Source organism: Streptomyces nanshensis (assembly GCF_001751255.1).
In the GTDB taxonomy this organism is placed as follows: domain Bacteria; phylum Actinomycetota; class Actinomycetes; order Streptomycetales; family Streptomycetaceae; genus Streptomyces; species Streptomyces nanshensis_A.
In genome coordinates this window covers 1-54,510 of the sequence record NZ_LJGW01000257.1, presented here as the reverse complement: position 1 = coordinate 54,510, position 54,510 = coordinate 1, and the positions used below count along the sequence as shown (strand labels likewise).

Genomic DNA, 54,510 nt, shown 5'->3' with positions numbered 1-54,510 from the left:
GGGGGCCGCAGACGCGGACGGCGATGCTTGATGAGGACGGGACGGGGCGGACGGAAACGCGGAGGCGGACGTGGACGAAACGAACGGAGACGCGGAGGGCGGCGGCTCAACTCTCGCGCGCTATGCGCTCTATGGCGTCCTCCATCAGCTCCAGATACTCCGCTTCCTCGCACCGGGGCTTGCTGCCGAGGACGTACATGTCGAGGCTCTCGGAGAGATCCTCGGCCAGGTCCTCGTCAGGGAGGTCGTCGAGCGCGAGATCGCTCTGTATGCGGGCCGCGAAGTCCCCGTTCCGTGCGGAAGCGGGCAGGACGGGTCGTCTTCGTATGCGGTACTTCAGGCTCATGCGGCCGATGCGCAGGGACATGCCGGGAACGTAGCGGCAAAACCCTCCGCGCGTACACCGTCCTCACATCTTCTTTTCACGCGAGGGTCGCAGCCGCCCCGGACAGATTCCGTTTCCTGACCCGATCCGGTACCGCTCCGGTGCCGCACCCGGGCTGTGACCTCTCCGTATGCGCCCCTGCCGGTTCCGGTCGGGGGCCGTACGCGGAGAATGGCCGGGTGCCGACGAAGCCGTACGCCGACCTCTCGCGCGCGGAGTGGAGCGCACTGCGCGAACGCACCCCGCTGCCGCTGACCGCGGCCGAGGTCGAGGAACTGCGCGGGCTGGGCGACGCCGTCGACCTCGACGAGGTACGCGAGATCTTCCTCCCGCTCTCCCGGCTGCTCAACCTCTACGTCGCGGCCACACACGGGCTGCGCGACGCCGTCAACACCTTCCTCGGCGACGCCGGGCGGGGGCGGGACGGCGGCGGGCGCGGCGCTCCGTTCGTGATCGGCGTCGCGGTCGGCAAGTCCACGGTGTCGCGACTGCTACGAGCACTGCTGGCCCGCTGGCCGGAGCACCCGCGCGTCGAACTCGTCACAACGGACGGCTTCCTGCTGCCGACCGCCGAACTACGCGAACGCGGCCTCATGTCCCGCAAGGGCTTCCCCGAGTCCTACGACCGCCGCGCGCTGCTCTCCTTCGTCGCCGACGTGAAGGCGGGCAAGCCGGAGGTGACCGCCCCGGTCTACTCGCACCTCGTCTACGACCGGGTCCCCGGGGAGCAACTGACGGTACGGCGGCCCGACATCCTCATCCTCGAAGGGCTCAACGTGCTCCAGCCGGCACTGCCCGGCCGCGACGGCCGCACCCGCCTCGCCGTCGCCGACCACTTCGACTTCTCCGTCTACGTCGACGCCCGTACGAGCGACATCGAGACCTGGTACCTGCAGCGCTTCCGCGCCCTGCGCGAGACGGCCTTCCAGGACCCCCGCTCGTACTTCCACCGCTACACGCGGGTGCCGGAGGAGGAGGCGCTCGAGTACGCGCGGCACACCTGGCGCACGGTCAACGAGCCGAACCTCCGGGAGAACATCGCCCCGACACGGGGCCGCGCGACGCTCCAACTCCACAAGGGCGCGGACCACAGGGTCCGGCGGCTGTCACTGCGGAGGTTGTGAGGGGTGGGCGGGGCGAGGGATGGGCGGGGTGCGGGCCGGTATACAGCTCGTGTGCACGTGGTGTGGGGGGCTCGGCACGGGCCGTGCCGGTATATCGGGGAGCGCTGGTATACAGCTCGTACGCACACAGTGTGCTGCCCCGGGGATGCCGGTATACGACGCGTACGCGCGTGGTGTGGCGCACCGCACGGGTCGCGCCGGAGAGCGCGGAACGCTGGTATACGACGCGTACGCACACGGTATGGCGCCGCCGCACAAGCCACACGCCGGCCATCTCAGAACGCCGCGTATACAAGGCGTACGCACATTGCACGGAGCACACACGCGCTGACCCCAGAGCACCGGAGCGCCCGTGTATACAGCTCGTGCACGCATCGTGCGGAGCGCACCCACAAGCAGCCACCGGGACCACCCGGGACGGCATGACATCCGTATACAGCGCGTACACCCACGGCACACCAGCACCCCGCCGTACCCGACGCGGAGCCGCACCCTCGAGAGCGCCGGAACCACCAGAGCCAGCCGTATACACCCCGTACACCGCACGCCCCAGCGCCCGTACACCAGCCGCATACAACCGCGGGCCCCGGCCCGCCCGCCTCAGCCCAGCGAGCTCTTCACCACATCCGCCAGCCGGTTCGCCACCGACTCCGCCTGTTCGCTGTCGGCGGCCTCGACCATCACCCGTACCAGCGGCTCGGTGCCCGAGGAACGCAGCAACACCCGCCCCGTCTCGCCCAGTTCGCGTTCGGCCTCGGTGACGGCGGCGGCCAGTTCGCCGGAGGTCTCGACGCGGCTCTTGTCCACGTCCCGCACGTTGATCAGCACCTGCGGCAGGCGGTCCATCACGCTCGCCAGCTCCGCGAGCGGCTTGCCCGTCTCGGCGACGCGTGCCGCGAGCATCAGACCCGTGAGCGTGCCGTCCCCGGTCGTCGCGTGGTCGAGCGCGATCACGTGCCCGGACTGCTCGCCGCCGAGCGCGTACCCGCCGCGCTTCATCTCCTCCAGCACATAGCGGTCGCCGACTGCGGTCTGGAGCAGTTCGATCCCCTCGCGTCCCATGGCCAGCTTGAAGCCGAGGTTGGACATGACCGTGGCCACCACGGTGTCCTTGCGCAGTCGGCCGGCGTCCCGCATGCCCACGGCGAGGACGGCGAGGATCTGGTCGCCGTCGACCGTCCCGCCCCGGGCGTCGACGGCCAGGCAGCGGTCCGCGTCGCCGTCGTGCGCGACGCCGAAGTCCGCCTCGTGCTCGACGACGGCGGCACGCAGCCCGTCGAGGTGCGTCGAGCCGCAGCCGTCGTTGATGTTGAGGCCGTCGGGGTCGGCGCCGATGGTGACGACCTCGGCGCCGGCGCGCGCGAACGCCTCGGGCGAGACCCGCGAAGCGGCGCCGTTCGCCCCGTCGATGACGATCTTCAGACCGTCGAGCCGGTTCGGCAGCACGCCGATGAGATGCGCGACGTAGTTGTCGAAGCCCTCGTCGTAGTCGCGGACGCGGCCGACGTCGGCGCCCGTCGGACGGACCCAGGGCTGGCCGGTGCCGTGCTCGCGGTACAGCGCCTCGATACGGTCCTCCAACTCGTCGGCGAGCTTGTGACCGCCCTGCGCGAAGAACTTGATGCCGTTGTCGGGCATGGGGTTGTGGCTGGCGGAGAGCATCACGCCGAGGTCCGCGCCGAGCGACCCGGTGAGGTAGGCGACCGCGGGGGTGGGCAGCACGCCGACGCGCAGCACGTCCACACCGGCCCCGGCCAGGCCCGCGACGACGGCGGCCTCCAGGAACTCCCCGGACGCCCGCGGATCCCGTCCGACCACGGCCACCGGCCGGTGCCCCTCGAACGAGCCCACTTCAGCGAGCACATGAGCCGCCGCGACCGACAGGCCGAGCGCCAGCTCGGCGGTCAGGCCCTCGTTGGCGACACCGCGCACACCGTCCGTTCCGAAGAGACGTCCCACTTGTGGTTCCTCCGAGTCGAGTCGAGTCCGAGTACGGGCCGAGGGCGGTTTCCCGACCGCCGGATACGAGCTGTATACGAGCCGCGTATGAGGCGAATACGGACCGGACACCACCCGGTCCCTGCGAAGGTGCGGGCCCGTCCCCGTCCGTGCAAGGTATCCGCCGCGCCCCGGTCTTCCGCGCTCCCCGTGCCCGGCACGCGCACACGCCGCCCGCACTCAGCAAAAGTGCCCGTCGTCGACGCGTTGTATACCGAGTGCACGCGGGTCGTACGCGCGGCGGTACGCGAACCGCCCCGCCGCCGTCCTCAGCCGTCATCTCCATAGACGAACGCCCCGGGGGCACGGTTTCGTACCCCCGGGGCGCTTCATGTCCGCTGCGCGACGGCGCAGTCTGAACTGCGCGTCAGCGCTTGCTGTACTGCGTGCCCTTACGGGCCTTCTTCAGACCGGCCTTCTTCCGCTCGACGGCCCGAGCGTCACGCGTGAGGAAGCCGGCCTTCTTCAGCGGGCCGCGGTTGTTGTCCGCGTCCGCCTCGTTCAGCGCACGGGCCACACCGAGGCGCAGCGCGCCCGCCTGGCCCGAGATGCCGCCGCCGTTGATGCGGGCGACGATGTCGTACCGGTCGTCCAGCTCGAGCACCTTGAAGGGCTCGTTGACTTCCTGCTGGTGCACCTTGTTGGGGAAGTAGCCCTCAAGGGTGCGACCGTTGATCTTCCACTTGCCGCTGCCCGGGATGATGCGGACACGGGCGACGGCGTTCTTGCGGCGCCCGGTGCCGGCGGCCGGCTGCGGGTCGCCGAAGCGGGATGCGAGCGACTCGGAGGTGAACTCCTCCGGCGCCTCGGGGGTCTCGGTCGTGTACTCCTCGACGCCCTCGACGGGGGTCTCAGCAGTGGTCTCGGCCACGGTTCTCCTCAACTTCTCTCTGTATCGGGGCGGTGGCCGGACTTACTGCGCGACCTGGCTGATCTCGTACGGCACGGGCTGCTGAGCACCGTGGGGGTGCTGGTCGCCCGCGTAGACCTTGAGCTTCGAGAGCATCTGACGGCCCAGCGTGTTCTTCGGGAGCATGCCCTTGACGGCCTTCTCCACGGCCTTCGCCGGGTCCTTCTCCAGCAGCTCGTCGTAGCGGACGGACCGGAGGCCGCCCGGGTAGCCGGAGTGGCGGTAGGCCATCTTCTGAGTCCGCTTGTTGCCGGACAGGTGCACCTTGTCGGCGTTGACGATGATGACGAAGTCACCGGTGTCGACGTGAGGCGCGTACACCGGCTTGTGCTTGCCCCGGAGAAGGGTGGCGGCCTGCGTGGCCAGACGGCCCAGGACAACGTCCTGCGCGTCGATGACGTGCCACTGGCGCTGAACATCGCCGGGCTTGGGGCTGTACGTACGCACTGTCGTAGCCTTCGCTTCTGCTAGTGGGGTCTCCCCCTGTCCCGATGGGGACCGGAGGACGGGTCTCCCCGCACCCGCGAGGGGCACCGGGAAAGGTCCTGACAAGGCCACCTGGCGATCACATCAGCCTTGACCGCACCGCGGTGACGCGGGCCGCCTGTGCTGGTCGCTGATCATCGGCCGGTGGGCCGGGTGCAAGGCCCTCCCACGTGAGAATGAGCAAGCCAATACACAACGAACCGGCAGCTTACCGGGGCGCACCCGTACGGGTCAAAGCGGGCCGTACGGGCCCGTCGACCGGCGTTGCCGCCCTCTTACGACGGGCCAGGACCGGTCCCGGCGGACCCCCGGCCCGGCACCTCAGCGCCGCCCCGCGATCCGGCCGCCCGTGGACCCGGGCGCGGCCGGTTCCGCGCCTCGGTCTCAACTCGTTCCTCAACTCGCCGCTCCCCCGCCGCAGTTCAGCCGCAGCACCGCACCGACGGCGTGTTCTCGCGGTGGCATTACCCCGGAACCGACCGAATATGATGCGCCCATGAGCTTTGGGCAGGGTGGACCCGATCCGGGTCCAGGAGGTTCCACCCCGGACTGGGAGGCGCTCGCCGACGAGTCCGAACGGGAACGTGCGAAGCGCCGCCGGTGGATGATCGTCGGCGCCGGCGCGCTCGCCACCGTCGTCGTCGCGGGCATCGTCGCCCTCGCGGTGGTCAACGAGAACGACGGCGGGAGCGACGCCTCCGACAAGCCGTCCGAGAGCCTGCCCACCCCCGAGGATCTGCCGTCGAACACCGGGCAGCCCGGCCCGACGTTCAAGGACGAACCGCCGCCGCCCCCGCCGCCCCGCGACTTCGTCTCCGACGCCAAGCGCGACAAGGCCCCGCTCAACGTCGGCACGCTCTACCCGTCCAAGAGCGTCAGCATCAACGGCCGTCCGTACAAGCGTGCTTCGACCGATACGAGCAAGGGGTGCACGGACGCGGCGCATGCCGGTCTCGGCCCCGTGCTCAGCAAGAACGACTGCGAGAACCTCTTCCGCGCCACCTACACGCGCGGCGGCCTCGCCGTCACCGTGGGCATCGCCGTCTTCGACGACGCGAAGACGGCGTCCGAGGTGAAGAAGCAGTACAAGCCGAACCTCGTGGCCCTCAAGGGCGGCGGAGTCCCGGACTTCTGCCGTACGGTCACCTGCCGTACGACCGCCAACTCCTATGGCCGGTACGCCTACTTCACCATCTCCGGACGTACCAACGGCAAGCCGTCCACCGCCGCCGACAGCGAGGCGGAGCAGGCGGGCCGCGACGGCTCCACCTACGCCTACGCCCGCATCCTCAAGCGCGGCAAGGACCAGGCGGCGGAGGCCGTGGGCGCCTCGCCCGAGTAACGGCCCCGGCACAACGGCCACTTGGGGCCCGCCGGGATCCCCGGGGCCGGCGGTCCACCGCGTTCAGCGGCGCTCAGCCGCAGCAGCCCGCCCCGGAGACGCCGGTGTCCGCCCCGGGCAGCGAACGCCGGTTGCGCGCCGCCGAGTTGCGCGCCGCCAGCTCACCGTCCGGCGGGTAGCCGACCTCCTCCAGCGTCAGCCCGTGCGGCCGTACGACGTGCACGGCCGAGTCCCGTACCTGCTTCGCCAGGACCTCCCCCGGCCACTCCGGCGGCCGGTGCCCGTCGCCGACGAAGAGCATCGCCCCGACCAACGAGCGCACCATGTTGTGGCAGAAGGCGTCGGCCTGCACCGTCGCCTCCAGTACGCCGTCGGGATGCCGCTCCCAGCGCAGCCGCTGGAGCGTACGGATGGTGGTGGCGCCCTCGCGCTTCTTGCAGTACGCGGCGAAGTCGTGCTCGCCCAGGAGGTGTTGGGCCGCGGCGTTCATCGCGTCGACGTCCAGCGGCCAGTTGTGCCACAGCACGTGCGAGCGCAGCAGCGGGTCGACGCCGCCGGGGTGGTCGCTGACGCGGTAGGAGTAGCGGCGCCAGACCGCCGAGAAGCGCGCGTTGAAGTGCTCGGGCGCCGCGGCGACCCGCCACACCCGCACGTCCATCGGCAGCCGCCCCGCCAGCCGCCGCAGCAACTGGCCGCCGTGCTCGGCCCATACCGGCTCGGGCAGGTCGACGTGGGCGACCTGGCCGCGTGCGTGCACCCCGGCGTCCGTACGGCCCGCGACCGTCAACTCCACGGCCGCGTCCGCGCTTTCGTCCCCGTCCCCGTCACGCGGACCGAGTCGCAGGACGACGCGGATCGCGTCCTCGATCTCCTGCTGTACCGTTCGGCGGCCGCGCTGCCGGGCCCAGCCGGAGAAGTCCCTGCCGTCGTAGCTCAGGTCGAGCCGGACCCGTACCTTGCCGGGCGGCACCGCGTCCGTCACGTCGGTCACGCGGCCGTTCCTCCTGTCCTCTGGGCCCCTGCGGCCCGCTGCTGTGCCTCGTACGGCGTCCCGGCGGCCCCAAGTGCCCTGCGCCGCCGCCCCGTTGACCGTACGACCCGGTGAAGAACGAACAGGCCCGCCCCCCGAAGGGAACGGGCCCGCTCACGAACTCGACGAGCGTCAGGCGTCCTTGGACTTCTCGTCCGCGGACTCAGTGCCTTCGGCGTCGGCGTCGGTCTCGGCCTCCGCCGTCTCCGCCTCCTCGGCCTCCTTGGCCTCCTTGTCGGAGTCCTCGGCTGCGGCCTTCTTGGCGGTGGACTTCTTCGCCGCGGGCTTCTTCTCCGCGTCCTTGGCCGTCCGCTTGGTGGCGGCCTCGGCCTCGCCCACAGCCTGCTGCTGCACGGTGAGGGCCTCCACCAGCTCGATCACGGCCATGGGCGCGTTGTCGCCACGGCGGTTGCCGATCTTGGTGATGCGGGTGTAGCCACCCGGCCGGTTCTCGTAGCGGGGACCGATCTCGGTGAAGAGGGTGTGGACCACGCTCTTGTCCGTGACCGAGCGCATGACCTGGCGACGGTTGTGCAGGTCGCCCTTCTTCGCCTTGGTGATCAGACGCTCCGCGACGGGACGCAGCCGACGGGCCCGCGCCTCCGTGGTGGTGATGCGGCCGTGCTCGAAGAGATCCGTGGCGAGGTTCGCCAGCATCGCCTTCTGGTGCGCGGCGCTGCCGCCCATACGGGCACCCTTGGTGGGCTTCGGCATCGTGCTTCTCCTTCGCTGTTCCTGCACCGGCCGTATCAGGTACCGGTGGCAGTTCCGGCCGTATCAGGTACCGGAAGGTGGGTTCCTCCCGGGCCGCCGGGCCCGAGGGGAAGCCCGGCCGGGCGGATTCCCGGCCGGGCGACGAGGCGGCGTACCGCCCCGGAGATCAGAACCGCGTACGCGGATCGGTACCGCTCGTCAGTACTGCTCGGTCTCGACGAACCCGGCGTCCGTGTCGTCGTCCGCGCCGAAGGCGTCGGCGGCGGCCGTCGGGTCGAATCCGGGCGGGCTGTCCTTGAGGGCCAGACCCATGCCGGCGAGCTTCGCCTTGACCTCGTCGATCGACTTCGCACCGAAGTTACGGATGTCGAGCAGGTCCGCCTCGGAGCGGGCCACGAGCTCGCCCACCGAGTGGATGCCCTCACGCTTGAGGCAGTTGTAGGAGCGGACGGTCAGCTCCAACTCCTCGATGGGCAGCGCCAGATCGGCGGCGAGTGCCGCGTCCGTCGGGGACGGACCCATGTCGATGCCCTCGGCGTCGACGTTCAGCTCGCGGGCCAGGCCGAAGAGCTCGACCAGCGTCTTGCCCGCCGAGGCCATGGCGTCGCGCGGGCGCATGGCCTGCTTGGTCTCGACGTCGACGATCAGCTTGTCGAAGTCGGTGCGCTGCTCGACACGGGTCGCCTCGACCTTGTACGTGACCTTGAGCACCGGCGAGTAGATGGAGTCGACCGGGATGCGCCCGATCTCCTGGCCCATCTGCTTGTTCTGCACGGCGGAGACATAGCCGCGGCCGCGCTCGACCGTCAGCTCCATCTCCAGCTTGCCCTTGCCGTTGAGTGTGGCGAGGACCAGGTCGGGGTTGTGCACCTCGACACCGGCCGGCGGCGCGATGTCCGCGGCGGTGACCAGGCCGGGGCCCTGCTTGCGCAGGTACATCACGACCGGCTCGTCGTGCTCGGAGGAGACGACGAGGGACTTGATGTTGAGGATGAGGTCGGTGACGTCCTCCTTGACGCCCGGCACGGTCGAGAACTCGTGCAGGACACCGTCGATCCGGATGCTGGTGACAGCCGCACCGGGGATCGAGGAGAGGAGCGTACGACGCAGGGAGTTACCGAGGGTGTAGCCGAAACCCGGCTCCAGCGGCTCGATCACGAACCGTGAGCGGAATTCGTCGACGACCTCTTCGGTCAGGGACGGGCGCTGAGCGATCAGCATGTGGTGATGCCTCCAGTCTTCGGCAACCGCTATTTGATGCCGTACTGACAGGGTACGGGTGGTACGGCCCGTTCAGGAGCCGTACCACCCACCCCGGTTGAACCGCTGTTTCGAGCGGAATCCGGCGGCGGACCGCCGGTCGTACCCGGACTACTTCGAGTACAGCTCGACGATCAACTGCTCTTGCACCTGGGTGTCGATCACCTGGCGCTCGGGCAGCGAGTGGATGAGGATCCGCATCTTCGACGGGATGGCCTCCAGCCACGCCGGAACGGTCTTCTCGCCGGCCTCCGCAGCCGCCACCTGGAAAGGCGTGAGGCTACGGGAGGAGTCGCGGACCTCGATGATGTCGTTCACGGACACACGCGCCGACGGGATGTCGGTCTTACGGCCGTTGACCGTGATGTGTCCGTGCCTGACCAACTGGCGGGCGTGGTCACGGGACTTGGCGAAACCGGCCCGGTAGACCACGTTGTCGAGACGGATCTCCAGAATGCGCAGCAGGTTGTCACCCGTCTTGCCCTGGAGGCGGTTCGCCTCGTTGTAATACCCGCGGAACTGCTTCTCCAGGACGCCGTAGATACGCGCTGCCTTCTGCTTCTCACGCTTCTGCAGCAGGTACTCGGAGTCCTTGGTGCGCCCGCGACCGTGCTCACCCGGGGGGTAAGGACGGATCTCGATCGGGCACTTCGCGCTCTCGCACTTGCTCCCCTTGAGGAAGAGCTTCTGCTTCTCCCGACGGCAACGCTTGCAGTCGGCCCCGGTGTAACGCGCCATTGTTTAGTTCTCCTGATTCAGCTGGTCAGACTCGGCGGCGCTTGGGCGGGCGGCAGCCATTGTGCGGGGTCGGGGTGACGTCCTGGATGGAGCCGACCTCGAGACCCGTGGCCTGGAGAGAGCGGATCGCGGTCTCACGGCCGGAGCCGGGACCCTTCACGAAGACGTCGACCTTCCGCATCCCGTGCTCCTGAGCGCGGCGCGCGGCGTTCTCGGCAGCCATCTGCGCCGCGAACGGCGTGGACTTCCGCGAGCCCTTGAAGCCGACGTGGCCGGCGGAGGCCCAGGAGATCACGTTGCCGGTCGGGTCGGTGATCGAGACGATGGTGTTGTTGAACGTGCTCTTGATGTGAGCGTGCCCGGCGGGGACGTTCTTCTTGTCCTTGCGGCGCACCTTCTTGGCGCCGGCCGTACGGCCCTTCGGTGGCATATGGATTTACTCCTGTGGAGGTGGTCGGTCCTGCAGCACGGACCGCTTGCGGCGTGTCCGGTGCGGACTACTTCTTGCCCGGCTTCTTCTTGCCGGCGATCGCACGACGCGGGCCCTTGCGGGTGCGGGCGTTGGTCTTGGTGCGCTGGCCGTGGACGGGGAGACCGCGGCGGTGCCGCAGGCCCTCGTAGCAGCCGATCTCGACCTTGCGGCGGATGTCGGCCTGGATCTCACGGCGGAGGTCACCCTCGACCTGGAGATTGTTGTCCACGTACTCGCGGATCTTGACGAGGTCTTCCTCGCCCAGATCCCGCACCCGGGTGTCGGGGTTGATGCCGGTCTCACCCAGGGTCTTCTGGGCAAGCGTGCGACCGATGCCGAAGACGTAGGTGAGGGCGACCTCGACGCGCTTCTCGCGCGGGAGGTCGACGCCTGCGAGGCGTGCCATTCCTTGGCTCCTGATTGCTTTGCGGAGGTCTGCCGCAGCACCGTCCCCTGTCCGCGGGCGCCGTGGCGCCGTGCTGCACAGAGTCCCCGGCCTCCGACCGGGGGTGTCGTCCCCACCGACAAGCATGACCAGGCGGGGGGTCGGGTGACTGCGTATGTACTTGTCGCTTGCGTCGCGCGAAGAGTGCGATCTGTGCGAAGGGTGTGGTCGGTGCCGCGTCAGCCCTGGCGCTGCTTGTGGCGCAGGTTGTCGCAGATGACCATGACCCGGCCGTGACGGCGGATCACCTTGCACTTGTCGCAGATCTTCTTGACGCTCGGCTTGACCTTCATGAATGAGGTTCTCCGGGTCAGGCCGCCGCCCCGCTGACGGGGTCAACGGCTCGATCTGTCGAGCTACTTGTAGCGGTAGACGATCCGCCCGCGGGTCAGGTCGTACGGAGAGAGCTCCACTACGACCCGGTCGTCGGGAAGGATACGGATGTAGTGCATCCGCATCTTGCCGCTGATGTGCGCGAGAACCTGGTGCCCGTTCTGAAGCTCCACCTTGAACATCGCATTCGGCAGAGACTCGACGACCGTGCCCTCGATCTCGATGGCCCCTTGTTTTTTGGCCATGCTCTAGCGCTTCACCTTCCGGGATCGGCTACCTGGGGTGACCCCCGGGCATACCGATGCCCCGGGACCGACGAGCCAGTCTACGGTACGGGCCCCGCAAAGACGAATTCGGGTAGCCTCCCCGGCTACCAAGATCGTTATGCACAGCACCGCCGTCCAGAACCTGCTCCGCGTACGGACCGTACGGGCGCGGACACCGTACGGGAGGTCAGGCCAGCGGGTCGGGAGCGGCCGTGATCCCCAACTCGGCGAGCTTCGCCTTGCCCCCGTCGGGCGCGGTCAGCACCAGCGGGCCCTGCTCGGTGAGCGCGACGGAGTGCTCCCAATGACTCGACCAGGAACCGTCGTTCGTCTTGACCGTCCAGTCGTCCGAGAGCACGTGCGTCTTCGGGGTGCCCAGGGTCACCATCGGCTCGATGGCCAGGCAGAAGCCGGGCACCAGCTTGGGACCGCGCCCGCGGCGGCGGTCGACGTAGTTCAGCAGATGCGGGTCCATGTGCATCTGGGAGCCGATGCCGTGCCCGCCGTAGTCCTCGACGATGCCGTACGAGCCGGAGGCCGGCCGCGGTTGGCGCCGAATGTACCCCTCGATCGAGCGGGAGACGTCGACGAGCCGGTTGCCCTTGCGTACGGCGGCCAGGCCCGCCCACATCGACTCCTCCGTGACGCGGCTCAGCTCGCGCTGCTCGGCGGAGTGGCCCTCGCCCACGAAGACGGTGATGGCGGCGTCGCCGTGCCAGCCGTCGATGATCGCGCCGGCGTCGATGGACAGCAGGTCGCCGTCCTTGAGGACGGTCTCCCGGTCGGGGATGCCGTGGACGACGATGTCGTTCACGGAGGTGCAGATGTTGCCCGGAAAGCCGCCGTAGCCAAGGAAGTTGGGCTTCGCGCCGTGGTCGGCGAGCACCTTCGCGGCGACCTCGTCCAGGTCCTTCGTGGTGGCGCCGGGCACCGCCGCCGCACGGCACGCGTCGTGCATCGCGGCGACGACCAGGCCCGCCTCACGCATCTTGGCGATCTGTTCGGGGGTCTTGATCTCCACCATGCGGCGGGCCTTCCTGTCCTGACGGGGATGTCCGGGGATCGAGCAGAGGTCGTACGTCGTACAGTGCGGCGGGCCGGGCGTCCCGCTCACTCAGTGTGCCGCATACGCCTGCGGTCGCGGTCCCCTGCCCGGGCACCGCGACCGCAGGCGAAGCCGGTCACAGATCGCTGAGGCCCGTCAGTCGGCGACCGAGCCGTCGGGCACCGAGTCGTCAGCGGCCTCGAGGGCCTCCATCGCGCGCTCGGTCACCTCGCTCACCTCGCCCAGCGCCGAGATGGTCGTGACGAGGTCCTGGCGCTTGTAGTGATCGATGATGGGCTCGGTCTCGCTGTGGTAGACGGCCAGCCGCTTGCGTACGGTCTCCTCGCGGTCGTCGTCGCGCTGGTAGAGCTCGCCGCCGCAGACGTCGCACACACCGGCCTTCTTCGGCGGGGTGTACTCCGCGTGGAAGACGTGGCTGCTGTCGCTGCGACAGATGCGGCGGCCCGCGATCCGCTTGACGACCTCTTCCTCGGGGACCTCCAGGTCGAGCACGGCGTCGAGCTTCTGCGCCCGCTCTTCGAGGGCGCTGTCGAGCGCCTCCGCCTGCGCGATGTTGCGCGGGAAGCCGTCGAGCAGGAAGCCGTTCGCCGCGTCCGGCTCGGCCATCCTGTCCTTGGCCATGCCGATCGTGACCTCGTCCGGGACGAGCTGGCCCGCGCGCATGTACTCCTGGGCCTGCTGCCCGAGCGCCGTGCCCTGGCTGATGTTGGCGCGGAAGATGTCGCCCGTGGAGATGTGCGGAATCGACAGGTTCTCAGCGAGGAACGCCGCCTGCGTTCCCTTGCCCGCGCCAGGCGGTCCGACCAGGACGATACGCATCAGCGGAGGAACCCTTCGTAATTGCGCTGCTGAAGCTGGCTCTCGATCTGCTTCACGGTCTCAAGCCCGACGCCCACGATGATCAGAATGCTCGTCCCGCCGAACGGGAAGTTCTGCTGGGCACCGAACGCGATCAGCGCGACGGTCGGCACCAGAGCGATCAGTCCGAGATACAGAGACCCCGGCCATGTGATGCGGTTCAGCACATAGCTCAGGTACTCCGCAGTGGGCCGACCTGCCCGGATGCCCGGGATGAAGCCACCATACTTCTTCATGTTGTCGGCGACTTCTTCGGGGTTGAAGGAGATGGCGACGTAGAAGAAGGCGAAGAAAACGATCAGCACGAAGTACGTGACGATGTAGAGCGGGTGGTCACCCTTCACGAAGTGCGCCTGGATCCACTGCGCCCAGCCGGCCTGCGATCCGCTGAACTGAACGATCAGCGCGGGGATGTAGAGCAGCGAGGACGCGAAGATGACCGGGATCACACCCGCCTGATTGACCTTCAGCGGAATGTAGGTGGACGTACCGCCGTAACTGCGGCGCCCGATCATGCGCTTCGCGTACTGCACCGGGATACGGCGCTGTGCCTGCTCGACCAGCACGACGAGGGCGACCATGGCGAGACCGCTGATGATCACGGCGCCGAACTCGATCCAGCCGTCGGCGAGTTTGCCCTGCTTCTTGATGGACCACAGAGCGCCGGGGAAGCCCGCGGCGATCGAGATGAACATCAGGATGGACATGCCGTTGCCGATGCCGCGGTCGGTGATCAGCTCGCCGAGCCACATGATGAACGCCGTGCCGGCGGTCATGCAGATCACCATCGTGACGGTGGCGAACACCGACTGGTCCGGGATGATCTGGTCGCGGACCTGGCACTGCGGGAAGAGGGTGCCACTGCGCGCGGTGGCGACGAGGCCCGTCGCCTGGAGGATCGCGAGCGCGACCGTCAGATAACGCGTGTACTGCGTGATCTTGGCCTGTCCGGCCTGGCCTTCCTTCTTCAGCGCCTCCAGCCGCGGAATGACCACGACGAGCAACTGAAGGATGATGCTCGCGGTGATGTACGGCATGATGCCGAGCGCGAAAATGGTCAACTGAAGCAGCGCGCCACCGCTGAACATATTGACCAGCCCGAAGAGACCCTGGTTCCCCTTGGCCTCGTTCATGCACTGGTTGACGTTCTCAAAGCTGACACCGGGCACCGGTACGTGCTGTCCCAACCGGAAGAGCAGAATGATGCCGAGCGTGAACAACAGCTTCTTTCGCAGGTCGGGCGTCTGGAACGCCCGGGCGAACGCGGTGAGCACGGTGCCTCCTGCGCCCCCCGCGTCTCGCGCGAGAGGTGACGGTCTTGGGGTCGACAGATACCAACAGTGCCCGCCACCTTACCGGCGACGGTGCCCCCGTGGAACGACGGACCGGGGACGCCCCGTTGGGACGTCCCCGGCCCTGTCAGCCAACGAACTCAGTCAAGTTCGGTGACGGTGCCGCCGGCGGCGGCGATCTTCTCCTTGGCGGAGCCGGAGACCTTGTTGACGGTCACCGTCAGCGCCACTGACACATCGCCGGTGCCGAGCACCTTGACGAGTTCGTTCTTGCGCACCGCGCCCTTGGCGACCAGATCGGCCACCGTGACCTCGCCACCCTTGGGGTAGAGCTCGGCCAGCTTCTCCAAGTTCACGACCTGGAACTGCTTGTGGGCAGGGTTACGGAAGCCCCTCAGCTTGGGCAGCCGCATGTGCAGCGGCATCTGCCCGCCCTCGAAGTTCTCCGGAACCTGGTAACGGGCCTTCGTGCCCTTGGTGCCACGTCCGGCCGTCTTGCCCTTCGACGCCTCACCGCGACCCACACGGGTCTTGGCGGTCTTGGCGCCCGGGGCCGGCCGGAGGTTGTGGACCTTCAGCGGCTTGTCGTCCGCCATCTCAGTCGACCTCCTCGACCGTGATGAGGTGCTGGACGCTGTGCAGCATGCCGCGCACCTCGGGACGGTCCTCGCGTACGGACACGTCGCGAACCCTCTTCAGCCCGAGCGTCCGCAGCGTGTCCCTGTGGTTCTGCTTCGTACCGATGACGGAACGCGTCTGCGTGATCTTCAGGCGAGCCATTACGCACTCACCCCGGCACGGGCGCGGAGCAGCGCGGCGGGCGCCACGTCCTCGAGCGGCAGACCACGGCGGGCGGCGATCTCCTCGGGACGCTGAAGGCCCTGAAGCGCCGCACGCGTGGCGTGCACGATGTTGATCGGGTTCGCGGAGCCGAGCGACTTGCTGAGCACGTCGTGGATGCCCGCGCACTCCAGCACGGCACGCACCGGGCCACCGGCGATCACACCGGTACCGGGAGAAGCCGGCTTGAGGAGCACGACGCCCGCAGCCTCCTCACCCTGGATCGGGTGCGGAATGGTGCCCTGGATGCGGGGGACCTTGAAGAAGTGCTTCTTGGCCTCCTCGACACCCTTGGCGATGGCGGCCGGCACCTCCTTGGCCTTGCCGTATCCGACACCCACGGTGCCGTCGCCGTCGCCCACCACGACCAGCGCGGTGAAGCTGAAGCGGCGACCGCCCTTCACAACCTTGGCCACGCGGTTGATCGCGACGACGCGCTCAACGTACGCGGTCTTCTCGGCGGCGGCGCCGCCGTCCCGGCCCTTGCGGTCCCGACGCTCGCCGCCACCGGCGCCGCCACCGCGGCGCTGGGGTCCAGCCATTGGAATTACCTCTCTCCTTTGTCCGCTCAGCGCGGGAACAGGCTCAGAACTTGAGCCCGGCCTCACGGGCGGCGTCAGCCAGAGCGGCAATCCGCCCTGCGTATTTGTTTCCGCCGCGGTCGAACACGACGGCCTCGATGCCCGCGGCCTTCGCACGCTCGGCGACGAGTGCGCCCACCTGCTTCGCCTGAGCGCTCTTGTCCCCGTCACCACCGCGGATCGACGTGTCGAGCGACGACGCCGAGGCCAGGGTATGACCGGCGAGGTCGTCCACGACCTGCGCGACCATGTGACGGTTCGAACGCGTCACCACAAGGCGGGGACGGGCGGGCGTGCCCGAGACCTTCTTGCGGATGCGGATGTGACGGCGCTTGGCGGCGGCACGCTTGTAGGCATCGCCCTTGGCGATCTTCACGCCGTATGCCATGGCTTACTTACCAGCCTTTCCGACCTTGCGGCGGATGGTCTCGCCCGCGTACTTCACGCCCTTGGCCTTGTACGGGTCGGGACGGCGCAGCTTGCGGATGTTGGCGGCGACCTCGCCGACCTTCTGCTTGTCGATGCCCTCGACCGAGAACTTGGTCGGCGACTCGACCTTGAACGAGATGCCCTCCGGGGCCTCGACCAGGATCGGGTGGCTGTAGCCCAGCGAGAACTCCAGGTTGGAGCCCTTGGCCTGGACGCGGTAACCCACGCCGCTGATCTCGAGGTCCTTGCTGAATCCCGTGGTCACGCCAGTGATCATGTTCGCCACCAGCGTGCGGGACAGGCCGTGCAGGGCCCTGTTCCTGCTCTCGTCGTTCGGACGGGAGACGACCAGTGCGCCGTCCTCGCCCTTCCCGATCTCGATGGGCGAGGCAACCGTGTGCGCGAGGGAGCCCTTGGGCCCCTTCACCGCGACCGCCTGGCCATCGATGGTGACGTCCACACCGGCGGGAACCTGGATGGGGAGCTTGCCGATACGCGACATTGCTTTTCCTCCGTTCCCTTCCGTTACCAGACGTAGGCGAGGACTTCCCCGCCCACGCCCTTCTTCTGTGCCTGCTGGCCGGTGAGCAGTCCGTAGGAGGTGGAGATGATCGCCACTCCCAGGCCGCCGAGCACCTTGGGCAGGTTGGTGGACTTCGCGTAGACCCGCAGGCCCGGCTTCGAGATCCGCTTGATGCCGGCGATGGAACGCTCGCGGTTCGGCCCGAACTTCAGCTCCAGCACGAGGCTCTTGCCGACCAGGGCGTCCTCGGTCTTCCAGCCGGTGATGTAGCCCTCCTGCTGCAGGATCTCCGCGATGTGCGACTTGATCTTGCTGTGGGGCATCTCGACGGAGTCGTGGTACGCCGAGTTCGCGTTCCGCAGACGCGTCAGCATGTCCGCGATCGGATCGGTCATTGTCATGTGATGGCCTTCGGCCTCTCTCGCCGGGGTTTCCTGTATGCGCCCTCCTTCTCCCCGTACCGGGACGGGACAGGTGGGGCGCGGGGACCTACGGCGTAGTAAGACGGTCATGGACGGCGGGCGGCCGGCGCGGCTGCTGCGAGAGCAGTGCGGCGGACACCCGTCGGCCTTGATGCACTTACCGAGAGCCCTGGTTGACCCGTGTCCGCTCGCCCCCCGCGGTGGAGGGCGGGCGACGGGTTACCAGGAGCTCTTGGTGACGCCCGGCAGCTCGCCACGGTGCGCCATCTGACGAAGGCACACGCGGCACAGGCCGAACTTGCGGTAGACGGAGTGCGGACGGCCGCAACGCTGGCAGCGCGTGTACGCGCGGACCGCGAACTTGGGCTTGCGGGCGGCCTTGGAGATCAGGGCCTTCTTAGCCATGGTCAGTTCTCCTTGAACGGGAAGCCGAGGTGACGAAGCAGGGCCCGGCCCTCGTCGTCGTTGGTCGCCGTGGTGACCACGGTGATGTCCATGCCCCGGACCCGGTCGATCTTGTCCTGGTCGATCTCGTGGAACATGACCTGCTCCGTGAGACCGAAGGTGTAGTTGCCCCGCCCGTCGAACTGCTTCGGCGACAGACCGCGGAAGTCGCGGATGCGCGGCAGCGCGAGGGACAGCAGGCGGTCCAGGAACTCCCACATCCGGTCGCCGCGCAGCGTGACGTGCGCGCCGATCGGCATGCCCTCACGCAGCTTGAACTGCGCGATGGACTTGCGGGCCTTCGTCACCGCCGGCTTCTGACCGGTGATCGTGGCGAGGTCCTTGATGGCACCGTCCATCAACTTGGAGTCGCGGGCGGCGTCGCCCACACCCATGTTGACCACGATCTTGGTCAGGCCGGGCACCTGCATGACGTTCTCGTACGTGAACTCGTCCTGCAGCTTGCCCTTGACCTCGGAGCGGTAGCGCTGCTTGAGGCGCGGGGCTTCAGTGGTGGCAGTCATCAGATGTCCTCACCGGTCCGCTTGGCAACGCGGATCTTGTTGCCGTCGTCGTCGAAGCGGTACCCGACGCGGGTGACGACCTTGTTGCCGTCCTTCTCCACCACGAGCTGCACGTTGCTCACGTGGACCGGAGCCTCGGTCGTCACGATCCCGCCGGTCTTCGAACCACGGGCGGTCTGGCCGGCCTTGGTGTGCTTCTTGACCCGGTTGACACCCTCGACCAGGACGCGGTCCTCGCGGGGGTAGGCCACGATGACCTTGCCCTGCTTGCCCTTGTCCTTGCCGGTGATGACCTGGACCAGGTCGCCCTTCTTGATCTTCATCGTCACAGCACCTCCGGCGCGAGCGAGATGATCTTCATGAACTTCTTCTCGCGCAGCTCCCGGCCGACCGGGCCGAAGATGCGGGTGCCGCGGGGGTCACCGTCGTTCTTGAGGATGACCGCCGCGTTCTCGTCGAAGCGGATGTACGAGCCGTCGGGCCGGCGGCGCTCCTTGACGGTGCGCACGATGACGGCCTTGACGATGTCGCCCTTCTTCACGTTCCCGCCCGGGATCGCGTCCTTGACGGTAGCGACGACGACGTCACCGACGCCCGCGTAGCGCCGGCCCGAACCGCCGAGCACACGGATGGTGAGAATCTCCTTCGCACCCGTGTTGTCGGCGACGCGCAGCCGGGACTCCTGCTGGATCACGTCTATCTCCTGATCGTCTGCCGGTTCCCGGCAGGGTCACATCCCGTGCGGGACGTGCCCTGCCGAGCCTGGCGGAACTGTCCTGGGGGTCCCCAGGCTGATTGCCAAGCCAATTCCCTTGCGGAACTGCTTACTTCGCCTTCTCGAGGATCTCGACGATGCGCCAGCGCTTGGTCGCGGACAGCGGCCGGGTCTCCATGAGGAGTACGCGGTCGCCGACCCCGGCGGCGTTCTGCTCGTCGTGAGCCTTGAGCTTGTTGGTACGGCGGATGACCTTGCCGTACAGCGCGTGCTTGACGCGGTCCTCGACGGCGACGACGACGGTCTTGTCCATCTTGTCGCTGACGACCAGACCCTCGCGGGTCTTGCGGAAGCCGCGCTCCTGCTTCGTCTCTGTCACATTCGTCTCGCTCATCAGGCGCTCTCCACCGTCTCGATGCCCAGCTCACGCTCACGCATCAGGGTGTAGATCCGGGCGATGTCCTTACGGACGGCCTTCAGCCGGCCGTGATTCTCCAACTGCCCGGTCGCCGCCTGGAAGCGGAGGTTGAACAGCTCTTCCTTGGACTCGCGAAGCTTGCCGAGAAGCTCCTCGTCGCCCAGCTCACGCAGCTCGGTGGCCTTCGTGCCGGCCGCCATCACGACTCACCTGCCTCGCGCCGAACGATCCGGCACTTCATCGGAAGCTTGTGGGCGGCGCGGGTGAGCGCCTCCTTGGCAATCTTCTCGTTCGGGTAGGACAGCTCGAACATCACCCGTCCCGGCTTGACGTTCGCGATCCACCACTCCGGAGAGCCCTTGCCGGAACCCATGCGGGTCTCGGCGGGCTTCTTCGTCAGCGGGCGGTCCGGGTAGATGTTGATCCACACCTTGCCGCCACGCTTGATGTGACGGGTCATGGAGATACGAGCTGCCTCGATCTGCCGGTTCGTCACGTACGCCGCGGTGACGGCCTGGATGCCGTACTCGCCGAACGAGACTTCGGTGCCACCCTTGGCCATGCCCGTGCGCTTCGGGTGGTGCTGCTTACGGTGCTTGACCCTGCGCGGGATAAGCATGGCGGTCAGCCCTCCTTCCCGGCAGCGCCGGGCTCTGCGGCCGCAGCGGCGGGCGCCGCCGCCTCGGCCTTGGGGGCCTCGGCGGGTGCGTTCTGCTGCTGCGGCTTGCGGCCGCGGCCGCCGCGCTCGCCACCACGACGGGGGCGGTCGCTGCCGCCACCGCGGGACGGGCGGTTGCCCGCACGTGCGGCGGCGTTCTCGGCGCGGACCTCAGCGATGTTCTTGACGTCACCCTTGTAGATCCAGACCTTCACGCCGATACGGCCGAAGGTGGTCCTGGCCTCGAAGAAGCCGTAGTCGACGTTCGCGCGGAGCGTGTGCAGGGGCACGCGGCCCTCGCGGTAGAACTCCGAGCGGGACATCTCGGCGCCGCCGAGGCGGCCACCGCACTGGATCTTGATGCCCTTCGCGCCCGCCTTCATCGTCGTCTGCATGCTCTTGCGCATGGCACGGCGGAAGGAGACGCGGGAGGAGAGCTGCTCGGCGACGGCCTGGGCCACCAACTGCGCATCCGTCTCGGGGTTCTTGACCTCGAGGATGTTGAACTGGATCTGCTTGCCGGTCAGCTTCTCCAGGTTGCCCCGGAGCCTGTCTGCCTCGGCGCCGCGGCGGCCGATGACGATGCCGGGACGTGCGGTGTGCACGTCGACACGTACGCGGTCACGGGTGCGCTCGATCTCCACCTTGGAGATGCCGGCCCGCTCCATGCCCTGCGTGAGCATCTTGCGGATCGCGACGTCTTCCTTGATGTAGTCCTTGTAGAGCTTGTCGGCGTACCAACGCGACTTGAAGTCGGTGGTGATGCCGAGGCGGAACCCGTGCGGGTTTACCTTCTGGCCCATTACCGGGTTCCTTCCTTGCTGCTCACGACCACCGTGATGTGGCTCGTCCGCTTGCGGATCCGGTAGGCGCGGCCCTGGGCGCGCGGACGGAAACGCTTCAGGGTCGGGCCCTCGTCGACGTACGCCTCGGAGATGACGAGGCTGTCGGCGTCCGTGTGGTCGTAGTTGTGTGCGGCATTGGCGATGGCGCTGTCCAGCACCTTGCCCACCGGCACGCTCGCGGCCTGCGGGGCGAAGCGCAGGACCGCCTGAGCCTCCGTGGCAGGCAAGCCACGGACGAGGTCCACCACCCGGCGGGCCTTCATGGGCGTGACGCGCACATAGCGCGCGGAGGCCCTGGCTTCCATGGTTGTCCCTTCGGTGTCAGTCATAGGTCTTCACACCCCGCCATCAGCGACGACGCGACTTGCGGTCGTCCTTGACGTGGCCGCGGAAGGTGCGGGTCGGCGCGAATTCGCCGAGCTTGTGGCCGACCATCGACTCGGTGACGAACACCGGGACGTGCTTGCGGCCGTCGTGTACCGCGATCGTGTGGCCGAGCATGGCCGGGACGATCATCGAGCGGCGGGACCAGGTCTTGATGACGTTCTTGGAGCCCGCGTCGTTCTGCACGTCCACCTTCTTGATCAGGTGGTCGTCGACGAAGGGCCCCTTCTTGAGACTGCGCGGCATCTAAAACCCGCCTCCTAGCGCTTCTTGTTCGTCTTGCGGCGGCGGACGATGTACTTGTTGCTGGCCTTCTTCGGCGAGCGCGTACGCCCCTCCTTCTGACCCCACGGCGAAACCGGGTGGCGGCCACCGGAGGTGCGACCCTCACCACCACCGTGCGGGTGGTCGATCGGGTTCATGACCACGCCGCGGACGGTCGGGCGGACGCCCTTCCAGCGCATGCGGCCGGCCTTGCCCCAGTTGATGTTCGACTGCTCGGCGTTGCCGACCTCGCCGACGGTGGCGCGGCAGCGGACGTCGACCAGGCGGATCTCACCGGACGGCATGCGCAGGTGGGCCATGCGGCCCTCCTTTGCCAGAAGCTGCACCGAAGCACCCGCGGAGCGGGCGAACTTGGCGCCGCCGCCGGGCCGCAGCTCGATCGCGTGGATCGTCGTACCGACGGGGATGTTGCGCAGCGCCAGGTTGTTGCCCGGCTTGATGTCGGCCCCGGGACCGTTCTCCACGCGGCTGCCCTGCGTCAGGCCGGCGGGCGCGAGGATATAGCGCTTCTCGCCGTCGGCGTAGTGCAGCAGCGCGATGCGCGCGGTGCGGTTGGGGTCGTACTCGATGTGCGCGACCTTGGCAGGCACGCCGTCCTTGTCGTGACGACGGAAGTCGATCACGCGGTAGGCGCGCTTGTGGCCGCCGCCCTGGTGGCGAGCGGTCACACGACCGGCGTTGTTACGGCCGCCCTTGCTGTGCAGCGGGCGCACCAGCGACTTCTCCGGCGTGGACCGCGTGATCTCGACGAAGTCGGCGACACTGGCGCCACGACGGCCCGGAGTCGTCGGCTTGTACTTGCGGATACCCATTTCTCAGTCCTCGTCCGATATCGGACGGTCCTGTCTCCGTCAGGAGACCGGACCGCCGAAGATGTCGATTCGGTCGCCCTCGACCAGGGTCACGATGGCGCGCTTGGTGTCGGCGCGCTTGCCGTAACCGGTGCGGGTGCGCTTGCGCTTGCCCTGCCGGTTGAGCGTGTTGACCCCGCTGACCTTGACCGAGAAGACCGCTTCGACGGCCTGCTTGATCTGGGTCTTGTTGGCACGGGGGTCGACGACGAAGGTGTACTTGTTCTCGTCCAGCAGCGCGTAGCTCTTCTCCGAGACCACGGGCTTGATCAAGATGTCCCGGGGGTCCGTGAACGTCTTGCTGACGGGCTGGGCGGCGGACGTCTCGCTCATCAGGCTTCGCTCCCTTCGAGCTCAGTGGTGTCGGCCTTCTGCGGGCCGGTCACGAAGGACTCGAAGGCGGCCTTGGTGAAGACCACGTCGTCCGAGACGAGCACGTCGTACGTGTTGAGCTGGCCCGGCTCCAGGATGTGCACCTGGGGCAGGTTCCGTGCGGAGAGCCAGGCGGTCTCGTCGGCGCGCTCGGCGACCAGGAGCACGTGCTTGCGCTCGCTGATCTTGTTCAGCAGCGTCTTCGCGGCCTTGGTGGAGACCTCGCTCTCCACGACGCCGGAGACGACGTGGACGCGGCCGTGGCGGGCGCGGTCCGAGAGGGCACCGCGCAGCGCGGCGGCCTTCATCTTCTTCGGCGTCCGCTGCGAGTAGTCACGCGGAACGGGGCCGTGGACGACGCCACCGCCGGCGAACTGCGGTGCGCGGGTCGAGCCCTGACGGGCGCGGCCGGTGCCCTTCTGGCGGTACGGCTTCTTGCCGCCGCCGCGGACCTCGCCGCGCGTCTTGGTCTTGTGCGTGCCCTGACGGGCAGCGGCCAGCTGTGCGACGACGACCTGGTGGATCAGCGGAACGCTGACCTGCGCGTCGAAGATCTCCGAGGGGAGCTCGACGGAGCCGTCCTTCTTGCCGGCAGGCGAAAGGATGTCAACGGTAGTCATGGTTTAACCTCAGGCCCCCTTGGCCGCGGTGCGGACCAGGACGAGGCCGCCGTTCGGACCCGGGACAGCGCCCTTGATGAGCAGCAGGCCCTTCTCCGCGTCAACGGCATGGACGGTCAGGTTCTGGGTGGTGACCCGCTCGTTGCCCATGCGGCCGGGCATCCGCGTGCCCTTGAAGACACGGCCGGGCGTGGCACAGCCGCCGATGGCACCGGGCTTGCGGTGGATGCGGTGCGCACCGTGGGAGGCCTTGCCGCCGCGGAAGCCGTGGCGCTTCATGCCGCCGGCGAAGCCCTTGCCCTTGGACTTGCCCGTCACGTCCACCTTGCCGCCCGCCTCGAAGGCGTCGGCGTTGATCTCCTGGCCGGGGCTGTACTCACCGGCGTCGGAGGTACGCAGCTCGACGAGGTGACGGCGGGGAGTGACGTCGGCCTTGGCGAAGTGGCCCTTGAGGGGCTTGTTCACCTTGCGCGGGTCGATCTCGCCGAAGGCGATCTGGACGGCCTCGTAGCCGTCCTTGTCTGCGGTGCGGACCTGGGTCACGACATTGGGCCCGGCCTTGACGACGGTCACGGGAACGACGCGGTTCTTGTCGTCCCAGACCTGGGTCATGCCGAGCTTCTCGCCCAGGACGCCCTTGATCTGCTTAGCCATCTTCTTCCCGCACCCCTCAGAGCTTGATCTCGATGTCGACGCCGGCCGGAAGGTCCAGGCGCATCAGCGAGTCAACGGTCTTGGGCGTCGGGTCGAGGATGTCGATCAGACGCTTGTGGGTGCGCATCTCGAAGTGCTCGCGCGCGTCCTTGTACTTGTGCGGCGACTTGATGACGCAGTACACGTTCTTCTCAGTGGGCAGCGGCACCGGGCCTGCGACCGACGCGCCCGTGCGCGTCACCGTCTCGACGATCTTCTTCGCGGAGTTGTCGATGACCTCGTGGTCGTAGGCCTTGAGCCGGATGCGGATCTTCTGTCCCGCCATGGCTACTTCGTAGTCCTGTCTCTCGTAACGCTCTGGAACCCATGGGTGCCGTCCTCCTCGACCTTCCGACCCACGCGGTCGGGCGTGTCGTAACCCTTCCCGCAACGAACCGCGGAGGTTTCTCTCGAGAGAAAGGATTCGGGGGTACGGACCCACCGGGTGCCTGGCTGGAAGCCCCTCCTGCACTTCCCGGAAGATTCCCGTACTTCCGCTCCTGATAAGGAGCGACGAATACGCTGGGACTCGCTTCCGGTCCTCCCGGCGGGAGGCGCACAGCATCGGCACTCAACCGAGCAACCTGGACAGTGTGCCATAAGGCGTTTGGCGCACGCCAATCGGGGCGGCCGCCTTGCGGGGCCTGCCGGAGCGCTCACCTGCCGGTCAGGCTGCCCGGCCCGCAACGGCCTCAATCACACGTGGCGTTGAGCACTCCGCGCGCGAGCCGCATTCGCGGACGTCCCCGTGCGTCAACGACGTGCACATCTCGATGCCCGATGGTGTGAGCGCGCGGGTCCCCTGGCACCGGCGCACCCGCGCCCGTTCGCCGCCGCTGCCGTCACGACTCCACCCGCTCCGCGGTCCGGAACGTACGCCGGTACGCGAGCGGTGCGACGCCGATCGCCGCCTGGAGGTGCTGGCGCAGCGACGCTGCCGTCGCGAACCCCGCCCGTACCGCGACCTGGTCCACGGAGAGATCGCTGCTCTCCAGCAACTGCCGGGCCCTGACGACCCGCTGCTGGATCACCCACCGGCCCGGGCTCATCCCCACCTCGTCGCGGAACCTCCGGGCGAACGTCCGCAGGCTCATCTGCGCGTGCGCCGCCAAGTCGGCCATCGTCAGCGGCAGATGGAGCCGCTCCAGCGCCCACTGCCGGGTCGCGGACGTGCCGGCCGCCGCAGCCGCGGGCACGGGATGCTCGATGTACTGCGCCTGACCGCCGTCCCGCCACGGCGGTACGACACACAGGCGTGCCACCCGGTTCGCCAGCTCCGCGCCGTGGTCGTTGCGTACGACGTGCAGACAGACGTCCATGCCGGAGGCGGCCCCTGCCGAGGTCAGCACGTCCCCGTCGTCGATGAACAGCACGTCCGCGTCCAGGTCGACGGCCGGGAAGAGGCGGCGGAATTCCGCGGCCAGCGCCCAGTGCGTGGTGGCCCTGCGGCCGTCGAGGCGGCCGGTCGCGGCGAGCGCGAAGGCGCCCGTGCAGATGGACACCGTGCGGGCGCCGGGCGGTATCAGCTCGAAGGCGCGGAGGACCCGTGCGGGAAGCTCGGCCGTGGCCTGCCGCAGGTCGAAGGGCGGGATCACCACCGTGTCGGCCGTGGTGAGCGCGTCCGGGCCGTGCCCGACGTCCACCGCGAAGTCGGAGTCGCTCGGTACGGGACGTCCGTCCACGCTGCACGTGACCACCTCGTAGCGTCCGTCGGCGGACCCGAACACCCGGTGGGGGATGCCGAGTTCGAAGGGATAGACGCCGTCGAGGGCCAGGACCACCACGCGATGCATGGCACGATCCTAGCGAATGCTGGCAATCCTGCCATTGCCGAGTGCGACGGGTCAGGTCAGCCTTGACGTATGAGACAAACCGACACATCGGGCGCCGCGAGCGTCATGCGCGCCATCAGCCAAGACGAGCTGGGCGACCCCGCCGTACTGAAGGAAGTGGAACTGGAGCGGCCGCAGCCGGGCCCCAGCGAGGTCTTGGTCCAGGTGCGCGCCGCCGGCCTCAACCCGACGGACTGGAAGCACCGGCGGTACGGCGCCTTCCTGGGCAACCCGCCGTTCGTCCTCGGCTGGGACGTCTCCGGGGTGGTCGAGGCGACGGGGCTCGGCGTCACCGTGCACAAGCCGGGCGACGAGGTGTTCGGGATGCTGCCCTATCCGTACGGCGTGGGATCGCACGCCGAGTACGTCCGCGCCCCGGCGCGTGCGCTGGTACGTAAGCCGGAGCAGCTCAGCCATGTACAGGCGGGAGCGCTGCCGCTCGCGGGACTGACCGCCTGGCAGGCGCTCGTCGACACCGCGGGCCTGCGTGCCGGACAGCGGGTGCTGATCCACGCGGCGGCCGGCGGCGTCGGACATCTGGCCGTGCAGATCGCCAAGGCCCGGGGCGCACATGTGACGGGAACGGCCAGTTCCGGCAAGCACGCGATGCTGCGCGAGCTGGGGACCGACGAGCTGATCGACTACCGCGAGACCGACTTCGCCGACGCGGCCCGCGACATGGACGTCGTGTTCGACACCGTCGGCGGCGCCGACCACCGCACTCGCTCGCTGCGTACGCTCCGCTCGGGCGGCACGCTCGTCTCGATCCTCCTGGAGGAGCCCGCGGCGCTGGCGGACGAGGCGGCGCGGCTCGGCGTACGCGGCGAGGTGATGCTCGTCGAGGCCGACCAGGCGGGCATGAGCGCCGTCGCCGCGCTGGCCGAGACGGGCAGGCTCCGCCCGGTCGTCGCCGGCACGTTCGCGCTGGCCGACGCGGCGAAGGCGCATGAGGCCGGGGAGACCGGGCGTACGGCCGGGAAGCTGGTGCTCGATCTCGGCTGAACCGGCTGAACCGGCCCGGTCGGACCCGTCGCCCGGCGGCGGAGTCAGCCCGCCACGGACGCGGGGGACGCCGGTGACTCCGAGAACGTAGGGGCCACGGCGGCGCGCGGCCCACGCACCGTGCCGCCGCCGGGCACCGGCTCCGACGCGTCAGAGCCGCGCCCCACGATCCGGTTGTCCGCGTCGACGTGGACCACCGCGGGGCGCAGCGCCCGCGCCTCCGCGTCGTCGACCTGGGCGTAGCTGATCAGGATCACCAGGTCTCCGGGGTGTACGAGATGGGCCGCCGCTCCGTTGACGCCGATGACGCCCGAGCCGCGCTCGCCCTCGATGACGTACGTCTCCAGGCGCGAGCCGTTGGTGATGTCGACGATGTGGACGAGTTCGCCGGGCAACAGGTCGGCGGCGTCCATGAGTTCGGCGTCGACGGTGACCGACCCCACGTAGTGCAGATCGGCCTCGGTCACGGTGGCCCGGTGGATCTTGGACTTGAACATGGTGCGCTGCATGGCGTCGCTCCTGGGCGAAGAGGGTCGCGCCCCCAGGTCGGGGTGCGCGCCGGCCCGTCCATCGTAGGGCCACGGCGAAACGACCGAAGATCCGTACGTCCGCCACGGTCGGGTCTCCGCCTCCCCCGCGCCCGTACGACGGCCGCAGCCGCCCGCGGACACACACCGGCCCATGCCGTGGTCGTGAACTCACGGCATGGGCCGGGCCGTTCGCCCGCGGTCAGCTCTTCTTGACGGCGGAGATCTCGAATTCGAGCGTCACCTTGTCGCTCACCAGCAGACCGCCGGTCTCCAGCGGGGCGTTCCAACTCACGCCGAAATCCTGGCGGTTGATCGTGGTGCTGCCCTCGAGCCCGATCCGGCTGTTGCCGAAGGGGTCGGTCGCCTGGCCCTCGAAGGAGAGCGGAATGGTGACCGACCGGGTCACGCCCTTGATCGTGAGGTCGCCGGTGACCTCGAACGCGTCGTCCCCGTCCTGCCGGACGCCGGTGGACCGGAAGGTGATCTCCGGGTATTCGTCCATCTTCAGGAAGTCGTTGCTCCGCAGATGCCCGTCGCGGTCGGCATTACGGGTGTCGATGCTCTCGGCCTTGATGACCAGTTCCACCGAGGACTGCTCGGGCTTCTCACCGTCGATGTGGGCGGTGCCGGTGAACTCGTTGAAGGCGCCGCGGACTTTGGTCACCATCGCGTGGCGGGCGACGAAGCCGATGCGCGTGTGGGTCGGGTCGAGCTCGTAGTCACCGGTCAGCTTGGCGTAGTCGGTCGCGGTGGTCATGGCGTTCCCTCCGGGGTTGACGGTGCTTGCACCCCTGCCAACCTCGTTGAACGCTGAACTATTCCGCGCGCGACCCGTACTTTCCGACGTCTTCCGCACGGGATCCCGGCCCGTCCGCACAGCGCAGAGGGCCCGCACGACCGGAGTCGTACGGGCCCTCTCCCCCGGCCGAAGCCGGAGCAACGCTCAACGCGTCAAGGTCACTTGACGATCTTGGTGACCTGGCCGGCGCCCACGGTACGGCCACCCTCACGGATGGCGAACTTGAGGCCCTCTTCCATCGCGACGGGCTGGATGAGCTGGACGCTCATCTCGGTGTTGTCGCCCGGCATGACCATCTCGGTGCCCTCGGGGAGGGTCACGACGCCGGTCACGTCGGTGGTACGGAAGTAGAACTGCGGGCGGTAGTTGTTGAAGAACGGGGTGTGCCGGCCGCCCTCGTCCTTCGACAGGATGTACGCCTGACCCTCGAACTCCGTGTGCGGAGTGACCGAACCCGGCTTGATGATGACCTGGCCGCGCTCGACGTCCTCGCGCTTGATACCGCGAAGCAGCAGACCGACGTTCTCACCGGCCTGGCCCTCGTCGAGGAGCTTGCGGAACATCTCGATGCCGGTGACGGTCGTCGAGGTCTTGGTGTCCTTGATGCCGATGATGTCGACGTTCTCGTTGACCTTCAGCACACCGCGCTCGATACGGCCGGTGACGACCGTACCGCGACCGGTGATGGTGAAGACGTCCTCGATCGGCATCAGGAACGGCTTCTCGACGTCGCGCTCCGGGTTCGGAATCGCGTCGTCGACGGCGTCCATCAGCTTGGCGACCGAGTCGGCCCACTCCGCGTCGCCCTCAAGGGCCTTGAGCGCCGAGACCTTGACGACCGGAACCTCGTCGCCCGGGAACTCGTACTCCGAGAGCAGCTCACGGACCTCGAGCTCGACGAGCTCCATGATCTCCTCGTCGTCCACCATGTCCGCCTTGTTGAGGGCGACCACGATGTACGGAACGCCGACCTGGCGGGCCAGGAGGACGTGCTCCTTGGTCTGCGGCATCGGGCCGTCGGTGGCGGCGACCACGAGGATCGCGCCGTCCATCTGCGCGGCACCGGTGATCATGTTCTTGATGTAGTCCGCGTGACCCGGGCAGTCCACGTGCGCGTAGTGACGGTTCTCCGTCTGGTACTCGACGTGCGCGATCGAGATCGTGATTCCGCGCTGGCGCTCTTCCGGCGCCTTGTCGATGTTCTCGAACGCGGAAGCCTCGTTCAGCTCCGGGTACTTGTCGTGCAGCACCTTGGTGATCGCCGCGGTAAGAGTCGTCTTACCGTGGTCGATGTGACCGATGGTGCCGATGTTGACGTGCGGCTTAGTCCGCTCGAACTTCGCCTTCGCCACTGGGGTCCTCCTGTGGACTGGTGCTGTACACCCTCCACATTCTGCGGAGGGGTTCAGATGGTCGATAGAACCGGTCAGGACCCCGAGGGGGATGCCCTTGACCAGTTCGCTTGGGGGCTGGCGGCGGGGACTTCGGCACAGAACGCCGGATCAGATCCGTACGGTCTGCACCGAAGTGCCCCGAATGCCTTTGCTCCAGCCTAATGGGTGAGCAACGCGGTGTTACTCGCCCTTGGCCTTCGCAATGATCTCCTCGGCGACGCTCCGCGGAACCTCGGCGTAGGAGTCGAACTGCATGGAGTAGTTGGCGCGGCCGGAGGTCTTGCTGCGCAGGTCTCCGACGTAACCGAACATCTCCGACAGCGGGACCAGGCCGGTGACGAGCTTGGCGCCACTCCTGTCGTCCATGGACTGAACCTGGCCACGACGGGAGTTGATGTCGCCGATCACATCGCCCATGTACTCCTCGGGCGTGGTGACTTCGACCTTCATCATCGGCTCCAGCAGGGCCGGGCTCGCCTTCCGCGCGGCGTCCTTGAACGCCATGGAACCGGCGATCTTGAACGCCATCTCCGAGGAGTCGACGTCGTGGAAGGCACCGTCGAGCAGCGTCACGCGGACGCCGGTCAGCGGGTAACCCGCCAGCACACCGAACTCCATGGCCTCCTGGCAGCCGGCGTCCACGGACGGGATGTACTCCCGCGGGATGCGGCCACCGGTGACCTGGTTGACGAACTCGTAGCCGTCACCTTCGAGCGGCTCGACAGAGATCTGCACCTTCGCGAACTGACCGGAACCACCGGTCTGCTTCTTGTGGGTGTAGTCGACCTTGTCGACCGTCTTGCGGAGCGACTCTCGGTACGCCACCTGCGGCTTGCCGACGTTGGCCTCGACCTTGAACTCGCGCTTCATGCGGTCGACCAGCACGTCCAAGTGCAGCTCGCCCATGCCCGCGATGATCGTCTGGCCGGTCTCCTCGTCGGTCTTGACCTGGAAGGACGGGTCCTCCTCGGCCAGCCGCTGGATCGCGACGCCCAACTTCTCCTGGTCGCCCTTGGACTTGGGCTCGATCGCGACCTCGATCACGGGAGCCGGGAACTCCATCGACTCCAGGATCACCGGGTTGCTCGCGTCGCAGAGGGTCTCGCCGGTGGTGGTCTGCTTCAGACCCATGACGGCGACGATGTCGCCGGCACCCACCGACTCGATCTCCTCACGCTTGTTCGCGTGCATCCGGTAGATCTTGCCGATGCGCTCCTTCTTGCCCTTCACCGAGTTCATCACCTGCGAGCCGGTCTCCAGCCTGCCGGAGTAGACCCGGATGAAGGTGAGCTTGCCCAGGTGCGGGTCGCTCGCGATCTTGAACGCGAGGGCCGACATGGGCTCCTGCTCGGACGGCTTCCGCGTCAGGACCTCTTCCGGGTCCTTCGTGGAGTGCCCCTCGATCGCCTCGACGTCCAGCGGGGACGGGAGGTAGCGGGCGATGGCGTCGAGCAGGGGCTGAACACCCTTGTTCTTGAACGCCGTTCCGCAGAAGACGGGGGTCACGGTGGTGGTGCCCTCGGCGCCGGTGGAAGCGAGGGTGATGCGGCGGATCGCCGCGTAGAGCTGGTCCTCGGTGGGCTCCTGGCCCTCGAGGTACAGCTCCATCATCTCCTCGTCGTTCTCCGCGACGGCCTCGAGCAGATTGCCGCGCCACTCGTCGGCAGCCTCGGCGTGCGTGGCCGGGATGTCGACGGTCTCGTACATCTCGCCCATCTTCGCCTCGGGCGACCAGACCATCGCCTTCATGCTGACGAGGTCGACGACGCCCTTGAAGTCCGCCTCGGTCCCGATCGGGATCTGCATGACGAGCGGCACCGCGCCGAGGCGGTCCACGATCATGTCGACGCAGCGGTGGAACTCCGCGCCGGTGCGGTCCAGTTTGTTGACGAAACAGATGCGCGGCACGCCGTAGCGGTCCGCCTGACGCCAGACGGTCTCGGACTGCGGCTCGACGCCGGCCACGCCGTCGAACACCGTCACTGCACCGTCGAGCACACGCAGCGCACGCTCCACCTCGACGGTGAAGTCGACGTGGCCGGGAGTGTCGATGATGTTGATGGTGTAGTCGACGTCGTTGAGCGGCCAGTGAGTGGTCGTCGCGGCAGACGTGATGGTGATGCCGCGCTCCTGCTCCTGGGCCATCCAGTCCATCGTGGCAGCGCCGTCGTGGACCTCACCGATCTTGTAGCTGCGACCGGTGTAGAACAGGATCCGCTCGGTGGTCGTCGTCTTGCCCGCGTCGATGTGGGCCATGATCCCGATGTTCCGGACCTTGGCCAGGTCAAGTGAAGTGGTAGCCATAAGGCTTCAGTCTTCTCTCGGTCTCGATGGGGTCTGCGACTACCAGCGGTAGTGCGCGAAGGCCTTGTTGGACTCGGCCATCTTGTGGGTGTCCTCGCGCTTCTTCACGGCGGCGCCGAGCCCGTTGGAGGCGTCGAGCAGCTCGTTCAGCAGACGCTCGGTCATGGTCTTCTCGCGGCGGGCGCGGGAGTACCCCACGATCCAGCGCAGCGCGAGCGTGGAGGAACGGCCGGGGCGGACCTCGACCGGAACCTGGTAGGTGGCGCCACCGACGCGCCGCGAGCGGACCTCGAGGGTCGGCTTGACGTTCTCCAGCGCGCGCTTGAGGGTGATGACCGGGTCGTTGCCGGTCTTCTCCCGCAGACCCTCCATGGCGCCGTAGACGATGCGCTCCGCGGTGGAGCGCTTGCCGTTCAGCAGCACCTTGTTGATGAGGGAGGTCACCAGAGGAGAACCGTAGACCGGGTCGATGATGACCGGGCGCTTCGGGGCGGGGCCCTTACGAGGCATGCTTACTTCTCCTTCTTGGCGCCGTAGCGGCTGCGAGCCTGCTTGCGGTTCTTGACGCCCTGCGTGTCGAGGGAGCCGCGGATGATCTTGTAGCGAACACCCGGCAGGTCCTTCACACGGCCGCCGCGCACGAGCACGATGGAGTGCTCCTGGAGGTTGTGGCCCTCACCCGGAATGTAGGCGGTGACCTCGATCCCGCTGGTCAGACGCACACGCGCGACCTTACGCAGGGCCGAGTTCGGCTTCTTCGGGGTGGTGGTGAAAACACGCGTGCAGACGCCGCGACGCTGAGGGGAACCCTCGAGTGCCGGCGTCTTGTTCTTCTCGACCTTGTCCTGCCGGCCCTTCCGGACCAGCTGCTGGATCGTAGGCACCGTTTCTCCGGTTTCTGTGTGCCGTCTCGGTAAAGCTAACCTGGGCCACGCTCCCGACCCACGAGGTCGGGTGTGTCGAAAGCTGCAGAGATCCGCGCGAAGGCGAAAGGCCCCTCGAGGTGAGAAGCATGCAGATCCGGGGCCTCCGTCCGCACTTCCCGAGCGTCTGATCCGCTTACGAGAGCGCAGGGGGCACCCCAGGCACAAGGTCAGAGCGTACCTATCGCGTCGTCCCCGGTCAAAACAAGCCTCCACGCTGCCCACGGGCCACAGCAGCCCCAGGTCAGCGGCCTCTCGATACGCCCTTCCGACCGCGTTAGACCGAGACGACCAGGGCGGCCAGCCCGGTGAGCATCAGACAGACCCATCCCAGGAGCAGACCGGCGAGTGCCGTTCCCTCTCCCCGCTCTCCCGTACGCCGCATCTCCTGGCGGGCCTTGTGCCCGAGGACGACCGCGGGCGCCGACCCGAGCCAGAAGAGATACGGGGCATGGAGTTCGATGACGAGCGGCACGGCGACCGAGGAGACGATCGGAGCCGCGATGCCGCAGACGAGCGCGGCCATCGCGTTGCTGTTGCGCTGCCTCGGCAGTGCGTACGGAGCGAGCGGCTGCGGCTGGAAGGGCACCAACTGGCCCTGCGCGGCGGGGCGTTGGAAGGTCGGCGGCACGGCGCTGGGCCCGTTGGGCACATCGCTCGTCAACTGCTGCAACTCCTCGACCGTACGCGCTCCGAGAGCACGTCCGGAGCGGTAGTCGTACTCGTCCTTGGTCAGCCGGCCCTCCGCATAGGCAGCCTTGAGTACGTCTCCCGCCCGGTCCCGGTCTGCATTTCCTGCGAGCATCCGCACCACCCCCTCCGCCTCATCATGCCCAGAGGGCGACCGCCCCGGTAGGGACGGCCGCCCTCTGTAGCAGAGCTATGACCTCGGATCAGGCGTTGTACGGACCGTAGTCGTAGTCCTCGAGCGGGACCGCCTGGCCGGAGCCGGTGCCGAAGGGCGAGTAGTCGATGTCGTCGTAACCGACGGCCGAGTACATCGCGGCCTTGGCCTCCTCGGTCGGCTCGACCCGGATGTTGCGGTAGCGGGACAGGCCCGTACCGGCCGGGATGAGCTTACCGATGATGACGTTCTCCTTGAGGCCGATCAGGGAGTCGGACTTGGCGTTGATCGCCGCGTCCGTGAGGACCCTGGTCGTCTCCTGGAAGGACGCCGCCGACAGCCACGACTCGGTGGCCAGCGAAGCCTTGGTGATGCCCATGAGCTGCGGACGGCCGGAGGCCGGGTGGCCGCCTTCCGCCACGACCCTGCGGTTCTCACCCTCGAACTTCGTACGCTCCACCAGCTCGCCCGGCAGCAGTTCCGCGTCGCCGGACTCGATGATCGTCACGCGGCGCAGCATCTGCCGGATGATGATCTCGATGTGCTTGTCGTGGATCGAGACGCCCTGCGAGTTGTAGACCTTCTGGACCTCGCCGACCAGGTGCACCTGGACCGCACGCTGGCCGAGGATGCGCAGCACGTCGTGCGGGTTGGTGGCACCCACCGTCAGCGCCTGGCCGACCGTGACGTGGTCGCCCTCGCCCACCAGCAGCCTGGCGCGCTTGCTGACGGCGTACGAGGTCTCGTCCGAGCCGTCGTCCGGGGTGACGACGACCTTCTTGGTCTTCTCCGTCTCCTCGATACGCACCCGGCCCGCCGACTCGGAGATCGGCGCGACGCCCTTGGGCGTACGGGCCTCGAACAGCTCGACCACACGCGGCAGACCCTGCGTGATGTCGTCACCGGCCACACCACCGGTGTGGAAGGTACGCATCGTGAGCTGGGTGCCGGGCTCACCGATCGACTGGGCCGCGATGATGCCGACGGCCTCGCCGATGTCGACCAGCTTGCCGGTGGCCAGCGAACGCCCGTAGCACATGGCGCAGGTGCCGACCGACGACTCGCAGGTGAGGATCGAGCGGGTCTTGACGGTCTCCACGCCGTGCCGCACCAGCTCGTCGATGAGCACGTCGCCCAGGTCGGTGCCGGCCGGGGCCAGCACCTTGCCGTCCACGACGATGTCCTCGGCGAGGCAGCGCGCGTACACGCTGGTCTCGACGTCCGCGGCCTTGCGCAGCACGCCCTCGGAGTCCTTGGCCGCGATCTCCAGCTTGAGGCCGCGGTCGGTGCCGCAGTCCTCCTCGCGGATGATCACGTCCTGCGAGACGTCGACGAGACGACGCGTCAGGTAACCGGAGTCGGCGGTACGCAGAGCGGTGTCCGCGAGACCCTTACGGGCACCGTGCGTGGAGATGAAGTACTCCAGCACGGAGAGACCCTCGCGGAACGACGCCTTGATCGGCCGCGGGATGGTCTCGTTCTTCGCGTTAGACACCAGACCGCGCATGCCCGCGATCTGACGCATCTGCATCATGTTCCCTCGGGCGCCCGAGTCGACCATCATGAAGATCGGGTTCGTCCGCGGGAAGTTGTCGCTCATCGCCTCGGAGACCTCGTTGGTCGCCTTGGTCCAGATCGCGATGAGCTCCTGCGTGCGCTCGTCCTTGGTGATCAGACCGCGCTCGTACTGCTTCTGGACCTTCTCGTCCTGCGCCTCGTATCCGGCGATGATCTCCGGCTTGGCGTCGGGGACGACGACGTCCGAGATGGCGATGGTGACGCCGGAACGGGTCGCCCAGAAGTAACCGGCCGACTTCAGGTTGTCCAGCGCCGCCGCCACGGTGACCTTCGGGTAGCGCTCGGCCAGGTCGTTGACGATCTGGGAGAGCTCCTTCTTGCCGACCGAGTACTCGACGTACGGGTACTCCTCGGGCAGCAGCTCGTTGAAGAGCGCGCGGCCCAGCGTCGTACGCAGCCGGAAGCCGTCGCCGGGCTGCCACTCGGGCTCGCCCTGCTCGGGCATCGGCGGCGTCCAGTCCGCCGGCGGCACGGAACCGATCGGGAAGCGGATGTCGATCTCGGCCTGGAGCGAGAGCTCCCCGGCGTCGAAGGCCATGATCGCTTCGGCGGTGGAGTTGAACGACCTGCCGTCGCCGATCGTCTCGCGCTGCTCCTCGGTGGTGGTGAGGAAGAACAGCCCGAGCACCATGTCCTGCGTGGGCATGGTCACCGGGCGGCCGTCGGCCGGCTTGAGGATGTTGTTCGAGGACAGCATCAGGATGCGGGCCTCGGCCTGCGCCTCCGCGGAGAGCGGCAGGTGCACGGCCATCTGGTCACCGTCGAAGTCCGCGTTGAACGCGGTGCACACGAGCGGGTGGATCTGAATGGCCTTGCCCTCGACGAGCTGCGGCTCGAAGGCCTGGATGCCGAGGCGGTGCAGGGTCGGTGCGCGGTTGAGCAGCACCGGGTGCTCCGCGATGACCTCTTCCAGCACGTCGTAGACGACCGTACGGCCGCGCTCGACCATGCGCTTCGCCGACTTGATGTTCTGCGCGTGGTTGAGGTCCACCAGGCGCTTCATCACGAACGGCTTGAAGAGCTCCAGCGCCATCGCCTTCGGCAGACCGCACTGGTGCAGCTTGAGCTGCGGGCCGACGACGATCACGGAACGGGCCGAGTAGTCGACGCGCTTACCGAGCAGGTTCTGCCGGAAGCGGCCCTGCTTGCCCTTGAGCATGTCGGACAGCGACTTCAGCGGACGGTTGCCGGGGCCCGTGACCGGGCGGCCGCGGCGGCCGTTGTCGAAGAGCGCGTCGACGGCCTCCTGGAGCATCCGCTTCTCGTTGTTCACGATGATCTCGGGCGCACCGAGGTCGAGCAGACGCTTCAGACGGTTGTTCCGGTTGATGACACGGCGGTACAGGTCGTTCAGGTCGGAGGTCGCGAAGCGGCCACCGTCGAGCTGCACCATCGGACGCAGGTCCGGCGGGATCACCGGCACGCAGTCGAGCACCATGCCCTTGGGGCTGTTGCTCGTCTGCAGGAAGGCCGAGACGACCTTGAGGCGCTTGAGCGCACGGGTCTTCTTCTGGCCCTTGCCGGTACGGATGATCTCGCGGAGGCGCTCGGCCTCCTCGTCCAGGTCGAAGGTCTCCAGGCGCTTCTGCAGAGCGGCGGCGCCCATCGAACCGTCGAAGTAGGTCCCGAAGCGGTCGCGCAGCTCGCGGTAGAGCAGCTCGTCGCCCTCCAGGTCCTGCACCTTGAGGTTCTTGAAGCGCGACCAGACCTCGTCGAGACGGTCGATCTCGCGCTGCGCACGGTCGCGGAGCTGCTTCATCTCGCGCTCGGCGCCCTCGCGCACCTTGCGGCGTACGTCCGCCTTGGCGCCCTCGGCCTCGAGTTCGGCCAGGTCGGACTCCTGCTTCTTGGCCCGCGCCTCGAGGTCCGCGTCGCGGCGCTGCTCGATCTGCTGACGCTCGACGCCGACGTGCGCCTCCAGGGAGGGCAGGTCGCGCGTACGGCGCTCCTCGTCGACGTACGTGATCATGTACGCCGCGAAGTAGATGACCTTCTCCAGGTCCTTCGGAGCCAGGTCCAGCAGGTAGCCCAGGCGCGACGGGACGCCCTTGAAGTACCAGATGTGGGTGACGGGCGCGGCCAGTTCGATGTGGCCCATCCGCTCACGGCGCACCTTGGCGCGGGTGACCTCGACACCGCAGCGCTCACAGATGATGCCCTTGAAGCGGACGCGCTTGTACTTGCCGCAGTAGCACTCCCAGTCCCGGGTCGGACCGAAGATCTTCTCGCAGAAGAGTCCGTCCTTCTCGGGCTTGAGGGTGCGGTAGTTGATGGTTTCCGGCTTCTTGACCTCGCCGTGCGACCACTGACGGATGTCGTCAGCGGTGGCAAGGCCGATCCGCAGTTCGTCGAAGAAGTTGACGTCGAGCACTCTCGTCAATCCCTCTCAGGGTTGTGTCGATGAATGGTCTGAGCGGGGTTTGGAGGGGTTGCCTCCAGGCCCCCAGGGCCGATGGGGGAGACCGGAACGCCTGGCGAACGCGTCCCGGCCAGACCCGTCAGACCTCTTCGACGCTGCTCGGCTCGCGCCGGGACAGGTCGATACCGAGCTCTTCCGCCGCGCGGAAGACGTCCTCGTCCGTGTCGCGCATCTCGATGGACATGCCGTCCGAGGACAGCACCTCCACGTTGAGGCAGAGCGACTGCATCTCCTTGATGAGCACCTTGAACGATTCGGGGATGCCCGGTTCGGGGATGTTCTCGCCCTTGACGATGGCTTCGTAGACCTTCACGCGGCCGGTGACGTCGTCGGACTTGATGGTGAGCAGCTCCTGCAGCGCGTACGCGGCGCCGTACGCCTCCAGAGCCCACACCTCCATCTCACCGAAGCGCTGGCCACCGAACTGTGCCTTACCGCCCAGCGGTTGCTGGGTGATCATGCTGTACGGACCGGTCGAGCGGGCGTGCAGCTTGTCGTCGACCAGGTGGTGCAGCTTGAGGATGTACATGTAGCCGACGGAGATCGGGTCCGGGAACGGCTCCCCGGAACGGCCGTCGAACAGGTGCGCCTTGCCGGATGGCAGGACCATCCGGTCGCCGTCCCGGTTCGGGACCGTGGCCTGGAAGAGGCCGGCGATCTCGTCCTCGCGGGCGCCGTCGAAGACCGGGGTCGCGACGTTGGTGCCGGGCTGCACCTCGTCCGCGCCGATCTGCTCGAGGCGTTGCGACCACTCCTCGTCGATCCCCGCGACGTTCCAGCCCTGGGAGGCGAGCCAGCCCAGGTGGATCTCCAGCACCTGTCCCGGGTTCATACGGGACGGGACGCCGAGCGGGTTGAGGATGACGTCGACCGGGGTGCCGTCCTCGAGGAACGGCATGTCCTCGACCGGGAGGATCTTGGAGATGACGCCCTTGTTGCCGTGACGGCCGGCGAGCTTGTCGCCGTCGGTGATCTTCCGCTTCTGCGCCACGTACACGCGCACGAGCTGGTTCACGCCCGGGGGAAGCTCGTCGCCCTCCTCGCGGTCGAAGACGCGGACGCCGATGACCTTGCCGGTCTCGCCGTGCGGCACCTTCAGCGAGGTGTCGCGGACCTCGCGGGCCTTCTCACCGAAGATCGCGCGCAGCAGCCGCTCCTCGGGGGTCAGCTCGGTCTCGCCCTTCGGGGTCACCTTGCCGACCAGGATGTCGCCCGCCTCGACCTCGGCGCCGATGCGGATGATGCCGCGCTCGTCGAGGTCGGCGAGGACCTCCTCGGAGACGTTCGGGATGTCCCGGGTGATCTCCTCGGGGCCGAGCTTGGTGTCACGGGCGTCGACCTCGTGCTCCTCGATGTGGATCGAGGAGAGGACGTCGTCCTGCACCAGGCGCTGGCTGAGGATGATCGCGTCCTCGTAGTTGTAGCCCTCCCACGGCATGAACGCGACGAGCAGGTTCTTGCCGAGCGCCATCTCGCCTTCGTCGGTGGACGGGCCGTCGGCGAGGACCTGGCCCTCGACCACGCGGGAGCCCTCGTCCACCAGGACCTTCTGGTTGAAGGAGGTGCCCTGGTTGGAGCGTGTGAACTTCGCGACGCGGTACGTGGTGTAGGTGCCGTCGTCGTTGGCCACCGTGACGTAGTCCGCGGAGACCTCCTGGACGACGCCGTCCTTCTCGGCCTTGATGACGTCACCGGCGTCGACCGCGCAGCGGTACTCCATGCCGGTGCCGACCAGCGGCGCCTCGGCCTTGATGAGCGGCACGGCCTGCCGCATCATGTTCGACCCCATGAGGGCGCGGTTGGCGTCGTCGTGCTCGAGGAAGGGGATCATCGCCGTCGCGACCGACACCATCTGGCGCGGCGAGACGTCCATGTAGTCCACGTCGTCGCCCGGGATCAGGTCGACCTCGCCGCCACGGCGGCGGATGAGCACCCGGTCCTCGGCGAAGCGCATCTCCTCGGTGAGGGGGGCGTTCGCCTGGGCGATGACGAAGCGGTCCTCTTCGTCGGCCGTCAGGTAGTGCACCTCGTCGGTGACGACACCGTCGACGACCTTGCGGTACGGGGTCTCGACGAAGCCGAAGGCGTTCAGGCGCCCGTACGAGGCGAGCGAACCGATCAGACCGATGTTCGGGCCTTCGGGCGTCTCGATCGGACACATGCGGCCGTAGTGCGAGGGGTGCACGTCACGGACCTCGAAGCCCGCCCGCTCACGGCTGAGACCACCCGGGCCGAGCGAGTTGAGCCGGCGCTTGTGGGTGAGCCCGGAGATCGGGTTCGTCTGGTCCATGAACTGGGAGAGCTGGCTGGTGCCGAAGAACTCCTTGATAGAGGCGACGACCGGCCGGATGTTGATCAGCGTCTGCGGCGTGATCGCCTCGACGTCCTGCGTCGTCATCCGCTCACGGACGACGCGCTCCATACGGGCCAGACCCGTACGCACCTGGTTCTGGATCAGCTCGCCGACATTGCGCAGACGGCGGTTGCCGAAGTGGTCGATGTCGTCGGTCTCGATGACGATCTGGTCGCCCTCGGCCGACGTCGACTCGGTCTCCCCCGCGTGCAGCTTCACCAGGTACTTGATCGTGGCGATGATGTCCGCGGTGGTGAGCACGCCGGAGTCCAGCGGCTCGTCGCCGCCAAGCTTCTTGTTGATCTTGTGGCGGCCGACCTTGGCCAGGTCGTAACGCTTCGGGTTGAAGTAGAGGTTCTCCAGCAGCGTCTGCGCGGCCTCACGCGTCGGGGGCTCGCCCGGGCGCAGCTTGCGGTAGATGTCGAGCAGCGCGTCGTCCTGCCCCTGGGTGTGGTCCTTCTCCAGGGTGGCGCGCATCGACTCGTACTGACCGAACTCCTCGAGGATCTGCTCGTTCGTCCAGCCGAGAGCCTTGAGCAGTACGGTCACGGACTGCTTGCGCTTGCGGTCGATGCGCACGCCGACCATGTCGCGCTTGTCGATCTCCATCTCCAGCCAGGCGCCCCGGGACGGGATGATCTTGGCGGAGTAGATGTCCTTGTCGGACGTCTTGTCGATGGAGCTGTCGAAATAGGCACCCGGCGACCGCACGAGCTGCGTGACGACGACGCGCTCGGTGCCGTTGATGACGAAGGTGCCCTTGTCGGTCATGAGCGGGAAGTCGCCCATGAAGACCGTCTGGGACTTGATCTCACCGGTCTCGTTGTTGGTGAACTCGGCGGTGACGAAGAGCGGAGCCGCGTACGTGAAGTCGCGCTCCTTGCACTCGTCGATCGAGTTCTTGGGGGGCTCGAAGCGGTGGTCGCGGAACGTCAGCGACATCGACCCCGAGAAGTCCTCGATCGGGGAGATCTCCTCGAAGATCTCCTCCAGACCGGACTTGGTCGGGACGTCGTTTCCGCTCTCCAGCGCCGCCTCGACCCGGGCTTTCCAGGCTTCGTTGCCGAGCAGCCAGTCAAAACTCTCGGTCTGGAGCGCAAGGAGATTGGGAACCTCGAGGGGCTCCTTGATCTTCGCGAAAGAAATACGCAGCGGGGCGGTGCTGGCGCCGTTGTTCGAATTGGCAGTCGAGGCAGTGCGCGAGGCGGCCAAGAGGGGGTCCTTCCGAGGGCTCGGACTCTCTGCGCGCATACCGGTGGGCCCCTGGGTGACGGACCGGGAGCAGCTAACAGGCAGCGCAAAGGGTCAGTGTAGCCACAAGGCCCACTGATGTCCAGAGCAGGTTTCCGGGACCGGGCCTCGGTCCCGGTCTCCGCCTCCAGCCGGTGGCAATCTCTCCTCCGGGAGGGGTCCCCCTAGTTGTTCATCTCCGCCGCGACCCGTTCCGACGGCCTCGTACGTCGGGACGGAACGTGCTTGCCGCAACACTTCCCGCTTCACGCTCGATCCATGCCTCGGAACCCGGATCGATGCGAACGGCGCGTCCAGAGAATCGCGCGCCAACTGCCGTACGTCAAGGGCCCCACGGCAGCGTAGATCACCATACCCACCCGTCACGAGGCCGCCCGTGAGCACTCCTGGGACGCCGAAGGGCGACCACCCGGCTGGGTGATCGCCCCTGGCTGGAGGGGTCCTGGGACCCCGTTGATCACTTGACCTCGACGGAGGCGCCGGCGCCCTCGAGGGACTCCTTGGCCTTGTCCGCGGCGTCCTTGGCGACCTTCTCGAGGACCGGCTTCGGGGTGCTGTCCACGAGCTCCTTGGCCTCCTTCAGACCCAGGGAGGTCAGCTCGCGCACGACCTTGATGACCTGGATCTTCTTGTCGCCGGCGCCGGTGAGGACGACGTCGAACTCGTCCTGCTCCTCGGCCTCCTCGGCGGCGCCGCCACCCTGGCCGGGCGCGGCGACGGCGACGGCGGCCGGGGCGGCGGCCTCGACGTCGAACTTCTCCTCGAAGGCCTTCACGAACTCGGAGAGCTCGATGAGGGTCATGTCACTGAACTGCTCGAGCAGCTCGTCCTGGCTGAGCTTCGCCATGGTGGCGGTCCTTCCACTAGTCCGGCTGGTGCCGTGTGTACGTATCGACGGGCTTACGGCCCGCTGCGACCGGGCGGGTGCGCCTGCCCGGCCTCGACGGGAGCCGAATTACTCGGCACCGCCCTGCTCGACCTTGCTGCGCAGCGCGTCCGCGGTACGGGCGAACTTCGTCAGCGGGGCCTGGAAGGTCGCCGCGGCCTTCGCCATGGACGCCTTCATGCCGCCGGCCAGCTTGGCGAGCAGCACCTCGCGGGATTCGAGCGCCGCGAGCTTGTTGAGGTCGGCGGCGCTGTACAGCGCGCCGTCGACGATGCCGCCCTTGACTTCGAGAGCGGGGTTCTCCTTGGCGAAGTCACGCAGACCCTTCGCCGCCGCGACCGGGTCACCGGTGACGAAGGCGACGGCCGACGAGCCCGTGAAGAACTCGTCGAGCTCGCTGATCCCGGCCTCGTTGGCCGCGATCTTGGTCAGTGTGTTCTTCACCACGCGGTACTGCGCGTCCTCACCGAGCGAGCGGCGCAGCTGCTTGAGCTGGGCAACCGAAAGCCCCGTGTACGCGGTGACCACTGCGGCGTTGGAGTCACGGAACTTGTTCGTGATCTCCTCAACGGCGGCGATCTTGTCGGGCGCGACCTGGTCCCTCGCCATGAGCCTCGGCCTCCTTCCGGGTGATGAGACCGCTCGGAAGGGGCTGGAACGACGAAACGCCCCTGCGCAGGGCATGGGGCGTGGCTCGACCGGGACGGCACAAGCGTGCCCCGGGAGCGTTCCTCATCACCTGCGCGGGTCGTCCGCGGCTAGCGGATCCTTCGGCCGCCGTGCCTCTTGGATGAGCACGACGACGACCAGCGGTCTTTGGCTTTGTAAGAGATTACGCGAACGCCCCCTCCTGCACCAAATCCGGTGCCGGAGGGGGCTCGTGAGCGGTCCGGCCGCCGTCGGCGGCGATCGGCTTCCGCCGACCGTCAGCTACGGCCGGGCAGCGCGTCCTCGAAGGCCACCGTGTCGGACCCGGCGGGCGCCTCGACCGAGACGTCGGTGCCGTAGTCCGAGTAGAAGACCGTGGAATCCAGGGCGCCGTTCGTGCCCTTGGCGCGCTCCTGCTTCTTCACCAGCAGGTGCTCGCCGTCGATCCAGACGTCGACCTTCTCGGTCTTGAAGCCCTGCTGCTTGAGCTGGTCGGAGAGCTGCTCAAGCTCCTTGTCGCTGAGCTTCTTCGACTGCATGCGGGCCAGTTCGGCCACCTCGATGGTGCCGCTGTAGTGGTCGGTCTTCTTGCCCTTGACGGTCTCGGAGCCGACCTTCTTCACCTTGCCGCTGGCCAGCAGCAGATCGACCGAGCGGGCCGGGTTGTTGTTCTGCATCTGGTCCTTGATGAGCGCGCCCGACGGACCGGCCTGCTCGGCCAGCTTGTCGTAGTCGTACTTCATCCAGTGCTTGCCCTTGCCCGCCGTGGACGCGAACTGGTCGCCGAGGTTCACGTACATGGCGTCCTCGGTGTAACGCGCGGGCATCGGCTTGCCGCTCGTGGGCAGGCCGTTCGCGCCGGAGCCCTGCTGGGTGACGGTCATCTCCGCGGTGGTGCCGCCGCCGGACCAGTCGAGGGAGCCCTCGGTCTTGGTGGAGACCTCACCCTGCGGCGTGCCCTGCGTCTGGTCGCCCTCGACCTTCGCGGACTCCGCCTTCTCCGTGCTCTTCGACGCCTGCTGCAGCTCGGTGATGGCCAACTGCGCGGGCGAGAGGCCCCCCTTGTCCGCGGAGTCGCCCCCCTTGTCACTGCCGCCTGAGCTGCCGCCGCAGGCCGTGAGACCTGCCGCCATCACAACTGCCGCCGCCGTCAACGCGATTCGGGCCTGGCGCATCTGATTCCCCCTGCTTTTTCCACTTGTTGAGCACTACGGGGAGGACCTTATCCCGGAGTCCGCCCCGCCGCGTAACGCACGAAAGGGCCCCGCCCTCGGTGAGGACGGGGCCCTGTGTCGCGTCGCGTCCGCGCGGGCTCGAGCCGGGGCTCAGACCGCTGCGGGGTCCTCCTCGGTGAGGAGGTTGCGGGTGCGGTTCGGGTCGACGGGGATGCCGGGGCCCATCGTGGTGGTGATGGACGTCTTCTTCACGTAACGGCCCTTGGCGGCCGACGGCTTGAGCCGCTGGACCTCCTCGATGGCCGCGGCGTAGTTCTCGACGAGCTGGGTGTCGTCGAAGGACGTCTTGCCGATGATGAAGTGGAGGTTGGCGTGCTTGTCGACGCGGAACTCGATCTTGCCGCCCTTGATGTCGTTGACGGCCTTGGTCACGTCCGGCGTGACGGTGCCCGTCTTCGGGTTCGGCATCAGGCCACGCGGACCGAGCACGCGGCCGAGGCGGCCGACCTTGCCCATCAGGTCCGGGGTGGCGACGACGGCGTCGAAGTCCAGACGGCCGCCGGCGACCTCCTCGATCAGCTCGTCGCCGCCGACGATGTCGGCGCCTGCGGCCTCCGCGGCTGCTGCACGGTCACCGGTCGCGAAGACCAGGACCCGGGCGGTCTTGCCGGTGCCGTGCGGCAGGTTGACGGTGCCGCGGACCATCTGGTCGGCCTTGCGCGGGTCGACGCCCAGGCGCAGGGCGACCTCGACGGTCGCGTCGAACTTCTTGGTGGAGGTGTCCTTGGCGAGACGCACGGCCTCAAGCGGGGCGTAGAGACGCTCCCGGTCGATCTTGGCCTCCGCCTCGCGGAAGTACTTGCTGCGCTTCACTTCTGCTCCTGACAGTGTCGTCGTACGGCTGCGGCCGCACGGCGGTTACGGAGTCGTGGTACGGGCCTGCGCGGGCCCTTCCACGGCGGGGCGGTCAGCCCTCGACGGTGACACCCATCGAACGGGCCGTGCCCGCGATGATCTTCTCGGCCTGGTCCAGGTCGTTGGCGTTCAGGTCGGGCATCTTCGTGGTGGCGATCTCGCGCACCTGGTCACGTGTGATCTTCGCGACCTTGGTGGTGTGCGGGGTGCCGGAGCCCTTCTCGACGCCCGCGGCCTTCAGGATCATCTTCGACGCCGGCGGCGTCTTGGTGATGAAGGTGAAGGAGCGGTCCTCGTAGACCGTGATCTCCACGGGGATGACCCAGCCGCGCTGCGACTCGGTCGCCGCGTTGTAGGCCTTGCAGAACTCCATGATGTTGACGCCGTGTTGACCGAGCGCCGGGCCGACCGGCGGTGCGGGGTTGGCCGCGCCCGCCTGGATCTGGAGCTTGATCAGCCCCGCGACCTTCTTCTTCTTGGGAGGCATGCTCTCTCCGGGTCCTTAGTGAGAGGTGATTCGTCCTCCACCCGTCGAGCGGATGAAGGCATACCGCACCACGATAGCCCGTACCGCGGTGCGCGCTGAAACCGGCTGCTCAGGCGGCCCGCGCGAGGTGCGCCGGGCCGCCCAACGAAGCGCCGGGAAGGCTCAGTTCTTCTGGATCTGGTCGAAACTGAGCTCGACCGGGGTCTCGCGGCCGAAGATCTCGACGAGGCCCTTGACCTTCTTCGAGTCGGCGTTGATCTCGTTGATCGTGGCCTGGAGCGTGGCGAACGGGCCGTCGGTGACGGTGACCGAGTCGCCGACCTCGAAGTCCAGCACCTGGACCTCGACCTTGCGTCCGGGACCGCCCGCGGGCTTGCCCTCCTCCTCGGCGGCCGCGGCCTTGGCGGCCTTCTCCTCGGCCTCCGGGGCGAGCATCTTGACGATCTCGTCGAGCGTCAGCGGGTACGGGTCGTAGGCGTTGCCCACGAAGCCGGTGACGCCAGGGGTGTTGCGGACGACGCCCCAGGACTCGTTCGTCAGATCCATGCGCACGAGCACGTAGCCCGGGAGCTTGTTCTGCCGGACGGTGCGGCGGTCGCCGTTCTTGATCTGGACGACCTCTTCCTGGGGCACCTCGGCCTGGAAGATGAAGTCCTCGACGTTGAGCGAGACGGCGCGCTGCTCGAGGTTGGTCTTCACGCGGTTCTCATAGCCCGCGTAGGTGTGGATCACATACCACTCGCCGGGGAGCAGGCGCAGTTCGTCGCGGAGCGCGGCCACCGGGTCCTCGGCCTCGGGCTCCGGCTCTTCGAGCTGCTGTGCGGCGGCGTCCTCGGCGGTCTCCGCGATCTCGTCGGTCTCGACGTGGAGCGCGGCCTCCTCGGCCGGCTCGCCCACCTCGCCCTCGGCGCTGAGCGCCTGGGCGGGGCCGCCCTCGTCGGCCTGCTCCTGCTCCACGCTGTCGTCCGCGGCCTCGACGATGTCGCGTGCGGTGTCGTCGCCCTCGCCGGGCTCGACGGCATCGTTCAGGTTCGGATCAGACACGGTGGCTGCTTCTTCCTGGCTTCATGGGTTCGAACATGCGCAAAGCACCGCGAGGCGGCGCCTTCGCGGGCTCAGCCGAAGACGTACTTGACGGCCTGGGTGAACCCGTAGTCAATCACGGTCACGAGACCAATCATGATGACGACGAAGACGATCACCACGGAGGTGTACGTCGAGAGCTGCTGCCGGGTGGGCCAGACGACCTTGCGGAGCTCGGCGATGATCTGGCGGTAGAAGAGCCCGAGTCGGCCCAGCGGACCCTTCTTGGCGCGCTTGCCCCCGCGACGGCCTTTGCCTTCCGACGACCCGCCGGGCTCTGGGACCTGGGTGGTATCCGTGATCTCCGTCACTCGTCCTCACCTGATCCGGGTCGATGCCGCGCGGCATCCGGCCCGGCCGCACAGCGGTGCATTTCAGTACGTACGCAAGCACTCACACGCCGCTTGGACGGAGTGTGGAGCAGGGCCGGAGGGACTCGAACCCCCAACCGCTGGTTTTGGAGACCAGTGCTCTTCCAATTGAGCTACGACCCTTTGTGATTCCCCAACTTACCCCATGGCGGCGACTGCTCGGTCTGCGCACCGGGCACGGGGCCGGGAACCGACGACGTGTGAGTGTACGTGCTCCCCCGCCGGGCGTCGAACACGTAACAGCGCTACCGCCGCACTCCCCGGTGCCGCCGCGTACGGCGGTCTGGGAAACTGCCTTCATGAGCGCTCCAACGCCACCCGCACAGTCACCCACCGAACGTCGAGTATCGGCCCGCGTCGGGTCGATCTCCGAGTCCGCGACGCTCGCCGTCGACGCGAAGGCGAAGGCCCTCAAGGCCGCCGGGCGTCCGGTGATCGGCTTCGGCGCGGGCGAGCCGGACTTCCCGACCCCCGGCTACATCGTGGACGCGGCAGCCGAGGCCTGCCGTGACACGAGGAACCACCGGTACACCCCGGCCGGCGGCCTGCCCGAACTGAAGACCGCGATCGCCGAGAAGACGCTGCGCGACTCCGGTTACGAGATCGACCCGGCGCAGGTGCTGGTCACCAACGGCGGCAAGCAGGCCATCTACGAGGCGTTCGCCGCCGTCCTCGACCCGGGTGACGAGGTCATCGTCCCGGCGCCGTACTGGACGACCTACCCCGAGTCGATCCGGCTCGCGGGCGGCGTGCCCGTGCCCGTCGTCGCCGACGAGACGACCGGATACCTCGTGAGCGTCGAGCAGTTGGAGGCCGCGCGCACGGAGCGTACGAAGATGGTCGTCTTCGTCTCGCCCTCCAACCCCACCGGCGCCGTGTATTCGCGTGCGCAGGTCGAGGCGGTCGGCAAGTGGGCCGTGGAGCACGGGCTCTGGGCGCTGACGGACGAGATCTACGAGCATCTCGTCTACGGGGACGCGGTGTTCACCTCGCTTCCGGCCGTCGTACCCGAACTGCGCGACAAGTGCGTGGTCGTCAACGGCGTGGCCAAGACGTACGCGATGACGGGGTGGCGCGTCGGCTGGATCATCGGTCCGAAGGACGTGGTGAAGGCGGCCACGAACCTTCAGTCGCACGCCACTTCGAACGTCAGCAACGTCTCGCAGGTCGCCGCCGTGGCCGCCGTCTCGGGCAGCCTCGACGCGGTCGCGGACATGCGGGCGGCCTTCGACCGCCGTCGCCGCACGATCGTGCGGATGCTCAACGAGATCGACGGCGTGCTCTGCCCCGAGCCCGAGGGCGCCTTCTACGCCTACCCCTCGGTGAAGGCCCTGCTCGGCAAGGAGATCCGCGGCAGGCGCCCGGCGACGAGCGTCGAGCTGGCCGAACTGATCCTGGAGGAGGCCGAGGTGGCGGTCGTACCGGGTGAGGCGTTCGGCACCCCCGGCTATCTGCGGCTGTCGTACGCGCTCGGGGACGAGGACCTGGCCGAGGGCGTCTCGCGGATGCAGAAGCTGCTGGGCGAGGCGCGCGACTGACCGCGGCTGACGACGCGGAGCCGGCCGGGCAGACGGCCGGCGGACGCGGAGGACGCAGAGGACGGCCCCCGGGTACGACGCCCGGGGGCCGTCCCCGTGTTCGGGCGAGCGCCCGTTCAGGGACGGGCGGCTACCGGCCGGCGGGCGGTGTGCGGCAAAATCCGTGGATGGCCGTCCGAGATCTGCGCACCCTGCCCAAAGCCCATCTGCACCTGCACTTCACGGGTTCGATGCGCCCGTCCACGCTGCTGGAACTCGCCGACAAGTACGGCGTGCACCTGCCCGCGGCGCTGAGCGGCGGCGAGCCGCCCAAGCTGCGGGCGACGGACGAGCGGGGCTGGTTCCGCTTCCAGCGGCTGTACGACATCGCGCGCTCCTGTCTGCGCGAACCGGAGGACATCCGGCGGCTCGTGCGCGAGGCCGCGGAGGAGGATGTGCGCGACGGTTCGCACTGGCTGGAGATCCAGGTCGACCCGACCTCGTACGCGCCCCGGCTGGGCGGTCTCATCCCCGCGCTGGAGATCATCCTGGACGCGGTGGAGAGCGCGGAGCGCGACACCGGTCTCGGGATGCGGGTCGTGGTCGCGGCGAACCGGATGAAGCACCCGCTCGACGCACGGACGCTCGCGCGGCTCGCCGTCCGCTTCCGGGACCGCGGCATCGTCGGCTTCGGACTCTCCAACGACGAACGCCGGGGTTTCGCACGGGACTTCGACCGTGCCTTCGCGATCGCGCGGGCCGGCGGGCTGCTGGCGGCACCGCACGGCGGCGAGCTGACCGGGCCGTTCAGCGTGCGCGACTGCCTCGACGATCTGCAGGCGACGCGGATCGGGCACGGCGTACGGGCCGCCGAGGAACCGGAGTTGCTGGCACGGCTGGCCGAGCGGAGCATCACCTGTGAGGTCTGTCCCGCCTCGAACGTGGCGCTCGGCGTGTACGACAAGCCGGGGGACGTGCCGCTGCGCACGCTCTGGGACGCCGGGGTCCCGATGGCCCTCGGGGCGGACGACCCGCTGCTGTTCGGCTCGCGGCTCGCCGCGCAGTACGCCATCGCGCGGGAGACGCACGGCTTCACCGACGAGCAACTGGCCGAGCTGGCACGGCAGTCGGTGCGCGGGGCGTCGATGCCGCAGGAGCGGCGCGAGCGGACGCTGGCCGCCGTCGACGACTGGCTCGCGTAGCGGACCCGGAGCTAGTGGGTCCGGCGGACCTGGCGGACCCGGCGGATCAGTCGGGCGCCGTACCGTCGTCCGCGGAGGACACCGAGGACGCGGCGTCGCCGGCGGGCGCGATCCCCGCGAGCAGCGTACGGACGATGTCCGCGGCGAAGTCCTCCAGCGGCTGGGACGCCTCCGCCCCTCCCCCGATGCTCAGCAGGATCGCGCGCTGGCTGCACGCGCCGAGCAGAAGCGCGGCGGCGGCCTCCGGATCCGCTCCGGGGCGGACGCGTCCTGCCGCGCGCTCGGCGCGCAGATACCCGGCGAGCGCCTCGACGGGCTTGTGCGGACCGGTGCCGAGACTGCGCATGGCCTCGTCGTGGCGGCGCAGCAGCGTCGGCTCGGCGAAGAGGGACGCGGCGATGGGGAGGCTGTGCTCGTAGAAGCGCGCCGCGCGGCGGGCGATCTCGATCAGGTTCTGCTCGACGGTACGGGCCGCGGATGCCTCGCCCGCGCCGAGTTCGTCGAGGAGCGGGTTGAGCGGAGGCAGCCGTTCCTTCAGGACGTGGACGAAGATCTCCTCCTTGCCCGAGAAGTGCTTGTAGAGCGCGGCCTCCGAGCAGCCGGCGGCACGGGCGATCTCCTTGGTGGTGGCGCGCGCGAGACCGATGGTGCGCATGCGCTCCTCGGCGGCGTCGAGGATGCGTTCGCGGGTGGGACGGGGCCGGGCCGAGGAATCCGGGGAACGGGTGGGCATTCACTCACCCTAGGCGCGGGATCAGTGGCAGAGTTGGTGAGTGAACACTTACCCACCCAGGAACCGGCCCAGCCGCCGGCCCCCTCACCGATCCCCAACCACGCCTCACCGCACGGAAGGACAAGCACTGTGCGTCTCACGGTCTTCGGAGCGACGGGCGGCACCGGCCGCCAACTCGTACAGCAGGCGCTGGACGCCGGACACCAGGTCACCGCGGTCGTACGGGACCCGGCCCGGCTGACCGTACGGAACGAGGAGCCCGCGCGGCTCGACGTCGTCACCGCCGACGTCACCGACCCGGCGGCGCTGGCGCCCGCCGTGGCCGGCCGCGACGCGGTGCTCTCCGCGCTGGGCGCACCCAGCAACAAGGCCGCGGGCATCGCCTCCCGCGGGACGCGCGCGATGCTCGCGGCGATGGCGGACGGCGGCGTGCGCCGCTATATCGGGGTGAGCGCCGCTCCCGTCGTGGCGTGGGGAGAGGGCGAGAGCCTGCTCTTCCGGCGGGTGGCGGTGCCGCTGGTGCGCCGGGCGCTGCGTGCGGTCTACGCGGATCTGGCGGTGATGGAGGAGGCGGTGCAGGCGAGCGGCCTGGACTGGACGCTCGTCCGGCCGCCCAAGCTGACGGACGGGGCCGCGACCGGCAGGTACCAACGGGTCGTCGGCGGCAACGTGCGACGCAGCCACTCCGTCTCCCGCGCCGACCTGGCCACGGCGATCCTGGCGATGGTCGACGATCCGGAGACGGTACGGCAGGGAGTGGGGATCGCTTCCTGACCGGGAGGCGGACAGAGGCGCGCGGGGGCGCGTGGCCGCACATCGAGGCGTGCCCGCACATCAGCCGTACGAGCGTGCGCGTGTGCAGGCGTACGTACGTGAACAGGCGCTCCCCGCCCGGCAGTTCGCGCCACGCCTGCGATGCGCTCCTCCAAGAGCGCTTCTACAGCGCGCAGCCCACGGTCACGGGTTCGTTGACGAGCGTCACGCCGAACGCCTCGCGCACCCCGTCCCGTACCTCGCGGGCCAGCGCCAGCAGATCGGCGGTCGTCGCGTCGCCGCGGTTGGTGAGCGCCAGGGTGTGCTTGGTCGAGATGCGGGCCGGGCCCGTCCCGTACCCCTTGGTGAATCCCGCGCGGTCGATGAGCCAGGCGGCCGAGGTCTTCGTACGGCCCTCCCCCGCCGGGAAGGCGGGCGCCGCGACGTCGCGGCCCAGGCGTTCGGCGACGCGGGCGGTGAAGGCTTCGAACTCCGCCTCGTCCAGCACGGGGTTGGTGAAGAAGGAGCCCGCGGACCAGGTGTCGTGGTCCTCCGGGTCGAGCACCATGCCCTTGCCCGCGCGGAGCTTCAGCACGGTCTCGCGCGCGGTCTGCGCCGGGACGCGGTCGCCGGGCTCGACGCCGAGGACGCGCGCCGTCTCCGCGTACTTCAGCGGCGCCGACAGCCCCCCGGCGTCCTCCAGTTGGAAGCGGACGCGGAGGACGACGTAGCGGGACGGGTCGGCCTTGAAGCGGCTGTGGCGGTAGGCGAAGCCGCACTCCGCGTTGGGGAGGGTGACCGTCCGCCCCGTGTGCCGGTCGTATGCGACGACCTCGGTGACGGTGGAGGAGACCTCCTGCCCGTACGCGCCCACGTTCTGAATGGGGGTCGCGCCCGCGGAACCGGGGATTCCCGCCAGACACTCGACGCCCGCGAGCCCGGCGTCGACGGTGCGGGCGACGGCGTCCGACCAGTTCTCCCCGGCGGCCAACTCCAGGCGGGTGCCGGTGAGTTCGAAGCCGCGCGTGGCGATGCGCAGTGCGGTCCCCGGAAAGCCCTCGTCGGCGATGACGAGGTTGCTGCCGCCGCCGACGATCAGCAGCGGGGTGCCCGAGGCGTCGGCCTCGCGGACGGCGGCGACCACCTCGTCGTCGGTCGTGGCCGTACGGAGGCGGGCCGCGGGACCGCCGAGCCGGAAGGTGGTGAGGGGGGCGAGGGGGGCGTCATGGAGTTCCTGCACGCGCACCAGCGTACGAGAGGGGGCGCGCCCGTCGCCCACGGCGGCACCCGCCCCGCCCCCGGCCGTCCTCGTGGGGCCGTCCTTGCGACGGCCCTCTCCGGCCGGACGCGGCTCTTACGCGAGGCGGACCACCGCGCGGGACATGCCCAGCACCTTCTGGCCCGCGCTCAGCACCGTCAGATCGACGCGGACGGTACGCGCCTCGTCGTCCAGCTTCGCGGCGACCTTGCCGCTCACCTCGATCGAGGCGCCCTTGTCGTCGTCGGGCACGACCACGGGACGGGTGAAGCGCACGCCGTACTCGACGACGGAGGCGGGATCGCCCGTCCAGTCGGTGACGACGCGGATCGCCTCGGCCATGGTGAACATGCCGTGCGCGATGACGTCGGGAAGGCCGACGTCCTTGGCGAAACGCTCGTTCCAGTGAATGGGGTTGAAGTCGCCGGAGGCGCCCGCATAGCGCACGAGCCGCTCGCGGTCCACGGGGAAGGTCTGCGCGGGCAGTTCGGTGCCGGTCTCGACGTCGGCGTATGCGATCTTCGCCGCCATCAGCCCTCCTCCTCGGACTCGGGTCCGCGGGCGACCAGCTTGGTGTGCGCAGTCACCACGAGCTCTCCGCTCTCGTCGTGCACGTCGCCGCGTACGTCGAGGATGTCGTTGCCCGCCATGGACTTGATGGCCTCGATCGTGGAGGAGACCGTGAGCCGGTCCCCCGCCCGTACCTGACGGCTGTAGACGAACTTCTGGTCGCCGTGCACCACCCGGCTGTAGTCCAGGCCGAGTTGGGGGTCCTCGGTGACCTGCCGGGCGGCGCGGAAGGTGATCGCGAAGACGAACGTGGGCGGGGCGATCACGTCGGGATGCCCGAGGGCCTCCGCCGCCGCGCGGTCCGTGTAGGCGGGGTTGCCGTCGCCGACGGCCTCGGCGAACTCCCGGATCTTCTCGCGTCCCACCTCGTAGGGCGCGGTGGGCGGATAGCTCCGCCCGACGAAGGACTGGTCGAGCGCCATGGGCGCGGCACCTCCTGAACGGTGACGGTGATGCGGGCCGTCACCCGGCGTCACCGGGAGCGCCGGGCGGCGGCACAACGACACGAGGCCGCCCCCGCAGGGAGCGGGGACGGCCTCGTCGAAGGGCCTGAGTTCAGCGCGTCTCGCGGTGCGCCGTGTGGGCGTTGCAGCGCGGGCAGTGCTTCTTCATCTCAAGACGGTCCGGATTGTTGCGCCGGTTCTTCTTGGTGATGTAGTTCCGCTCCTTGCACTCCACGCAGGCCAGCGTGATCTTCGGGCGGACGTCTGTGGCAGCCACGTGAGTGCTCCTTGACGGACAGATGGGCCAGAACGCAGGAAGAGTAGCCGATCGAAGGACCGACCCCACAATCGGCTACATTCGGTGAAGTAGCGGTGACCGGACTTGAACCGGTGACACAGCGATTATGAGCCGCTTGCTCTACCGACTGAGCTACACCGCCACGATGCGCGGACTCCCCTCTCCCGACGGGAGATCTCACACATCAGAGCCCCAAAACGGAATCGAACCGTTGACCTTCTCCTTACCATGGAGACGCTCTGCCGACTGAGCTATTGGGGCGAGCGGTGAAGACATTACACGTCTGACAGCCAAAGGTGAAATCCGTATCGGGCCCGTCGGAGGCCGCCTGTCACCCCCGCTTCCGCCGTCCGCTACGGGGTCGCGGGAGCCTTCAACCGCCCCTTGCACCACGTCAGTACGACTATTCGCTCCTTCCTCGCCGGTGCCCTGTGAGCGCCCTACTCTCTACTCACGCTGCGTGATCATGATCATCCGCCGATGTGGGGAGTGCGATGGCCGACAATCAGCCCGAGAGGCCGGCGGACGGCGAGGGCCACCGCGACGAACCCCCCGCGGAGGGCACCCCGAAGGACGGCGCGGACGGGGGCGGCGGCGCGGGCGGCGCCACGGCCGGCCC

64 protein-coding genes and 3 tRNA genes are annotated in these 54,510 nt (G+C 68.4%); 6 read left to right on the top strand and 61 right to left on the bottom strand.

The annotated features are described in order from the left end of the window. Positions 1-106 precede the first annotated feature (106 nt). Positions 107-367: a hypothetical protein gene (locus AN218_RS15310; RefSeq protein ID WP_107421459.1), complete on the bottom strand. Its 261-nt coding sequence runs from the start codon at positions 365-367 to the stop codon at positions 107-109. 197 nt (positions 368-564) lie between these two features. Between AN218_RS15310 and coaA the strand changes: the two genes are divergently transcribed. Then, entirely contained in the window at positions 565-1,509 is a 945-nt protein-coding gene (gene coaA / locus AN218_RS15305; protein ID WP_070017436.1) for a type I pantothenate kinase, read from the top strand. 600 nt (positions 1,510-2,109) lie between these two features. On the opposite strand, the gene glmM is transcribed toward coaA, so the two are convergent. The 3 genes from glmM to rplM form a co-directional block, all read right to left on the bottom strand. Next, the gene (gene glmM, locus AN218_RS15300) at positions 2,110-3,468 is read right to left on the bottom strand and encodes a phosphoglucosamine mutase (protein WP_070017435.1); all 1,359 of its coding nucleotides are present in this window, start codon (positions 3,466-3,468) and stop codon (positions 2,110-2,112) included. Positions 3,469-3,874: 406 nt separating this feature from the next. Further along, the gene (rpsI, locus tag AN218_RS15295; protein ID WP_070017434.1) at positions 3,875-4,378 is read right to left on the bottom strand and encodes a 30S ribosomal protein S9; all 504 of its coding nucleotides are present in this window, start codon (positions 4,376-4,378) and stop codon (positions 3,875-3,877) included. A 42-nt stretch (positions 4,379-4,420) separates the two neighbouring features. Continuing rightward, positions 4,421-4,864: a 50S ribosomal protein L13 gene (rplM, locus tag AN218_RS15290; RefSeq protein WP_070017433.1), complete on the bottom strand. Its 444-nt coding sequence runs from the start codon at positions 4,862-4,864 to the stop codon at positions 4,421-4,423. 535 nt (positions 4,865-5,399) lie between these two features. Between rplM and AN218_RS15285 the strand changes: the two genes are divergently transcribed. Then, the gene (locus tag AN218_RS15285) at positions 5,400-6,245 is read left to right on the top strand and encodes a hypothetical protein (protein WP_171908687.1); all 846 of its coding nucleotides are present in this window, start codon (positions 5,400-5,402) and stop codon (positions 6,243-6,245) included. Between the two features lie 73 nt (positions 6,246-6,318). Here the strand turns inward: AN218_RS15285 and truA are convergent, their stop codons facing one another. The 33 genes from truA to AN218_RS15120 form a co-directional block, all read right to left on the bottom strand. Continuing rightward, a complete protein-coding gene (truA, locus tag AN218_RS15280; protein ID WP_070017443.1) occupies positions 6,319-7,227 on the bottom strand; it encodes a tRNA pseudouridine(38-40) synthase TruA in 909 nt (302 codons plus the stop codon). A 180-nt stretch (positions 7,228-7,407) separates the two neighbouring features. Then, entirely contained in the window at positions 7,408-7,989 is a 582-nt protein-coding gene (gene rplQ / locus AN218_RS15275; protein ID WP_070017431.1) for a 50S ribosomal protein L17, read from the bottom strand. A 198-nt stretch (positions 7,990-8,187) separates the two neighbouring features. Continuing rightward, entirely contained in the window at positions 8,188-9,210 is a 1,023-nt protein-coding gene (locus AN218_RS15270) for a DNA-directed RNA polymerase subunit alpha (RefSeq protein WP_070017430.1), read from the bottom strand. 150 nt (positions 9,211-9,360) lie between these two features. Beyond that, on the bottom strand, positions 9,361-9,987 hold the full coding sequence (gene rpsD, locus AN218_RS15265) for a 30S ribosomal protein S4 (RefSeq protein ID WP_070017429.1): 627 nt from the start codon (positions 9,985-9,987) through the stop codon (positions 9,361-9,363). A gap of 25 nt (positions 9,988-10,012) precedes the next feature. Beyond that, entirely contained in the window at positions 10,013-10,417 is a 405-nt protein-coding gene (gene rpsK / locus AN218_RS15260) for a 30S ribosomal protein S11 (RefSeq protein ID WP_028433270.1), read from the bottom strand. Between the two features lie 67 nt (positions 10,418-10,484). Then, positions 10,485-10,865: a 30S ribosomal protein S13 gene (rpsM, locus tag AN218_RS15255; protein WP_070017428.1), complete on the bottom strand. Its 381-nt coding sequence runs from the start codon at positions 10,863-10,865 to the stop codon at positions 10,485-10,487. A gap of 218 nt (positions 10,866-11,083) precedes the next feature. Further along, a complete protein-coding gene (gene rpmJ, locus AN218_RS15250; RefSeq protein WP_003956441.1) occupies positions 11,084-11,197 on the bottom strand; it encodes a 50S ribosomal protein L36 in 114 nt (37 codons plus the stop codon). A 63-nt stretch (positions 11,198-11,260) separates the two neighbouring features. Further along, complete coding sequence (infA, locus tag AN218_RS15245; protein ID WP_003948620.1) at positions 11,261-11,482, bottom strand: translation initiation factor IF-1; 222 nt, start codon at positions 11,480-11,482, stop codon at positions 11,261-11,263. 208 nt (positions 11,483-11,690) lie between these two features. After that, entirely contained in the window at positions 11,691-12,527 is an 837-nt protein-coding gene (map, locus tag AN218_RS15240; RefSeq protein WP_070017427.1) for a type I methionyl aminopeptidase, read from the bottom strand. 177 nt (positions 12,528-12,704) lie between these two features. After that, positions 12,705-13,388, bottom strand: a complete 684-nt coding sequence (locus AN218_RS15235; RefSeq protein WP_070017426.1) for an adenylate kinase — start codon at positions 13,386-13,388, stop codon at positions 12,705-12,707. Then, the gene (gene secY, locus AN218_RS15230) at positions 13,388-14,701 is read right to left on the bottom strand and encodes a preprotein translocase subunit SecY (RefSeq protein ID WP_070017425.1); all 1,314 of its coding nucleotides are present in this window, start codon (positions 14,699-14,701) and stop codon (positions 13,388-13,390) included. The genes AN218_RS15235 and secY overlap by 1 nt, the downstream gene beginning before the upstream one ends. Before the next feature lie 158 nt (positions 14,702-14,859). After that, positions 14,860-15,315, bottom strand: coding sequence for a 50S ribosomal protein L15 (gene rplO, locus AN218_RS15225; protein ID WP_070017424.1), 456 nt, complete (start codon positions 15,313-15,315; stop codon positions 14,860-14,862). 1 nt (position 15,316) lies between these two features. Beyond that, complete coding sequence (rpmD, locus tag AN218_RS15220) at positions 15,317-15,499, bottom strand: 50S ribosomal protein L30 (protein ID WP_070017423.1); 183 nt, start codon at positions 15,497-15,499, stop codon at positions 15,317-15,319. Then, a complete protein-coding gene (gene rpsE / locus AN218_RS15215; RefSeq protein WP_028433263.1) occupies positions 15,499-16,101 on the bottom strand; it encodes a 30S ribosomal protein S5 in 603 nt (200 codons plus the stop codon). The genes rpmD and rpsE overlap by 1 nt, the downstream gene beginning before the upstream one ends. 43 nt (positions 16,102-16,144) lie before the next feature. After that, positions 16,145-16,528: a 50S ribosomal protein L18 gene (rplR, locus tag AN218_RS15210; protein ID WP_070017422.1), complete on the bottom strand. Its 384-nt coding sequence runs from the start codon at positions 16,526-16,528 to the stop codon at positions 16,145-16,147. Between the two features lie 3 nt (positions 16,529-16,531). Then, a complete protein-coding gene (rplF, locus tag AN218_RS15205) occupies positions 16,532-17,071 on the bottom strand; it encodes a 50S ribosomal protein L6 (RefSeq protein WP_070017421.1) in 540 nt (179 codons plus the stop codon). A 23-nt stretch (positions 17,072-17,094) separates the two neighbouring features. Beyond that, positions 17,095-17,493: a 30S ribosomal protein S8 gene (gene rpsH / locus AN218_RS15200; protein ID WP_070017420.1), complete on the bottom strand. Its 399-nt coding sequence runs from the start codon at positions 17,491-17,493 to the stop codon at positions 17,095-17,097. A gap of 240 nt (positions 17,494-17,733) precedes the next feature. Continuing rightward, the gene (locus AN218_RS15195) at positions 17,734-17,919 is read right to left on the bottom strand and encodes a type Z 30S ribosomal protein S14 (protein WP_070008926.1); all 186 of its coding nucleotides are present in this window, start codon (positions 17,917-17,919) and stop codon (positions 17,734-17,736) included. 2 nt (positions 17,920-17,921) lie between these two features. After that, positions 17,922-18,482 carry a 50S ribosomal protein L5 gene (gene rplE, locus AN218_RS15190; RefSeq protein WP_070017419.1) on the bottom strand — a complete coding sequence of 187 codons (561 nt, stop codon included), beginning with the start codon at positions 18,480-18,482 and terminating at the stop codon, positions 17,922-17,924. Then, a complete protein-coding gene (gene rplX, locus AN218_RS15185; protein ID WP_070008924.1) occupies positions 18,482-18,805 on the bottom strand; it encodes a 50S ribosomal protein L24 in 324 nt (107 codons plus the stop codon). The genes rplE and rplX overlap by 1 nt, the downstream gene beginning before the upstream one ends. 2 nt (positions 18,806-18,807) lie before the next feature. After that, positions 18,808-19,176, bottom strand: a complete 369-nt coding sequence (gene rplN / locus AN218_RS15180; protein WP_028433256.1) for a 50S ribosomal protein L14 — start codon at positions 19,174-19,176, stop codon at positions 18,808-18,810. A gap of 130 nt (positions 19,177-19,306) precedes the next feature. Then, entirely contained in the window at positions 19,307-19,591 is a 285-nt protein-coding gene (rpsQ, locus tag AN218_RS15175; protein WP_070017418.1) for a 30S ribosomal protein S17, read from the bottom strand. Continuing rightward, the gene (gene rpmC / locus AN218_RS15170) at positions 19,591-19,815 is read right to left on the bottom strand and encodes a 50S ribosomal protein L29 (RefSeq protein WP_070008922.1); all 225 of its coding nucleotides are present in this window, start codon (positions 19,813-19,815) and stop codon (positions 19,591-19,593) included. Before rpmC ends, rpsQ begins: the two co-directional genes overlap by 1 nt. Further along, positions 19,815-20,234 carry a 50S ribosomal protein L16 gene (rplP, locus tag AN218_RS15165; RefSeq protein ID WP_070008921.1) on the bottom strand — a complete coding sequence of 140 codons (420 nt, stop codon included), beginning with the start codon at positions 20,232-20,234 and terminating at the stop codon, positions 19,815-19,817. Before rplP ends, rpmC begins: the two co-directional genes overlap by 1 nt. 5 nt (positions 20,235-20,239) lie before the next feature. Continuing rightward, positions 20,240-21,076: a 30S ribosomal protein S3 gene (rpsC, locus tag AN218_RS15160; protein WP_070017417.1), complete on the bottom strand. Its 837-nt coding sequence runs from the start codon at positions 21,074-21,076 to the stop codon at positions 20,240-20,242. After that, entirely contained in the window at positions 21,076-21,423 is a 348-nt protein-coding gene (gene rplV / locus AN218_RS15155; RefSeq protein ID WP_028433865.1) for a 50S ribosomal protein L22, read from the bottom strand. The genes rpsC and rplV overlap by 1 nt, the downstream gene beginning before the upstream one ends. 43 nt (positions 21,424-21,466) lie before the next feature. Beyond that, entirely contained in the window at positions 21,467-21,748 is a 282-nt protein-coding gene (rpsS, locus tag AN218_RS15150) for a 30S ribosomal protein S19 (protein WP_028433250.1), read from the bottom strand. 14 nt (positions 21,749-21,762) lie between these two features. Next, positions 21,763-22,599, bottom strand: coding sequence for a 50S ribosomal protein L2 (rplB, locus tag AN218_RS15145; RefSeq protein WP_070017416.1), 837 nt, complete (start codon positions 22,597-22,599; stop codon positions 21,763-21,765). A gap of 39 nt (positions 22,600-22,638) precedes the next feature. After that, positions 22,639-22,971 (bottom strand): 50S ribosomal protein L23, encoded by a 333-nt coding sequence (gene rplW / locus AN218_RS15140; protein ID WP_070017415.1) that lies wholly within the window; start codon positions 22,969-22,971, stop codon positions 22,639-22,641. Next, a complete protein-coding gene (gene rplD, locus AN218_RS15135) occupies positions 22,971-23,630 on the bottom strand; it encodes a 50S ribosomal protein L4 (protein ID WP_070017414.1) in 660 nt (219 codons plus the stop codon). Before rplD ends, rplW begins: the two co-directional genes overlap by 1 nt. A 9-nt stretch (positions 23,631-23,639) precedes the next feature. Beyond that, positions 23,640-24,284, bottom strand: coding sequence for a 50S ribosomal protein L3 (gene rplC, locus AN218_RS15130; RefSeq protein ID WP_070017413.1), 645 nt, complete (start codon positions 24,282-24,284; stop codon positions 23,640-23,642). 16 nt (positions 24,285-24,300) lie between these two features. Next, on the bottom strand, positions 24,301-24,609 hold the full coding sequence (gene rpsJ / locus AN218_RS15125) for a 30S ribosomal protein S10 (protein WP_016909683.1): 309 nt from the start codon (positions 24,607-24,609) through the stop codon (positions 24,301-24,303). Between the two features lie 556 nt (positions 24,610-25,165). Beyond that, complete coding sequence (locus AN218_RS15120) at positions 25,166-26,116, bottom strand: GlxA family transcriptional regulator (protein ID WP_070017412.1); 951 nt, start codon at positions 26,114-26,116, stop codon at positions 25,166-25,168. Positions 26,117-26,185: 69 nt separating this feature from the next. On the opposite strand from AN218_RS15120, the gene AN218_RS15115 reads away from it, so the two are divergent. Further along, positions 26,186-27,157: an NADP-dependent oxidoreductase gene (locus tag AN218_RS15115; protein ID WP_070017411.1), complete on the top strand. Its 972-nt coding sequence runs from the start codon at positions 26,186-26,188 to the stop codon at positions 27,155-27,157. A gap of 44 nt (positions 27,158-27,201) precedes the next feature. On the opposite strand, the gene panD is transcribed toward AN218_RS15115, so the two are convergent. From panD to AN218_RS15030, 17 genes are all read right to left on the bottom strand, one after another. Continuing rightward, positions 27,202-27,666 (bottom strand): aspartate 1-decarboxylase, encoded by a 465-nt coding sequence (gene panD / locus AN218_RS15110; RefSeq protein WP_070017410.1) that lies wholly within the window; start codon positions 27,664-27,666, stop codon positions 27,202-27,204. Between the two features lie 220 nt (positions 27,667-27,886). After that, positions 27,887-28,444, bottom strand: a complete 558-nt coding sequence (locus AN218_RS15105) for a YceI family protein (RefSeq protein ID WP_070017409.1) — start codon at positions 28,442-28,444, stop codon at positions 27,887-27,889. 200 nt (positions 28,445-28,644) lie between these two features. Further along, positions 28,645-29,838 carry an elongation factor Tu gene (gene tuf / locus AN218_RS15100; protein WP_070017408.1) on the bottom strand — a complete coding sequence of 398 codons (1,194 nt, stop codon included), beginning with the start codon at positions 29,836-29,838 and terminating at the stop codon, positions 28,645-28,647. 222 nt (positions 29,839-30,060) lie between these two features. Then, the gene (fusA, locus tag AN218_RS15095; protein ID WP_070017407.1) at positions 30,061-32,184 is read right to left on the bottom strand and encodes an elongation factor G; all 2,124 of its coding nucleotides are present in this window, start codon (positions 32,182-32,184) and stop codon (positions 30,061-30,063) included. A gap of 39 nt (positions 32,185-32,223) precedes the next feature. Further along, on the bottom strand, positions 32,224-32,694 hold the full coding sequence (gene rpsG, locus AN218_RS15090) for a 30S ribosomal protein S7 (RefSeq protein WP_028433241.1): 471 nt from the start codon (positions 32,692-32,694) through the stop codon (positions 32,224-32,226). Positions 32,695-32,696: 2 nt separating this feature from the next. Next, positions 32,697-33,068, bottom strand: coding sequence for a 30S ribosomal protein S12 (gene rpsL / locus AN218_RS15085; RefSeq protein ID WP_003948652.1), 372 nt, complete (start codon positions 33,066-33,068; stop codon positions 32,697-32,699). Between the two features lie 316 nt (positions 33,069-33,384). After that, positions 33,385-33,912 carry a DUF1707 and DUF4190 domain-containing protein gene (locus tag AN218_RS15080; RefSeq protein WP_070017442.1) on the bottom strand — a complete coding sequence of 176 codons (528 nt, stop codon included), beginning with the start codon at positions 33,910-33,912 and terminating at the stop codon, positions 33,385-33,387. Between the two features lie 88 nt (positions 33,913-34,000). Then, positions 34,001-37,900, bottom strand: a complete 3,900-nt coding sequence (locus AN218_RS15075) for a DNA-directed RNA polymerase subunit beta' (protein WP_070017406.1) — start codon at positions 37,898-37,900, stop codon at positions 34,001-34,003. Positions 37,901-38,027: 127 nt separating this feature from the next. Beyond that, positions 38,028-41,513: a DNA-directed RNA polymerase subunit beta gene (gene rpoB / locus AN218_RS15070; protein ID WP_070017405.1), complete on the bottom strand. Its 3,486-nt coding sequence runs from the start codon at positions 41,511-41,513 to the stop codon at positions 38,028-38,030. Between the two features lie 496 nt (positions 41,514-42,009). Then, the gene (gene rplL / locus AN218_RS15065; protein WP_070017404.1) at positions 42,010-42,399 is read right to left on the bottom strand and encodes a 50S ribosomal protein L7/L12; all 390 of its coding nucleotides are present in this window, start codon (positions 42,397-42,399) and stop codon (positions 42,010-42,012) included. Positions 42,400-42,507: 108 nt separating this feature from the next. Next, positions 42,508-43,047 (bottom strand): 50S ribosomal protein L10, encoded by a 540-nt coding sequence (gene rplJ / locus AN218_RS15060; RefSeq protein ID WP_070017403.1) that lies wholly within the window; start codon positions 43,045-43,047, stop codon positions 42,508-42,510. A gap of 317 nt (positions 43,048-43,364) precedes the next feature. Next, entirely contained in the window at positions 43,365-44,261 is an 897-nt protein-coding gene (locus AN218_RS15055) for an SCO4651 family lipoprotein (RefSeq protein ID WP_070017402.1), read from the bottom strand. Positions 44,262-44,411: 150 nt separating this feature from the next. After that, positions 44,412-45,134: a 50S ribosomal protein L1 gene (gene rplA / locus AN218_RS15050; RefSeq protein ID WP_070017401.1), complete on the bottom strand. Its 723-nt coding sequence runs from the start codon at positions 45,132-45,134 to the stop codon at positions 44,412-44,414. A gap of 94 nt (positions 45,135-45,228) precedes the next feature. Beyond that, a complete protein-coding gene (gene rplK / locus AN218_RS15045; protein ID WP_070017400.1) occupies positions 45,229-45,663 on the bottom strand; it encodes a 50S ribosomal protein L11 in 435 nt (144 codons plus the stop codon). A 162-nt stretch (positions 45,664-45,825) separates the two neighbouring features. Beyond that, positions 45,826-46,707, bottom strand: coding sequence for a transcription termination/antitermination protein NusG (gene nusG / locus AN218_RS15040; RefSeq protein ID WP_070017399.1), 882 nt, complete (start codon positions 46,705-46,707; stop codon positions 45,826-45,828). Positions 46,708-46,778: 71 nt separating this feature from the next. Continuing rightward, entirely contained in the window at positions 46,779-47,057 is a 279-nt protein-coding gene (gene secE, locus AN218_RS15035) for a preprotein translocase subunit SecE (RefSeq protein ID WP_070017398.1), read from the bottom strand. A 110-nt stretch (positions 47,058-47,167) separates the two neighbouring features. Then, positions 47,168-47,240 (bottom strand) — tRNA-Trp (locus tag AN218_RS15030). Between the two features lie 176 nt (positions 47,241-47,416). On the opposite strand from AN218_RS15030, the gene AN218_RS15025 reads away from it, so the two are divergent. Both AN218_RS15025 and AN218_RS15020 read left to right on the top strand, forming a co-directional pair. After that, a complete protein-coding gene (locus tag AN218_RS15025) occupies positions 47,417-48,655 on the top strand; it encodes a pyridoxal phosphate-dependent aminotransferase (protein ID WP_070017397.1) in 1,239 nt (412 codons plus the stop codon). Positions 48,656-48,822: 167 nt separating this feature from the next. Next, positions 48,823-49,836 carry an adenosine deaminase gene (locus AN218_RS15020; RefSeq protein WP_070017396.1) on the top strand — a complete coding sequence of 338 codons (1,014 nt, stop codon included), beginning with the start codon at positions 48,823-48,825 and terminating at the stop codon, positions 49,834-49,836. A 46-nt stretch (positions 49,837-49,882) separates the two neighbouring features. On the opposite strand, the gene AN218_RS15015 is transcribed toward AN218_RS15020, so the two are convergent. After that, complete coding sequence (locus AN218_RS15015) at positions 49,883-50,569, bottom strand: TetR/AcrR family transcriptional regulator (protein ID WP_070017395.1); 687 nt, start codon at positions 50,567-50,569, stop codon at positions 49,883-49,885. A gap of 129 nt (positions 50,570-50,698) precedes the next feature. Between AN218_RS15015 and AN218_RS15010 the strand changes: the two genes are divergently transcribed. Then, positions 50,699-51,343 (top strand): NAD(P)-dependent oxidoreductase, encoded by a 645-nt coding sequence (locus AN218_RS15010; RefSeq protein ID WP_070017394.1) that lies wholly within the window; start codon positions 50,699-50,701, stop codon positions 51,341-51,343. A gap of 163 nt (positions 51,344-51,506) precedes the next feature. Here the strand turns inward: AN218_RS15010 and AN218_RS15005 are convergent, their stop codons facing one another. The 6 genes from AN218_RS15005 to AN218_RS14980 form a co-directional block, all read right to left on the bottom strand. Continuing rightward, positions 51,507-52,562: a UDP-N-acetylmuramate dehydrogenase gene (locus AN218_RS15005; RefSeq protein WP_070017441.1), complete on the bottom strand. Its 1,056-nt coding sequence runs from the start codon at positions 52,560-52,562 to the stop codon at positions 51,507-51,509. A 114-nt stretch (positions 52,563-52,676) separates the two neighbouring features. Beyond that, positions 52,677-53,111: a MaoC family dehydratase gene (locus AN218_RS15000; RefSeq protein WP_070017393.1), complete on the bottom strand. Its 435-nt coding sequence runs from the start codon at positions 53,109-53,111 to the stop codon at positions 52,677-52,679. Continuing rightward, positions 53,111-53,572 (bottom strand): MaoC family dehydratase N-terminal domain-containing protein, encoded by a 462-nt coding sequence (locus AN218_RS14995; RefSeq protein ID WP_070017392.1) that lies wholly within the window; start codon positions 53,570-53,572, stop codon positions 53,111-53,113. Before AN218_RS14995 ends, AN218_RS15000 begins: the two co-directional genes overlap by 1 nt. Positions 53,573-53,705: 133 nt before the next feature. Then, entirely contained in the window at positions 53,706-53,870 is a 165-nt protein-coding gene (rpmG, locus tag AN218_RS14990) for a 50S ribosomal protein L33 (protein ID WP_003948671.1), read from the bottom strand. 90 nt (positions 53,871-53,960) lie between these two features. Then, a tRNA-Met gene (locus AN218_RS14985) sits at positions 53,961-54,033 on the bottom strand. A gap of 46 nt (positions 54,034-54,079) precedes the next feature. Beyond that, a tRNA-Thr gene (locus tag AN218_RS14980) sits at positions 54,080-54,152 on the bottom strand. Between the last annotated feature and the right edge of the window lie 358 nt (positions 54,153-54,510).

Excerpts from the sequence above, each read along its gene's own strand:
- rplJ (WP_070017403.1), bottom strand. The coding sequence starts at position 43,047 with ATGGCGAGGGACCAGGTCGCGCCCGACAAGATCGCCGCCGTTGAGGAG.
- rplL (WP_070017404.1), bottom strand. The coding sequence starts at position 42,399 with ATGGCGAAGCTCAGCCAGGACGAGCTGCTCGAGCAGTTCAGTGACATG.
- rpsK (WP_028433270.1), bottom strand. The coding sequence starts at position 10,417 with ATGCCACCGAAGGGCCGTACGGCCGGCGCCAAGAAGGTGCGCCGCAAG.
- rplQ (WP_070017431.1), bottom strand. The coding sequence starts at position 7,989 with ATGCCGAAGCCCACCAAGGGTGCCCGTATGGGCGGCAGCGCCGCGCAC.
- rplD (WP_070017414.1), bottom strand. The coding sequence starts at position 23,630 with ATGACTACCGTTGACATCCTTTCGCCTGCCGGCAAGAAGGACGGCTCC.
- rpmD (WP_070017423.1), bottom strand. The coding sequence starts at position 15,499 with ATGGCTCGCCTGAAGATCACGCAGACGCGTTCCGTCATCGGTACGAAG.
- AN218_RS15020 (WP_070017396.1), top strand. The coding sequence starts at position 48,823 with ATGGCCGTCCGAGATCTGCGCACCCTGCCCAAAGCCCATCTGCACCTG.
- rpsD (WP_070017429.1), bottom strand. The coding sequence starts at position 9,987 with ATGGCGCGTTACACCGGGGCCGACTGCAAGCGTTGCCGTCGGGAGAAG.
- AN218_RS15000 (WP_070017393.1), bottom strand. The coding sequence starts at position 53,111 with ATGGCGGCGAAGATCGCATACGCCGACGTCGAGACCGGCACCGAACTG.
- AN218_RS15235 (WP_070017426.1), bottom strand. The coding sequence starts at position 13,388 with ATGCGTATCGTCCTGGTCGGACCGCCTGGCGCGGGCAAGGGAACGCAG.
- map (WP_070017427.1), bottom strand. The coding sequence starts at position 12,527 with ATGGTGGAGATCAAGACCCCCGAACAGATCGCCAAGATGCGTGAGGCG.
- rplV (WP_028433865.1), bottom strand. The coding sequence starts at position 21,423 with ATGGAAGCCAGGGCCTCCGCGCGCTATGTGCGCGTCACGCCCATGAAG.
- rpsS (WP_028433250.1), bottom strand. The coding sequence starts at position 21,748 with ATGCCGCGCAGTCTCAAGAAGGGGCCCTTCGTCGACGACCACCTGATC.
- rplR (WP_070017422.1), bottom strand. The coding sequence starts at position 16,528 with ATGGCATACGGCGTGAAGATCGCCAAGGGCGATGCCTACAAGCGTGCC.
- rpmJ (WP_003956441.1), bottom strand. The coding sequence starts at position 11,197 with ATGAAGGTCAAGCCGAGCGTCAAGAAGATCTGCGACAAGTGCAAGGTG.
- AN218_RS15115 (WP_070017411.1), top strand. The coding sequence starts at position 26,186 with ATGAGACAAACCGACACATCGGGCGCCGCGAGCGTCATGCGCGCCATC.
- AN218_RS15055 (WP_070017402.1), bottom strand. The coding sequence starts at position 44,261 with ATGCGCCAGGCCCGAATCGCGTTGACGGCGGCGGCAGTTGTGATGGCG.
- rplE (WP_070017419.1), bottom strand. The coding sequence starts at position 18,482 with ATGACTGCCACCACTGAAGCCCCGCGCCTCAAGCAGCGCTACCGCTCC.
- rpsM (WP_070017428.1), bottom strand. The coding sequence starts at position 10,865 with ATGGCACGCCTCGCAGGCGTCGACCTCCCGCGCGAGAAGCGCGTCGAG.
- rpsQ (WP_070017418.1), bottom strand. The coding sequence starts at position 19,591 with ATGAGCGAGACGAATGTGACAGAGACGAAGCAGGAGCGCGGCTTCCGC.
- rplX (WP_070008924.1), bottom strand. The coding sequence starts at position 18,805 with ATGAAGATCAAGAAGGGCGACCTGGTCCAGGTCATCACCGGCAAGGAC.
- rplW (WP_070017415.1), bottom strand. The coding sequence starts at position 22,971 with ATGAGCGAGACGTCCGCCGCCCAGCCCGTCAGCAAGACGTTCACGGAC.
- AN218_RS14995 (WP_070017392.1), bottom strand. The coding sequence starts at position 53,572 with ATGGCGCTCGACCAGTCCTTCGTCGGGCGGAGCTATCCGCCCACCGCG.
- rplF (WP_070017421.1), bottom strand. The coding sequence starts at position 17,071 with ATGTCGCGTATCGGCAAGCTCCCCATCCAGGTTCCCGCCGGTGTGGAC.
- rpsE (WP_028433263.1), bottom strand. The coding sequence starts at position 16,101 with ATGGCTGGACCCCAGCGCCGCGGTGGCGGCGCCGGTGGCGGCGAGCGT.
- rplK (WP_070017400.1), bottom strand. The coding sequence starts at position 45,663 with ATGCCTCCCAAGAAGAAGAAGGTCGCGGGGCTGATCAAGCTCCAGATC.
- AN218_RS15015 (WP_070017395.1), bottom strand. The coding sequence starts at position 50,569 with ATGCCCACCCGTTCCCCGGATTCCTCGGCCCGGCCCCGTCCCACCCGC.
- panD (WP_070017410.1), bottom strand. The coding sequence starts at position 27,666 with ATGCAGCGCACCATGTTCAAGTCCAAGATCCACCGGGCCACCGTGACC.
- rpsG (WP_028433241.1), bottom strand. The coding sequence starts at position 32,694 with ATGCCTCGTAAGGGCCCCGCCCCGAAGCGCCCGGTCATCATCGACCCG.
- rplO (WP_070017424.1), bottom strand. The coding sequence starts at position 15,315 with ATGGCGGACGACAAGCCGCTGAAGGTCCACAACCTCCGGCCGGCCCCG.
- AN218_RS15105 (WP_070017409.1), bottom strand. The coding sequence starts at position 28,444 with ATGACCACCGCGACCGACTACGCCAAGCTGACCGGTGACTACGAGCTC.
- rplB (WP_070017416.1), bottom strand. The coding sequence starts at position 22,599 with ATGGGTATCCGCAAGTACAAGCCGACGACTCCGGGCCGTCGTGGCGCC.
- rpsH (WP_070017420.1), bottom strand. The coding sequence starts at position 17,493 with ATGACAATGACCGATCCGATCGCGGACATGCTGACGCGTCTGCGGAAC.
- infA (WP_003948620.1), bottom strand. The coding sequence starts at position 11,482 with ATGGCCAAAAAACAAGGGGCCATCGAGATCGAGGGCACGGTCGTCGAG.
- rplC (WP_070017413.1), bottom strand. The coding sequence starts at position 24,284 with ATGGCTAAGCAGATCAAGGGCGTCCTGGGCGAGAAGCTCGGCATGACC.
- AN218_RS15195 (WP_070008926.1), bottom strand. The coding sequence starts at position 17,919 with ATGGCTAAGAAGGCCCTGATCTCCAAGGCCGCCCGCAAGCCCAAGTTC.
- rpsJ (WP_016909683.1), bottom strand. The coding sequence starts at position 24,609 with ATGGCGGGACAGAAGATCCGCATCCGGCTCAAGGCCTACGACCACGAG.
- AN218_RS15025 (WP_070017397.1), top strand. The coding sequence starts at position 47,417 with ATGAGCGCTCCAACGCCACCCGCACAGTCACCCACCGAACGTCGAGTA.
- AN218_RS15285 (WP_171908687.1), top strand. The coding sequence starts at position 5,400 with ATGAGCTTTGGGCAGGGTGGACCCGATCCGGGTCCAGGAGGTTCCACC.
- AN218_RS15080 (WP_070017442.1), bottom strand. The coding sequence starts at position 33,912 with ATGCTCGCAGGAAATGCAGACCGGGACCGGGCGGGAGACGTACTCAAG.
- rpmC (WP_070008922.1), bottom strand. The coding sequence starts at position 19,815 with ATGGCGGCCGGCACGAAGGCCACCGAGCTGCGTGAGCTGGGCGACGAG.
- AN218_RS15310 (WP_107421459.1), bottom strand. The coding sequence starts at position 367 with ATGTCCCTGCGCATCGGCCGCATGAGCCTGAAGTACCGCATACGAAGA.
- fusA (WP_070017407.1), bottom strand. The coding sequence starts at position 32,184 with ATGGCTACCACTTCACTTGACCTGGCCAAGGTCCGGAACATCGGGATC.
- AN218_RS15270 (WP_070017430.1), bottom strand. The coding sequence starts at position 9,210 with ATGCTGATCGCTCAGCGCCCGTCCCTGACCGAAGAGGTCGTCGACGAA.
- rplP (WP_070008921.1), bottom strand. The coding sequence starts at position 20,234 with ATGCTTATCCCGCGCAGGGTCAAGCACCGTAAGCAGCACCACCCGAAG.
- AN218_RS15120 (WP_070017412.1), bottom strand. The coding sequence starts at position 26,116 with ATGCATCGCGTGGTGGTCCTGGCCCTCGACGGCGTCTATCCCTTCGAA.
- rpsC (WP_070017417.1), bottom strand. The coding sequence starts at position 21,076 with ATGGGCCAGAAGGTAAACCCGCACGGGTTCCGCCTCGGCATCACCACC.